Here is a 56,534-nt window from a genome sequence, read left to right on the forward strand (position 1 = left end):
GCCCGTGCGCAGTCCTTGCGGTCGCGGCATCGCGACCGCCAACCTGGCCCTGTCGTCGCTACTTCGCCCCCTTGCAGGTGCTGCTGCCCGAGCAGATCGCCGTGCTCGCCCCCGACGGCAAGGAGAGCGCCTGGCCTGGGTGACGGGGGGCGGGCGCGCTCGTGGCGATGCTGGCCAACCCGGTCGCCGGCGCGCTGTCGGACCGCACACACCGGCAGGTGGGCCGCAGCATCCGTGGGACGCTGGCGGGCGCGCTGGGCGGCCGGCGCGGCGATGGTGTTCCTCTCCTTCCAGACCAGCTTGCTCGGCATCGCCGCTCGGCTGGTGCCTGGCGCAGGCCGCGCTCAACGCCACGCAGGCGGCGCTGAGCGCGGGCGTGCCCGACCGCGTGCCCGTCGGGCAGCGCGGCGAGGTCTCCGGCTGGATCGGGGTCCCCCAGTCGGTCGGCGTGGTGCTGGCCGTCGTGCCTGGTCACCGTCGTCGCCTCCACGACCAGGTCCGGCTACCTCCTGGTCGGCGCGGTGGTGGCGGTGCTGGTGTGCTGCCCTTCGTGCTGACGACCAAGGATCCCAGGCTGAGCGAGCGCCCGCCGTTCGACCCTGGGCAGCTGTGGGTGAGGTCGGCCGACTTCTTCTGGGGCGTGGATCACTCGCTTCCTGATGATGCTGGGCAACGCGATCTCCACGCTCTACCTGCTGTACTTCCTCACCGACGAGGTCGGCTACGAGAGGCTGTTCCCGGCGAGAAGGCCAGCGACGGGCTGCTGGTGCTGATCCTGCTCTACACGGGCGCCGTGGTGCTCACCACGGTCGTGGCGGGGGTGGTCTCCGACCGGCTCGGCAGGCGCAGGCTGCTGGTCACCGTCTCGGGGCTGATCAGCGCGGTCCCTGCGCTCATGCTGGCGTTCTGGCCGCAGTGGCCGGTGGTCATGGCCGCCGCCGTGGTCCTCGGGCTCGGCTTCGGCGTCTATCTCTCGGTCGACAACGCGCTGGTCACCCAGGTGCTGCCCACCGCGACCGGCAGGGCCAAGGACCTGGGCGTCATCAACGTCGCCAACTCGGGGCCCCAGGTGCTCGGCCCGGTGATCGCGGGGCCGATCGTCGCGGGCCTCGGCGGCTACCCCGTCCTGTACCTGACAGCGGGGGGTCTGGCGCTGCTGGGCGCGGCGCTGGTGTGGAAGATCCGCGGTGTGCCCTGACGGCTCACCGCGCGAAGTCGGCCGCGTGGTCGGCGAGGTAGTCGGCCAGCGACCTGGGAGCGTGTCCCGTGAGGTCCTCGACCGTGCCGGTGATCTTCGACCAGGAGCTGTCGGGCACCGCCGCCATCATCTCGGCCAGCTCGCGGGCGGTCGCCTCCGGCATCCCCCAGCGTTGCTGCGCGTGCCTGGTCATCTCCTCGACGCTCAGGTCGACGTAGGTCACCGTACGGCCGAGCGCCGCGGTGAGCCGGGCGGCGATCTCCTGCTGGGCCAGCGCCTCCGGCCCGGTCAGGACATGGGTCGCGCTCTCGCCCACGGGCCCGGTGAGCAGGGCGAAGGCGACGTCGGCGATGTCGCGCGTGTCGATGTAGCCGGTGCGGCCCTTGCCGTACGAGCCGTAGAAGCGCCCGTCGGCGACCTCGCGCGGCAGGCTCTGCATGAAGCCCACGGGCTCGAGGATGGCGTGGGCCAGCCCCGACTTCCTGAGGTGCGCGTCGACCTCGCCGTGCAGGCCGCCGCTGAGCGGCGCGCCAGGGGTGGCGCCGAGCACCGACACGCTCACCACCTGGGAGACGCCCTCGGCGACGGCGCGGTCGATGACCTCCTTGTGGCGCTGGACGAAGCCGGGCCACGGCGAGGTGTTCAGGAAGAGCCTGTCGCCCATGGGGACGGACGAGGGCCGCTCGAAGTCGCCGACGGCGTAGTCGACCCCCAGCTCCTCGCCCTGTTCGGCGCGGCGTACCAAAGCCAGGACCTCGGCGCCAGACTCGCGCAGCCGGGCCACCAGCGCGCGGCCGATCGACCCTGTCGCGCCCGTCACAACGATCATCTGATCCTCCGAAAGTGGACGATGGGATTCCGCTTCTGTGGTGACGGTACTCTAACCGGAAGATGGTCGTCCACTTAGGAGGAACGGGTGCGCGCTGATGCCCGCCGCAACAGGGATCGGATCGTGGAGGCGGCGCGGGCCGTGGTGGCCGAGCGGGGGATCGACGCCCCGATGGAGCTCATCGCCCGCCGCGCCGAGGTCGGCGTCGGCACCGTCTACCGGCGCTTTCCCGATCGGCACGCGCTCATCGCGGCCATGGCCGGCCAGTACGTCCACGAGATCGACGACGCGCTCACCAGGGCGGAGGAGCAGGGGCCAGGGCCGTGGGCCGCGGTGCGCTCGTTCGTGATGTGGAGCGCCGACCAGGGGCGCGGCGCGCTGGCCGCGGCGCTGGCCGACCTGCCCCAGGAGCTCTTCGACGCCATGCCGGAGTTCACCAGGGTGAAGTCGGGCCTGGTCGAGCGGCTCGACGCGCTCGTGGCCGCGGCGCAGGAGCGGGGCGACATGCGGGCCGACGTCGGCGTGGCCGACGTGATGAGACTGCTGAGCCTGTTCACCTGCCACGCCGACCTGCCCCAGGAGCGGGCGGCCCACTACCTGCTCGTCATGCTCGACGGCATGGAGAAGAGGCTCGACGGCGCGGGGAAGAGGCTCGACTGCGCGGGGGAGGGGTGAGGGGGCCCGGCCGCGAGGGGCCGGGCCCTGAGGTCACAGCGTGTCGAGGCGCTCCCTGGACCACGCGCCGTTGCCGATGACGACGCGGTAGCTGAGCGACAGCGTCTCGTCGGCCGCCAGGCGCACCTCTTCGGAGAAGGCGATCGACGGGTTGACCGCGGCGAACGGCTCGGAGCGCACGAACCACCTCTGGCCGGGCTCGGAGACGAAGACCAGCGTGGAGTCCCTGTCCACCTCGTCGTGCCTGCCGACGAAGGCCAGCCACGAGGCGGTCCTGCCCATCATCTCCTCGCCGCCCTGACCGCCGGAGGCCAGCACCTGGCCGCCGGTGAAGGCGCGGGGGCCGCGCCAGAACAGGCCGGTGTAGCCGGCCATCGGCCTGCCGTTGGTGGTCGGGCTGCCGAACAGCAGGTCCTCGCCGCGCACGTTGGTCAGCTCGGTGGCGAACTCCAGCGTCCAGAAGTCCTCGCCCGCCGAGGTGGCGATCGTGCGCCGCTCGTCCACCCAGTGCTCGCCCGCCTGCGTCCACCATGTCAGCCGCTCGACGCCGAGCTCCAGCCACTCCTCGTGACGCATGGAGCCGTTGTTCGGCAGCTCCACGTAGCCGCCCTCGGCGCGGACGTAGCTGCCGCCGCCCCAGAAGTTCTGCCCCGATAGCCACGAGGCCGTCATCTGCAGGCCCTTGTGCCAGCGGTGGTCGTGCGGCCGGTAGCCGGTCACGACGTCGCCGTCCAGCGTGCGCAGCGGGTGGAAGTACGGTTTGGGCGACTCGAAGAGCGGCATGTCGGGACGGTAGACGTAGCGCATGACCTCGACGCCGTCGAAGGTCTCGACCAGCTCGCTTCCTGTGTCCTTCACAGCGAGAGTCCTCCGTTCAGCCGGTGGTAGAAGGGGCTGTCGGGGGTCAGCTCGGCGCGCAGGACGGGAGCACCGGTCAGCGCCGAGGCGTACAGGCCGGTCACCAGCTCCATGGTCCTGCGGGCCTCGACGCCGCTGACCGGTGGGCGCTCGCCCCGCTCGAAGGCGTCGAGCAGCTCGCCGAGCTGGGCGGCGTGCGAGCTCGGCACGTCCTGGGGCGGGCTCCACGCCTGCGAGGTCGAGCTCCAGTCGGCGTTGGCGTAGCCGTACAGGTGCCGCAGCTCCACCGTCGCCTGTGCGAAGTCGAAGCGCAGGTAGCTCTGCTCGCGCGGCGACAGCACGCTGTTGACCACGCTGGCCATTGCGCCGCTGGAGAAGCGGACCATGGCCATGGAGACGTCCTCGGTCTCCACGTCGCGGTCGAGCCGCCCCGCCATCGCCCTTATCTCCTCCCACTCGCCGAGGATGGAGAGCATCATGTCCATCTGGTGGATGCCGTGGCCCATCGTGGGGCCGCCGCCCTCGCTGGCCCACGTGCCACGCCACGGCACCTCGTAGTAGGCCGGCGGGCGGTACCAGGTGGTCTCGCACAGCGCGACCAGCGGGCGCCCGAGAACGCCCTCGGCCATCAGTGAGCGCAGGTGGTGGGCGCCCGACCCGAAGCGGTGCTGGAAGACCACGGAGGAGTACGGCCCCGCCGCTCCCTCCGCCGCGGCGATGGCGTCGAACTCGGCCAGCGACAGGCACAGCGGCTTCTCGCACCACACCCACGCCCCCGCCTCCAGGCACTCCACCACCTGGGCGGTGTGCGTGAAGGGTGGCGTGCAGATGTGGACGAGGTCGGGCCGCTCCTTGTCGAGCATGTCGGTGAGGGAGGTGTAGGCGGCGGGGATGTCGTGCTCGGCGGCGAACGCCTTGGCCCTGTCCTCGTCCACGTCCACGGCGGCGACGATCCGCGCCCTGCGGGACTCTCCGCGCAGGGCGGGGACGTGACAGGCTCCGGCGATTCCTCCACTGCCGACAATGGCGACACGGATCATTTCTGGGGGGATCCCTCCGTTAGGCAAGCGCTTTCCCGACCCTAGGCCGGAGGGAGGGGATGTTCAAGGCCCCGGGCCTGCAAGCGCCCGGAACCAGAGGTCAGGAGGCGCGGGGCGGGGCGGTGCTCTCGCGCACCACCAGCTCGGTGGCCAGCTCCACCCGCCGGGTCTCGGGCTGCTCGCCCCGCCCCATCGACAGCACCGTCCTGGTAGCCAGCGCGGCCATCTCCTGCAGCGGCTGCCGTACCGTCGTGAGAGGGGGCCAGGCCGACCTCGACAGCGGCAGGTCGTCGAAGCCCACCACCGACAGGTCCTCGGGCACCCGCAGGCCCCGCTGCCTGGCCGCCTCGAAGACGCCGAAGGCCTGCAGGTCGCTGCCGGCGAAGATGGCGGTGGGCGCCTGCTCCAGCGACAGCAGCGCGTGCCCCTGGTCGTGCCCTGAGTCGACGAGGAAGGTGCCGCGCCTGATCAGCTCGGGCGCGGACGGCACGCCCGCGGTCTCGAGCGCGGCCCTGTAGCCGTCGATCCTGGCCTGGCTGCACAGCATGTCGGCGGGCCCGCTGATCATGCCGATGCGCCGGTGACCGAGCTCCAGCAGGTGACGCGTGGCGGCCAGCCCGCCGTTCCAGTTGGTCGCGCCGACGGAGGCCACCCCGGGCGCGGGCTCGCCCTCGGGGTCGACCACGACGAACGGCAGGGAGCGGGCGCTCAGCTGGGCCTGCACCCCCGTCGACAGGCGCGAGGCGACGATGACGACCCCGTCGGTACGGCGGCCGGCCAGCCGCTCCATCCAGTCGGGCCCGGGACCGGCGTGGGTGTGCAGCACCGAGATGACGACGCTGGCGCCCGCCTCGTGCGCGGCCGACTCCGCGCCGCGCACGATCTCCATCGCCCATGGGCTCTCGATCTCGGCGAAGACCAGGTCGACCAGGCCCGCGCGGCTCTCGTCCTGGCTGACCCTGCGCTGGTAGCCGTGCTTGTGCAGCAGCCGCTCGACCCTGCGCCTGGTCTCGGCGGCCACCTCGGGCCTGCCGTTGATCACCTTGGACACCGTGGGGATCGAAACCCCTGCCTCCTCGGCTATCAGGGCGATCGTCACCCGCCTCTTCACTGGCATGTCCGGGAGTGTAACCGAAACTTTCGGCGACGATCCTCGCCTATTGACGGTCTACGACCTCCATACCTACGCTACGAGCGCGAAACATTCGGGGGGTACTCGAAACTTTCAATAGGAAGGGACCCCTATGAGACGTCATGTGGTGGCAGCAGCGGCGGCGTCGCTGCTCCTGGCCGGTTGCGGCGGCGCGCCCGACACGCAGCAGCCCGCCGGGTCACAGCAGCCGGCCGCGAAGGAGAAGGTCACCCTCGAGTGGTGGCACATCCTGACCAGCGACCCCGGCAAGGGCATCTACGCCAAGTGGGCCAAGGACTTCGAGGCCGCGCACCCCAACGTCACCGTCAAGATCACGGTGCTGGAGAACGAGTCCTTCAAGTCCAAGATGGCCACCCAGACCGCCTCGGGCAAGGCACCCAGCATCTTCACCACCTGGGGCGGCGGCGTGCTCCAGCAGCAGGCCGAGGCCGGGCTGGTCAAGGACCTCACCGCCGACGCCGCGCCGATCCTGCCGACCTTCAGCACCGCCGCCATGGCCGCCTACCAGATCGACGGCAAGGCCTACGCGATCCCGACCGACATCGGGATGGTCGGCTTCTGGTACAACAAGAAGCTCTTCGCCAAGGCGGGCGTGAGCGAGCCGCCCGCCACCTGGAGCGCCTATCTCGACGCGGTGAAGAAGCTCAAGGCGGCGGGCGTCACCCCGATCGCGCTGGCGGGCAAGGAGAAGTGGCCTGGCCACTACTACTGGGCCTACCTCGCCATGCGCGTGGCCGGGCTCGACGCGCTCAAGCAGGCCGCCGAGACCAAGGACTTCACGGGGCCCGACTTCGTGGCGGCGGGCACGCACCTGAAGGCGCTGGCCGACCTGCACCCCTTCCAGACCGGCTTCCAGAACGCGAGCTACTCCACCCCCAGCGGCCAGGCGGCCACCGTCTCCAACGGCAAGGCCGCGATGGAGCTGATGGGCCAGTGGGCGCCTGACGTGCAGAAGAGCTCGGGTAAGGGCCTCGGCGAGGACCTCGGCTTCTTCCCCTTCCCCGCCGTCGAGGGCGGCAAGGGCGCGATCACCGACGCGTTCGGCGGCGGCCAAGGATTCGCGGTCGGCGCCGACGCCCCCGCCGAGGCGGTGGAGTTCCTGCAGTTCATCTCCGACCCCGCCAGGCACCGCGAGGCGATCACCAACGCCTTCGCGCTCCCTGTCATCAAGGGCACCGAGGACGCGGTCACCAACCCGGCGCTCAAGCTGGTGGTGGAGAACCTGACCGGCGCCAGCGGCTTCCAGCTCTACCTCGACCAGGCCTACCCGCCCGCCGTCGGCCAGGAGGTGAACGACAGCGTCGCCCAGCTCATCGTGGGCGGAAAGACGCCTGAGGAGGTCGTCAGGTCGATCACCGAGACGGCCAAGTCGGAGTGAGCGTGGTCAAGACCGCTCCGGGCGTCCTGCCCACCCTGCGCGTGGCGGCCCCGCCGCCGCCCCGCGTCAGGCGTGGGCTGACCATCGCGCTGTTCCTGCTGCCGGCCGTGGTGCTGTTCGCGCTGCTGGTGCTGGCCCCGATCCTGCTCGCCTTCTACGCAGGCTTCTTCAAGTGGAACGGCATGGGCGGCCTGCCCCAGGACTTCGTCGGCCTGGACAACTACCTGCGGCTGTTCGCCAGTGACGTCTTCGCGGGCGACCTGCGCAACATGGGCTTCCTCGTGCTCGCCTCGCTGGCGGTGCAACTGCCGCTGTCACTGGGCATCGCGCTGCTGCTCAACCAGCGCCTCAGGGGCAGGGCGGGCTACCGGCTGCTGTTCTTCGCGCCTTACGTGCTTTCGGAGGCCGTCACCGCGGTGCTGTTCTCGATGATCCTGGCGCCGGACGAGAGGGGCCTGGCCAACGCGATCCTCGGCGCCTTCGGGCTCTCCTCCACCTGGTTCGCCGACACCTCCACCGTGATGCCGGCCCTGTTCCTGGTCATGACGTGGAAGTACTTCGGCTTCCACACCCTGCTCTACCTGGCCGGACGGCAGGGCATCCCGAAGGAGCTGACCGAGGCCGCGCAGATCGACGGCGGCACCCCCTGGCAGGTCTTCAGGCACGTCACGCTGCCGCTGCTCGGCCCGACGATCAGGATCAGCGTGTTCCTGTCGGTCATCGGCACCGTCCAGCTGTTCGACCTGGTCTGGATCATCACCGGCGGCGGCCCCAGCCACGCCTCGGAGACCATGGCCGTCACGATGATGGAGTTCGGCTTCAAGCGGCTCCAGATCGGCTACGCCAGCGCGATCAGCGTGGTCATGTTCGTGCTCAGCCTCGTCTTCGCGCTGTGGTACCAGCGCTTCGTGCTCCGCCGCGACCTGGAAGGAGCGACGGTCAACCGATGACGACCAAGCTCAAGCACCTGCCGCTGCACCTGGTCGCCGCGCTGCTCGGCGCGTTCGTCGCGGTGCCGCTGATCTACGCGGTCGTCGGCGGGTTCAAGGACACCGCCCAGCTGTCGACCAACCCGTTCGGCCTGCCCGACCCCTGGCGTACGGGCAACTACACCGAGGTCCTCGCCGCTCCCGAGTTCTGGCGGCAGCTGGGCAACAGCGTGCTCATCGCGCTGGCCACCACGCTGCTGGTGGTGGGCGTCTCCGCGCTGGCCTCCTTCGTGCTGGCCCGCTTCGCCTTCAGGGGCCGAGAGGCGATCTTCACCCTCTTCGCGGTCGGGCTGATGTTCCCCTTCGCGGTGGCGATCCTGCCGCTGTTCGTGCTGCTGCGCACCTTCGGGCTGCTGGACAACCCGCTCGGCGTGATCCTCGCGCAGGCCGCCTTCGGCCTGCCCATGACGATCATCATCCTGCGCGCCTTCTTCCGCACGATCCCCAACGAGGTCGAGGAGGCCGCCACCATCGACGGCTGCGGCCCCTTCGGCTTCTTCTGGCGGATCCTGCTGCCAATGGCCAGGCCCGCCCTCGCCACGGTGTCGGTGCTGGCCATCGTCGGCAGCTGGAACAACTTCATGCTGCCCCTGGTCGTCTTCACCGACCAGCAGTGGTGGACCATCCCGCTCGGCGTGCAGCAGTTCCAGGGCCAGTACGCCTCCGACACCGCCCGCATCCTCGCCTACATCGTCCTGGCCATGGTTCCCGCCCTGGCCTTCTACGCGGTCGCCGAACGGCACCTGGTCAGCGGTCTCACCGCCGGCGCAACGAAGGGATAGAGAGTGACTCTGCACGTGTCAGGAGAGCGCCTCCTCACCGCCGACGGCGCCCCCGTAAGGCTGCGCGGCGTGGGGCTCGGGGGCTGGATGAACATGGAGAACTTCATCACCGGCTACCCGGCCAACGAGTCGGCGATGCGCGAGGCCGTCACGGGGGTGCTGGGGGAGGAGCGCGCCGAGCTGTTCTTCGACAGGCTGCTCACCGCCTTCTTCGGCCCCGGCGACGCCGCGCTGCTGGCCGAGCTCGGCATGAACTGCGTGCGCATCCCCGTCAACTACCACCACCTCGAGTCCGACAGCCGCCCCTTCGAGATCATCGAGCGCGGCTTCCGCCACCTCGACCGCGTGATCGACCTGCTCGGCGAGCACGGCGTCTACAGCGTGATCGACCTGCACGCGCTGCCAGGCTCGCAGAACCAGCACTGGCACTCCGACAACCCCACGCACCTGGCCGCCTTCTGGCAGCACAGGCACTTCCAGGACCGGGTGGTCAACCTCTGGGAGACGATCGCCGACCGGTACAGGGACCATCCGTGGGTGGCCGGATACAACCCCGTCAACGAGCCTGGCGACCCGTCAGGCAAGGTGATCGGGCCGTTCTACGACCGGCTGGTGAAGGCGGTGCGCGCGGCCGACCCCGGGCACGTGCTGTTCCTCGACGGCAACACCTACTCCACCGACTTCTCCGTCTTCAGGGAGGTCTACGAGAACACCGTCTTCGTCTGTCACGACTACGCCCTGGCCGGGTTCGCGCACGGCGGCCCCTACCCGGGCATGACCAGGGGCGAGTGGTGCGACCGCGAGCAACTGGAGCGGGCCTTCGACAGGCGGACGACCTTCCAGCGGCAGACGGGCACGCCGCTGTGGGTGGGCGAGTTCGGGCCCGTCTACACCGGCGACCCCGGCGTGGACGAGCAGCGCTACCAGATCCTGCGCGACCAGCTGGAGATCTACGACGCGCACGGGGCGGGCTGGTCGCTGTGGACCTACAAGGACGTCGGCCTGCAGGGACTGGTGTGCGCGGCGGGGCCGTACGGCGAGCGGTTCGGCGCCTTCATGGACAAGAAGCGCAGGCTCGGCGCGGACCGCTGGGGCTCCACGATGGAGGAGTCGGCCGACGAGCTGGCCCCGCTGCACCGCCTGGTCGAGAGGGAGTTCGCCGCCTGGCGTCCCTATCCATGGGGCGCCCGCTACACCACCGACGACCTGATCAGGCACATCCTGCTGGCCCAGGCGTTGCTGCCCGAATACGCGGCGCTGTTCGGCGGGCTCGACGACGACGGGCTGCGCGCGCTGGCCGACTCCTTCGCGCTGGAGGCCTGCGCGCGCCGCGAACCCCTCCTCGACCTCCTGCGAACCAACCTGCGAGGCACGTCGTGACGCCCACGTCGCCAGGGGACGGCGGGTAGCGTGAGGAGGTGTCCGACTTCCAGCATCCACGACTGGCCAGGATCTACGTCGACGCCTCCAGGATCGCCGACGAGCGGGGCGGCGCCGAGCACCGCGCCCGCCTCGTGGCCGGCCTGTCGGGACGGGTGATCGAGGTCGGCGCGGGCAACGGCCGCAACTTCGCGCACTATCCGCGGGCGGTCACCGAGGTGGTGGCGGTCGAGCCCGACGACACCCTGCGCGCCCACGCCACACGCGCGGCGGCGGCCGCGCCCGTGCCGGTCACCGTCGTGGCGGGCCATTCCGAGGCGCTGCCCGAGGGGCCCTTCGACGCCGCCGTGTCCTCCCTCGTGCTGTGCAGCGTCCCCTCGCCCGAGAGGGCGCTGGCCGCGCTGGCGCGCGTCCTCAGACCAGGCGGGCAGCTGCGCTTCTACGAGCACGTCCGTTCGGCCAACAAGGTGTACGGCCTGCTCCAGGACCTCATCACGCCCGCGTGGAAGGTGATGGCGGGCGGCTGCCATCCCAACCGCGACACCCTCGCGGTCATCAGGCGGGCGGGGTTCGCGGTGGAGGAGGCCGACAGCTTCGCCTTCGCCCCGCAGAGCGGCATCCCTCCCATGACCCACGTCCTGGGCAGGGCGACGCGTTAGACACCGGCGAAGGGCGTCACCGTGTACCGGTCCCGCCCGGGAGCAGACGGGACCGGCATCCGGGTTTCACCCGCTAGCTTGATCGCTGCCCGCGTCGCAGGGGGAGCTGCGACTTGGCCAGCCGCTTGGACTGCGCGCCGCCTCCCGTCGTCCGTTCTGTCGTGGCCCCCGACTCGTGCGTGGCCTTGGAAGGCTTGGGCGTCGACGACTGATGGGTCTCGGTGCTGCCGCGCGAGGCGTGCTGCTCGCGGGTCTGCCGTGACTTGGAACTCACACAATCACCCCCGATATGCGAGTTATGTCCGTTTTGAGGGGGGTGAAACGCGGCGGATGGCGAGAGCGGCGGCCCGGATGGCGCCCGAGGGCGAGAGCCGGGCGGCGCGCCAGGCCAGCCGTGCCGACGCGGGCGCCACGATGAGCGCCTGGTTGCGGGCGACGCCGCGCAGGATGTCGGCCGCCAGCGACTCCACCGGATACAGCCGCCCCTGCGCCATGACCGCCGCGTCGCGGGCCTGCGCCCCCGTCTCGGTGTACGGCAGGCCGGGATTGGCGTTGTCCAGCAGCGGAGTGTCGATGAACCCTGGGCAGACCACGCTGACCCTGACGCCGTGCGCCGCCGCCTCCGCGCGCAGGGCCATGGTCAGCCCGACGACGGCGTGCTTGCTCGCCGTGTAGGGCAGCATCAGCGGAGCGGGCACCAGGCCGGCCATCGAGGCGGTGTTGACGATGTGCCCGTAGCCCTGCTCGATCATGATCGGGTAGGCCGCGTGCACGCCGTGCACGACGCCGCGCAGGTTGACGTCGATGGTGCGGTTCCAGTGGTCGAGCGTCAGCTCCTCGGCGTGGCCGCCGACCGCGATGCCCGCGTTGTTGAAGACGAAGTCGAGCCTGCCGTGGCGCTGCCTGACCGCGCGGACGGCGGAGGCGACGGCCTCGGCGGAGGTGACATCGAGCTCGACGTGCTCCATTCCGCGCAGGTCGGGGGCGACCAGGTCGGCGACGGTGACGGCCACGCCCTTGGCGGCCAGCGCCATGGCCAGCGCCCTGCCGATGCCCGAGGCGCCCCCTGTGACGAACGCGGTCTTCGGTGATCTCACGCGCGCGGCTCCGCCCAGATGCCCATGGCCTTCCAGATCCTCCTGGTGGCCGGGTTGACCAGGCCCAGCTCGGAGCACAGGTCGCGGGTCTTGCCGACCGAGTCGCGCAGCTCGGCCCTGAACTCCTCGCTGCCGGTGTAGACCTCCTTCACCACCTGCGGCGGGATCTTGAAGGCGCGGATCATCGGCCCAGGGGGAGCGAGCATGATCCTGGCCATGAGACCGAGGATGACTGGCGAGATCACCCCGAGCGCCAAGCGCCGGTAGCGAGGCATCCTCGGCACCCTGCGGCGCAGGTAGTGGCGCGCGAAGGAGATGTGCCTGGCCTCCTCGGCGATGTGGATGCGCATGATGGCCTCTTCGAGCGGGTGGTGCTTGTAGCCGTCCTTGAGCACCTTCCGCTGCACGTGGTCGATCGGGTCCTCCCCGCCGAGCACGAAGACGAAGAACAGCTCGGTGGAGATCAGCGGGATCCACGGCGCGACCTGGGCGAGGAGCGACAGCGGCCCCGGCATGCCACGGATCGGGAGTTTCGTCCGGTTCACGAACTCTTGGAACATCATCCCGTGATGTCCCTCTTCGATCGTCTCATGGTAGACGTAGCGGAACTCGGGCGACCCGTTCGGCAGCCGGTAGGCGTAGTTGAGCAGCCCGCGCTTGAGCAGGTTCTCGAACTGCAGCCCGATCTTCATGGCGGTCGCCACCCGCCACAGGCCGATCCGCGCCCTGGTCTCGGGCGAGCGGCTCCGGTACCAGGGGTGCCGGCCGAGCTTGTCGACCGGCGGCAGCTCCCAGCGCGGATCGGCGGGATCGATGAGGAAGTCGGGGTCATCCCAGGGGATGTCGACGTACGGCTCCCAGTGCTTGTCGACCGACGCCTTGGACAGGCGTTCGATGACGGACTCGTAGGCCCGCCTCTCCGCGACCGACTCGTCGCGTTCCCTGGCGGCGGTAGAGCTCGGTGCAGCTGTCATGGGCGCAATTGTACGTAGAATCCAATAGCTACGAAAGGTCCTCCTCGCTGATGCCCAATTCGGCGGCCGTCGCCGTCCGGACGAGCTCGGCCACCCTCTGGCGCGACAGCACCCTGCGATGCACGCTCACCTGGACGGCCAGGCCGTCCACCAGGGAGAGGATCCGCCAGGTCGCCGCGTCGGGATCGGCGCAGGCGAACGCCCCCGAGGCCACCCCCTCCTCCACGATCGCCCGCAACGACTCCTTCCATCTCAGGTCGAGCCTGCGCGAGGTCTCCTCGAGGTCGGCGCTGCGCATCGACTCCGCCCACGCGTCGATCCACATCCGCCACGTCCTGGCCGAGCCGGTGGGGGAGTAGAGCCTGAGCAGGTGGCGCAGGCGCTCGACAGGGGTGCCGCCCGCGCGGTCCAGCTTGGCCAGTGAGTCAAGATCGCGCCGGGCGGCGTAGACCAGGGCCTGCGCGAACAGCTGGTCCTTGGTCTCGAAGTGGTAGAACAACAGCGCCTGACTGACCCCCGCCGCCCTGGCGATGTCGAGGGTCCTGGTGTGCCCGAATCCCTGGGCCGCGATGACCTCGCAGGCCGTCTTCAGTAAGTCTTCTCGCCGCAAACGGCCGAAACCACGTGTCACAGGGGGAAACTGTATTACCCGTGGTAACCGTTGCGCAGAGGGAGATGTAGGACAAAGCGGGCGCCTGAGGGCGAGTCCTCGATGGTCAGCGTGCCGCCGTGCGCCTGAGCGATCTCGCGGGCGATCGGCAGGCCGAGTCCCGTGCCTCCCGCGTCGCGGTTGCGCGAGGCGTCGAGCCTGGTGAAGCGGTGGAAGACGATCTCCCGCTGGTCGGGCGCGATCCCCGCGCCGTCGTCCTGCACCTCGAGCAGCGCCTGCTCGCCCCGCTGGCCCACCGCGACCGTCACCCGCGACTCGGCGTGCCGTTCGGCGTTGTCGAGCAGGTTGGTCAGCAGCCTGGCCAGCCTGAGCCTGTCGCCGGTCACCACGACGCCTGGCCGCAGATCGCGGACGATCTCCTTGCCCCTCGGCCGCCGGTCCAGCTCCTCTCCCACCAGTTCGCCCAGGTCGACGGCCTCCTTCGCGCCGGGCGCCCCCGAGTCGAGCCTGGAGAGCGTGAGCAGGTCGCCGACGATCGCCTGCAGCCTGTCGATGCTGCCCAGCAGCGCCTTGCTGGTGTGGTCCCAGTTGGCCTCCTCGGGATGGAGCCTGGCCTCCTCCACCTGGGCCCGCATCGCGGTGATCGGGCTGCGCAGGTCGTGGGAGGCGTCGGAGGCGAACCTGCGCTGCTGCTCGACCGCCGCCTCCAGCCCGTCGAGGGTCTGGTTGATCGTGTCGGCCAGGTCGGAGATCTCGTCGCGGTGGCGCGAGGGGGGCACCCTGCGGCCCAGGTCGGTCGCGGTGATCTCGGCGAGCTCCTCCTTGATCGTCCGCACCGGTGCCAGGGCTCTGCGCACGGTCATCGAGGCGCCCCCCGCCGCCAGCGCGGTCAGCAGCAGGACGGTCAGCGCCGCGCCCAGGATGTAGAGCGGATGGACGTACCAGGGGACGACGGGGACGTAGGAGTAGACCGTCCAGTAGGCCCCCTCCACCCTGACCCTGTGGGCCACGGTGATCAGGCAGTGCTCGCCGGGCACCTGGTCGGTGCAGATGACGGTGTCGACTCTGCCGTCGTCACCCGTCGGCGTGATGCGGGTCAGCGGCGGCTTGTTCAGCAGGCGGGCGCTCGCCTGCCTGATCCTGCCCCGCTCGTCCGTCACCTGGATCAGCTCCACCTCCTCGGTGGGAACCACCGGCGACAGGGAGGGGGCGTAACTCTCCACGGCGAAGGTGGTCCTGCGCCCGGCCGCCGCGGCCTGCTCGAGGCGGTAGTCGGTCAGCACCAGGTGCGCGAGCAGGGTGATCACCACCACGGCGACCAGACAGCCCGCCAGGGCGGTGAGACCGGCCAGCAACGTCAGCCTGCGCCGGACCGACCACGTGGTCAGCATCTGTCACCCGTCCTTCGCCGGCAGCCGCAGCACGAATCGCGCGCCCGAGTCGGAGTCGGCGATCGTCAGCGTGCCGCCGTGGTGGCGGGCGATCTCGCGGGCGATCGGCAGGCCGAGGCCGGTGCCGCCCGCGTCGCGGTTGCGCGAGGCGTCGAGCCTGGCGAACCTGCGGAAGACGAACTCCCGCTGGCCCGGCGCGATGCCCGCGCCGTCGTCGAGCACCTCGAGGACCGCCTCGCAGCCCTCTCTCATCACGGTGACGCTCACCAGCGAGTCGGCGTGCCGTTCGGCGTTGTCCAGCAGGTTCGTGAGCAGCCTGGCCAGCCGCAACCTGTCGCCGTCCACGACGGCGGGGCAGAGGTCGGTCTTGACCTTCTTGCTGCGCGGACGCTCGGCCAGTTCGGCGCGGACCACCTCCGACAGGTCGACCCTGCTGCAGGCCTGCGGCGCGCCGGCGTCGAGCCTGGCCAGCGTGAGCAGGTCCGTCACGATCGCCTGGAGCCGGTCGAGGCTGGCCAGCAGCGCCCGTCCGGTCTGTTCCCAGTCGGCGTCGAGCGGGTGCAGCATCGCCTCCTCGACCTGGGTCCGCATCGCGGTGATGGGGCTGCGCAGGTCGTGGGAGGCGTCGGAGGCGAACCTGCGCTGCTGCTCGACGGCCGCCTCCAGCCGGTCGAGCGTCCTGTTGGCGGTCTTGGCCAGCGCGTGGAGCTCGTCGGGGTTGGACGGCACGGGCACCCGCTGCCCGAGGTCCGTCGCGGTGATCTCGTCCAGCTTCGCCCTGATCGCCTCGACGGGCGCGAGCGTCCTCGCGACCGTACGGGAGGTCCCGAACCAGGTCAGCCCGATGAGCAGCAGTGTCATCCCGGTCAGGAAGGCCAGCATGAGCGGGTGGACGTACCAGGGGACGGTGTCGTCGTAGGCGTACACCATCCAGTCGCCGTCCTGCTCGTAGACCCTGAAGACGGCCACGATCTGGCACTCGTGGCCGAACTCGGGCACCCCGCACACCGTCTGGGTGCGGCTGGCGTTGTCGGGGTCGGGGATGAGGGAGAGCAGCCGCGGCCGCCCTTCGAGGTTCGCCGAGGCGGCGACCACCTCGCCGCCGGTGTTGAGCACCTGGACGCCCGCGGCGTCCGTGATCACGATGTCGGGCAGGTCGCCCCGTTTGATCAGGTGGACCACGCGGAGCGCGGCGCTGACGATCTCGTTGGTCCTGTAGTCGACGGCCGCGCCGTGCACGCCGTACAGGACCATCGCGCTGACGGCGAGGCAGAGCAGGGTGACGCCGGCTGTCGCCATCAGCGCCAGCCGCCCCCGCACAGACCCCGCGTAGCGTGCGATCAAGCCTCTCCCCCCGGTAATCAGAGGATCACACTAGGTGGCCACGACTCTAATTAACGGAGATTCATCAATAAATCCGGACAAATCTCTGCTCTATGCGGGGGCCGGGCGACTGATTAGAGTAAGTGAGCACTGATACCGAGGAGACCATGTGAACCTTGACGAGTATCGGAGCGCGGCCAGGGTCTGGCTGGCCGCCAACGCGGACCGGACCGATGACGCGAGAGAGTTCATGGCCAGGCTCTACGACGCCGGGTACTCCGGCATCACCTGGCCGAAGAGGTGGGGCGGGCAGGGCCTGACCCAGGCCGAGGAGCGCGCCTTCGCCGCCGAGGCCCGCGACCACGCCCTTCCCACCTACATCTTCTCGATCGGCCTCGGGATGTGCGGTCCCACGCTGCTCGACAGGGGCACCGACGCCCAGCGCGAGCGGTTCGTCAGGCCGCTGCTGCGCGGCGAGGAGGTCTGGTGCCAGCTGTTCTCCGAGCCGGGCGCGGGCAGCGACGTGGCCAGCCTGCAGACGCGCGCCGTGCGCGACGGCGACGGCTGGGTGGTCAACGGGCAGAAGGTCTGGACCTCCGTCGCCCAGCACGCCGACTGGGGGCTGCTGCTCACCAGGACCGACGTCGACGTGCCCAAGCACAAGGGCCTGACGATGTTCGTCGTCGACATGCACCACCCGGGCGTCACGGTCAGGCCGCTCAAGGACATGACAGGACGCTCCCACTTCAACGAGATCTTCTTCGACGACGTGACGATCCCCGACGAGCACCGCGTCGGCGAGGTCAACGACGGCTGGGGCGTCGCGGTGACGACGCTGCTGCACGAGCGGCTGTCGATCTCGGCGGGTGTCGGGATGGGCGGCGGCGCCGACTGGCTGGCCAGGCTGCGCGAGGCCGTCGACACCGGTGACCCGCTCGTCCGCGACCAGCTCGTCGAGCTGCACATCCGCTCCCGCGCGCTGTCGCTGTTCAACCAGCGCCTGTCCCAGGAGACCAGGGCGGGCCTCTTCCCCGGCGCGAGGGGGAGCGCGGCCAAGCTGCTGCTGGCCGAGCTGACCCTCTACACCGCCGACCTGGCCACCAGCCTCGTCGGCCCCGAGTCGGTGGTCGACGAGGAGCTCTCCCACGCGATCTCGCTGGCCCCCGCCATGGCCCTCGGCGGCGGCACCAACGAGATCATGCGCAACATCATCGGCGAGCGCGTGCTCAACCTGCCACCCGAGCCGAGGGTGGACAAGACCGTGCCGTTCAAGGACCTGAAGGTGGGGACGCAGCAGTGAAGCTCGTACTCGGCCAGGACCAGCAGGAGCTGCGCGCCACCGTCAGGTCCTTCCTCGCCGGCCTCTCGCCGCGCGAAGGACACCGGCCCGAGGTCTACGCGCGCCTCAACGGGGAGCTCGGCCTGTCCGGTCTGATCATCCCCGAGGAGTACGGCGGAGCGGGCGCCGGCCTCACCGAGCTCGCTGTCGTCCTGGAGGAGACCGGCGCCGCGCTGCTGCCCGGACCTTTCCTGGCCAACGCGCTGGCCGCGCTCACCCTGACCCAGGTGCCCGACAAGGAGCTGCTCACCGCCGTCGCCGAGGGCCGTCTGACGGCCACGGTCGCCCCGCTGCCCGGCGGGAGCGACCTCGTGACCGCATCCCGCGACGGCGAGGCGCTGGTCGACGGCAGGCTGGCCCAGGTCGTCAACGCCGCGGAGGCCGACGTCCTGCTCGCCCCCGTCACCCGTCACGACGGCGTCGCGCTGGTGGCGATCGACCTGGCAGGCGAGGGCGTGACCCGCACCCCGCTGACCACGCTCGACCTGACCAGGAGCCAGGCCGAGGTCGTGCTCGAGGGGGCGCGCGGCAGGGTGCTCGGCTCGCCGACCGACGGCATCGTCCTGGAGCGGGCGTGGAACCTGTTCTCCGTCGCCCTGGCCGCCGAGCAGCTGGGCGTCATGCGGGCGAGCCTCGAGGCCATCGTCGGCTACGCCAAGATCCGCGTCGCCTTCGGCCGCTACATCGGCTCCTACCAGGGCGTCAAGCACAAGCTGGCCGACATGCACTGCAAGCTCGAACAGGCCGAGTCGATCGTCAGGTACGCCGCGTGGGCCGCCGACGAGTCGCCGGGCGAGCTGCCGGAGGCCGCCGCCCTGGCCCAGGCCTACGTGGGCAGGGCCTGCTTCGAGGTGGCCCGCGACCACCTGCTGCTGCACGGCGGCATCGGTTTCACCTGGGAGCACGACGCGCATCTGTACTACAAGCGGGCCAAGGCCGACGAGGTGCTGCTCGGCCCGCCCCGTACCCACCGTGAGCGGCTGGCCGACCTGCTGGAGCTGTGATGAACGGGTTCTACGAGATAGCGCGGTCCGACCCCGGCCGTCTGGCCGTGGCCGAGCCCGCGACCACCTACGGAGAGCTGCTCGCCCGCGTCAACCAGGTCTCCCACGGGCTGCGCGCCAGGGGCCTGGCCCAGGGCGACGTGGTGGCGGGCGTGCTGCGCAACGGCGTCGAGCAGGTCGTCATGCTCATGGCCACCGGCCAGCTCGGCCTCTACTACGTGCCGGTCAACTGGCACCTCACCCAGCCCGAGATCGACTACATCGTCGGCGACTGCGACGCCAGAGTGGTCGTCACAGGACCCGAGGACGTGGCCGCGCTCGCCGAAGGACAGCAGGACACCGCGCCCGACGGCCGCACTGCCGGCGCGGTCATGTGGTACACCTCCGGCACCACCGGCTTCCCCAAGGGCGTGCAGCGCCCGCTGCCGGGCGCCGAGCCCGAGGCCATCGTGCCGCTCTACGTCTGGTTCCTCGGCGAGGTGTGCGACCTGCGTCCCGAGCCGGGCGTGCACCTGGTCACCTCGCCGATGTACCACTCGGCGCCGTGCGCCCACACGCAGTTCGCGCTGCACCTGGGCCACACGCTGGTGATCGCGCCGCGCTTCGAGCCCGAGCCGATCCTCGCCCTGATCGAGAAGTACAGGGTCACCAACGCGATGATGGTGCCCACGATGTTCCACCGGATGCTGCTGCTTCCCCCCGAGGTCAGGAAGCGCTACGACCTGTCGTCGATCAGGCAGGTGGTCCACACGGCCGCCGCCTGCCCCGTCGCGGTCAAGCAGGCGATCATGGACTGGTGGGGGCCCGTGCTCTACGAGTACTACGGCTCCACCGAGTCGACCATCGCCTTCTCCGTCAAACCGCACGACTGGCTGGCCAGGCCTGGCACGGTCGGCAGGCCGGCCCCCACCTTCGAGGCCAAGATCCTCGACGAGAACGGCATGGAGCTGCCGCCGGGCGAGCCGGGCATGATCTACGTCAAGTCGGGTCTCGGCACCTTCGAGTACCGCAAGGACCCGGTCAAGACCGCCTCCAGCATGCGCGGCGAGTGGTACGCCCCTGGCGACATCGGCTTCCTCGACAAGGACGGCTTCCTGTTCCTGTGCGACAGGCGCACCGACCTGATCATCTCCGGCGGGGTCAACATCTACCCGGCCGAGATCGAGGCCGCCCTCCTGGAGCACCCCTTCGTGGCCGACGTCGCGGTCATCGGCGTGCCCGACCAGGAGTGGGGGCACAACGTGGTGGCGCTGGTGCAGCCGCACGCGCAGGTCACGGCGCAGGACCTGCTGGCCCACCTCGAACCGCGGCTGGCCAGGTTCAAGCATCCCAAGGTGATCGAGTTCCGCGACGAGCTGCCCCGCACGCCTACGGGGAAGCTGTCGCGTTCGAAGGTGCGGGAGCAGTACCTGGCCGCGAAGGGGTGATCGCCCGCTCCACGTGCTCCACGGCCGCGAAGGCGCCGAAGGCCAGCAGCCGCACCAGCTCCGCGTCGGTCACCGGCCAGGCCGCCACCTCCCTCTCGGTGATCAGGTACGGCGCCAGCGCCGCCAGCAGCGCCAGCCTGGTCGCGGGCCGCTCCCGCTCGGGCAGGGCCGCCAGAGGTCCTTCGAGCCACCTGTTCCCTGGCGGCGGGTGCCCGGCGTCGTGCTCGCCGACGGCCGCGCGGACGACCTGCCTCGCCGTCCTGCTCAGCGCCTCGCCCGTGGCGGCGGCGCGCAGGGCGGCGTAGGCCGGGCCGACGGGCGAGCCCTCGGCCCACGACGGCGCGCAGCCCCGGGGGATCAGCGTGAGGGACAGGCCTGGCACGCGGCGCCGCCTCAGGGTGCGCGACATCGCCCTGCCCGCCGCCCGCCGGACGAAGGGGGAGGAGTCCATCCCCCAGGGAAGGAGGTTCTCGCCCACCAGCGCGGAGGCCATCCTGTTGACGAAGTGGAAGGCCAGCGCGGTTCCCACCTGATCGACGGGCAGGTCGGCGGCGCGCTCGCGCCGCGCCCAGTCCAGCAGCAGGGCATGGCGCGGCTCGGCGGGCCGTTCGCCGCGCGCGATCGCCTCGCCGAGCGCGTGCTCGCCCATGCCGTGCAGGAAGACGGTGTGCGCGTCGACGCAGAACGGGCACCTGTTGGCCACGGAGACGCCCAGCGCGATGACCTCCTTGTCCGTCCTGCGCGAGGGGCCTGCCAGCAGCGACTCCCTCAGCAGCGCCCACGTGGCGGCCAGCACCTCGGGGGCGGGGGACACGGCCGTGAACAGCTCGCCGACGAAGCCGAACTCGGCCTTCACCTGCGCGTAGACCTGCCCTGCCAGGCCGGTGCGGACGTTCTTGCCCACGGGGGTGACGAATCGAGTCATGGGTCAACAGTGGGCTCTGCCCCCTGCGCTGTCGTCGCTCAGCGGAAGTACTCCCTGTGTATGACGTCTGTGCACATATATCCGTCTATCGTGCGGGTATGAGGTTTGATCGGGATCTGCTGCTGGCCGCCGTCGTCGCGGCGGGGCAGGTCGGAACGGAGATTCTGCTCTCCCCTGGGCTGACCGCGCTCGACTACGCGCTCCTGCTCGGCGGCACCCTGGTGCTCGCCCTCAGGCGGCGCTTCCCCGTCGTCGTGCTGGCCGTGACCGTCGCCTGCATGCTCGCCTACACCGTGCGCATGCAGCCGGGCGCCGTGGCGACCTTCCCCGTGCTCATCGCCGTCTACACCACCGTCAGGCAGGGCAAGCACCCCGCCGCGCTGGCGGGAGTCGTGCTCTTCCTGGCCGGCATGTTCGCCTTCGGGCACGACGCCGCCGCGGGACTGTCGCCCAGGTCGGCGATCGAGAGCAGGGTGCTGGTCGTCGGCTGGCTCGTCGCGGCCGCGGTCATCGGCGAGGCCACCCGCGCGTGGAGCGCCTACCTGGAGCAGGTCGAGCAGCGCGCCGCCGAGGCCGAGCGGACCCGCGAGGAGACCGCGCTGCGCAGGGCGGGCGAGGAGCGGCTGCGCATCGCCCGTGAGCTGCACGACTCGCTCACGCACAGCATCTCCATCATCAAGGTGCAGGCGGGCGTCGCCGCGCACCTGGCGCGCAAGCGCGGCGAGGAGGTGCCTGCCTCGCTGACCGCCATCCAGGAGGCAGGGGCCGACGCGATGCGGGAGCTGCGCGCCACGCTCGAGGTGCTGCGCTCGGACGAGGGCAGCGGCCTGGAGCAGGTGCCCGAGCTGGTGAACAGGGCCCGCGCGGCGGGACTTCCCGCGAAGGTCGAGGTGAGCGGCTCGCCCAGGCCGGTGCCCGCCGAGGTGGACAGGGCCGCCTACCGCATCGTCCAGGAGGCGCTCACCAACGTCAGCAGGCACGCGGGCCCCGCCTCCGCCTCGGTCCGCATCGGCTACCTGCCGGGAGAGGTGATCGTGCAGATCGACGACGACGGCGCCGCCGTCCCGGACGAGGGACACCAGCCTGGAATCGGGCTGACCGGCATGCGCGAGCGCGTCACGGCGCTCGGCGGCAGGCTGCGCGCCGAGGCCCGCCCCGAGGGCGGCTTCACCGTCAGGGCCGAGCTGCCGGTGGTCCACTCGTGATCCGGGTGCTGCTCGCCGACGACCAGGCGCTGATCAGAGGCGGCTTCAGGGCGCTGCTGGAGGCCGAGGACGACCTGGAGGTGGTCGGCGAGGCCGCCGACGGCAGCCAGGCGGTCGAGCTGGCCGTACGGCACCGGCCCGACGTCGCGCTCCTCGACATCCAGATGCCCGTCATGGACGGCATCGAGGCCACCAGGCGCATCGTCGCCGACGAGCGCCTGACGGGCGTGCACGTGGTGATGCTGACGAACTTCGGCGTCGACGAGTACGTCCTCGACGCCCTGCGCGCGGGCGCGGCCGGCTTCCTGCTGAAGGACACCGAGCCCGCCGACCTGCTGTCCGGGATCAGGGTCGCGGCCAGGGGCGACGCGCTGCTGTCCCCGACGATCACGCGCAGGCTGATGGACGAGTTCGTGCTCCAGGCGCCCGCGGCAGAGGTGGCCGACCTCTCCCCGCTCACCAACCGCGAGCGAGAGGTGCTGGCGCTGGTCGGACGCGGGATGTCCAACGACGAGATCGCCACGCGTATGGTGATCAGCCCGTTCACCGCCAAGACCCACGTCAGCAGGGCGATGGTGAAGCTGGGCGCGAGGGACCGCGCCCAGCTGGTCGTGCTCGCCTACGAGTCAGGCCTGGTCTCGAAGCGCAGCTCACCGGTGAACCGGGTGCCGCCCTCAGGGGTGTCGCCCAGGTAGAAGCGGGCGGTCATCGTGCGCTCGTGGGTGTCGAGCACGGTCGTCCACGTGGTCCGCCACATCTTGTCGGCCCCCGCCGCGACCTCGCCGAGCGCGTCCGACAGGCGCGAGGGCGACAGCGGCGCGTCCTTGGCCCGCTCGAACAGCGTCCGCTGCCTGCCGAAGGTGTCCATGGTGGTCTCGTCGTCGGCGGGCAGCGCCATCGGGTCGGGATGGCGGCGCAGCGGATGGTTGGTCACGCACAGCGGTGCGTCCCCCGCGTCGACGATGTGCTCGCTCTCCCAGACGAACGCCTTGCCCGAGGCGTCGGCGATCAGGTAGTGCAGCGGCATCCCGTGGTCGTAGTGCTTGGTCAGCAGCAGCGCCTGCTTGGCCTGCTCCACGTTCTCGCAGGTGTCGAGGACGAACCTGGGCAGCTGGACCGAGCTCAGGCCGACCTGGGGCGCGAACGACGACGGGGGCGCCGCGGCGCCGACGTCCGCGATCAGCAGCACGACCGCGAGGCCCGCCTCGTTGACGCCGTCCATGGCCCCGTCGAGGTCGTTCATCGTGATGACGGTCGAGGCGAGGCCGTCCTCGGGGGCCGTGGTGATCACATAGGGGCGGGAGGCCATGGGCAGCTCGCCGGGCAGGGGCGCGCCGCCCATGATCTCGCTGGTGGTCGCGGTGAAGAAGTCGTAGTTGCGGGCGATCCTGCCGCGCCCGTCGGTCGAGGCGGACGGCGGGCACCACAGCGCCGAGCAGCCCGAACCGAAGGGCAGCACCGACAGCCCGTCGAGGCAGAGGTCGTCACGGTCAGGGTCGAGGCCGAAGGTCGCCGCCACCCCGTCGAGCCGCTCGAGATGCTGCGGCCAGTGGCGCTCGAACCAGGCCATGCGCGCCCTGGTGACGGTCACGTCGGCCGACTGCGGGGCCCAGCCGAACCGGTCGCGCATCTCCTCGGCCAGGGCCCTGCCGATGTCGAACTGGCTGCCGCCCACGCTGAGGTGTCTGACGAGCTGGAAGTCGTTCTCGCCGCCGGCGATCTGTGTGATGGTCATGCCCCGAGCGTCGGCGGGGCCGCTGACCGTCGGCCTACCGGTCGCTGACCGCCCTGCGGTAGCGCTCTGACAGTCCTCGCACCACCTCGGCCAGCTCCGGCGGGTCGAGCACCTCGAAGTCGACGCCGAGCGCGCCGATCCACACCGCGATGCCGTTGAGGTCGTCGCCGCCGACGTGCGCGACGCAGGTGTGCTCGTCGACAGGTTCGAAGTCCATGCCGGTCGGCAGGCCGCTCATCCGCTCGGCGGGCGCGTGCAGCAGCACCCTGGCCCTGTAGCGCCACATCGCGGTGTTCACCCCGCGTTCGACGTGCTCGGCCACGTCGAACGGCAGCTCGCGAGGGGCGAAGCGGGGACCGCCCGGCGTGCGCGGGCTGATCCTGTCGACCCTGAACGTCCGCCAGTCGCGCCGCTCGACGTCCCATGCCACCAGGTACCAGCGCCCCCGCCTGTGCACCAGCCGGTACGGCTCGGCGTCGCGCGTGGTGACCGAGCCGTCGTGCCCCGTGTAGTCGAAGCGCAGCCGCTCGTGGTCGCGCGCGGCGTTGGCGATCGTCGTCAGCACCTCGGGCGGCACCGAGGGGGCGGCGCCGGGGATCTGCACAGTGTAGGCGTTGAGCGCGCTGACCCTGCGCCGCAGCTTGACCGGCAGCACCTGCTCCAGCTTGGCCAGCGCCCGCACCGAGCTCTCCTCGATGCCCGCCACGCCGCCGCCGGCCGCCCTGCCGAGGCCGACCGCGACGGCCACCGCCTCCTCGTCGTCGAGCAGGAGCGGCGGCAGCGCCGCCCCCGCGCCGAGACGGTAGCCGCCCGCCACTCCGGGCGTGGCGTGCACCGGGTAACCGAGGCTGCGCAGCCGCTCCACGTCGTTGCGCACGGTCCGGGTGCTCACGCCGAGCCGGTCGGCCAGCTCGGGCCCCGACCAGTCCTTGTGCGCCTGGAGGAGGGAGAGCAGCTTGAGCAGGCGGGCCGAGGTTTCGAGCATGTTCCCAGTGTGCCGCCTATCGCGGAAGGCCTGCTTCCGTGATCACCACGATCTTCCCCAGAAGGTGGCCGTGCTCGCTCAGCCGGTGCGCGTCGGCGGCCCGCTCCAGGGGGAAGGTCCTGGCGATGGGCATGCGCACGGCCCCGCCGTCCACGACCTCCCCGACGACGGACGGGCCGCTCGGGCCGCTCGAGCCGCTGGAGAACAGGACCCCGTGCTCGCCCGCTGAGGGGTCGGCGATCGTGACCACCTTGGCGGGGTCGCCGGTGAGCCTGACCGAGTCGGCCAGGACGCCCCTGCCGGAGGCGTCCAGCACCGCGTCGACGGGGCCCGTGCGCTCGGCCCAGCCCTCGCCGTAGGTCACGGGGGTCACGCCCAGCTCGCGGAGGAACGTGTGGTGACCCTCGCTGGCCGTGCCGACGACCTCGATCCCGCGCGAGAGCGCCAGCTGCGCGGCGACCAGGCCGACGCCTCCGGCCACCGCGTGGACCAGCAGCCGCTGCCCCCGCTCGACGCCGAGCTCGGCCAGCGTCCTCACGGCGGTCTCGGCGGCCACCGGGAGCGCGGCGGCCTCCTCGAACGACAGCCGTTCGGGCTTGGCCAGCAGCTCGGCGGCCTCGATCAGCACGTGGTCTGCCAGCCCGCCGGTAGCGACCCTGCCGAAGACGGGCTGCCCGACGCTCCAGCCCTCGACGCCCTCGCCGAGCGCGTCGACGGTGCCGGAGACCTCGAGGCCCGTGCCCGCGGGCTCCTCCAGCGGGACGACCATGAAGCCTCTGCGGAACTTCCAGTCGATGGCGTTGACCCCCGCCGCCCTCACCGCGATCCTGACCTGGCCGGGGCCGGGCGAGGGAATGGGCACCTCGTCGACGCTGAGCACGTCGGTCTCGCCGAACTCCCTGTAGCGGACGGCTCGTGACCTCGCCAGCAGGACCGCCTTGCCGACCAGCGCGCGCGACTCGATCGCGGCGTGCGCCTCCGCCGCCCTGTCCAGCGGTACGGCCAGCCCGATCGTCGGCGTGATGCCCGCGTGAAGGGCCCGCTCCGCCAGGGCCCTGAACCGCTCGGGCGTGAACTGGACCTGCTCCATGCCGATGACGGTGATGCCGCGCGCCGCCGCGAGCTCGGGATCGACGGCGGCGGGAGAGCCCTCCATGACGCCGTAGGCGAACAGGCGCCCGCCGGGGGCGGTCAGCTTGAACGCCCGGGCGCCCATCTCGCCGCCCACGCCGTCGAAGACCACGTCGTAGGCGCCCTTGGGCTCGGTGTGCGCCGCGCCGAGCCGTTCGGCCCGCTGCCTCTTGGTCACGGCGGTGGCGGAGGCGGTGACCTCGGCGCCCGCCGCCGCGGCCAGCTCGACCAGCACCAGACCGAGCCCGCCGCCCGCGCCGGTCACCAGCACCCGTGAGCCGGGCTTCAGTTCGGCCGCCTCGATCAGGCTCATCGCGGCCGCCCCGACCTGGAGCAACGCCGCCGCCTCTGGGAAGCCGAGCTCGTCAGGCAGCGCGATCAGCCCGTCCACGTCGGCCAGCGCCTGCTCGGCGTAGCCGCCGGAGACCCTCGCGGCCACCCGCCGCCCCACCCACGAGGGGTCGACGCCCTCGCCCGCCGACAGCACGCGCCCTGCCACCCCAGTTCCCGGCACGAACGGCGGCCGCGCGCCCGACCACTCGGCGCCCCATCCGGTGCGCAACTGCGCCTCGACCGACAGCACGTCGGCCGCCGCCACACCCACCACGACCTGACCAGGCCCCGCCGCCAGATCGTCGGCCTCCCGCGCCCGAAGGACCTCGGGACCGCCGAAACTCGTCGCCTCCACGATTCTCATGCAGGTCAGTCTGGTTCCTCAAGTGGACTTGAGGTCAAGCGGTCAGCCCAGGAGCTTCTGCGCCTGCTGGATGAGGGTCAGCACGGTCAGCGAGCCGAAGAAGGCCACCGACCAGATCAGCGCCGCCAGCCGGTAGGAGCGCACCTTGATCGGCCCCGGCAGCGCCCGCCTGTTGAGCACGATGAGCAGGATCGAGTAGACGAACATCATCACGGCGGCGAAGCTGGCCGACATCACCAGCAGGATCAGCGGCTGGTCGAAGCCCGCCAGCAGGATCGTGATGCCGACCAGCGTCATCGCCCAGACGACGACGAAGTAGACCCTGTTCACCGAGATCGAGCGATCACGCAGGTAGACGGTCTTGAGCACGTCCGAGGCGAGCCTGCTGGTGTAGTCGACGATGCCCATCGCCGAGGCGAACAGCGACAGCGCCCCGATGACCCAGAACAGCACGCCGAACCACGGGCCCACGGTGTCGCGCAGCGCCTCGCCCTCGACCTTCAGGAAGGCGATGCTGTTGGCCAGCCCCGGCTGACCGAAGACGGTGGAGTAGGCCAGCATCGACATCAGCGCGATCGTCACGAACGACACGACGGCGAAGGTCGAGCCCTGCTCGATGTTGGCGAAGCGCCACCAGGCCCGCCACCTGGCGAGATTCTCCTTCGTCGGGGAGAACTGGAAGCCGGTGGAGGAGACCGCCTCCTCCTGACCGGTGACCGGGCTGACCAGGCGCGGCACGTAGGCGCCCATGCCCAGGCCCTTGTCGCGGATCCAGTTGCTCTGGCACAGGTTCTGCCCGCCGCCCGCGCCCGCGTAAGCGATGGCGCCCATCAGCAGCGCGAACTCCAGCGGCGGAACGGGCAGGGCCGCGTCGACGGTGAGACCCCTGCCCAGCGCCACCCACGCGTCGGCGTTGATCGCGAACAGGACGGCCACCACGATCAGGATGAGCACCAGCCCGATCTTGACGAAGATCACCCGCTCCAGCGCGATGTAGATGACGGGGGCCAGTGTCAGGCCCAGCGCGATCACCACCAGCATGCCGATCGCGATGTAGCGGACGGTCCCCTGCCCGCTGCCGGTCAGGTACGTCACCATCGTCGCCGACGTGGTCACCCAGCCGGGCCACAGGTTCGACAGCAGCGTCATGAGGACGAAGATCGCGCCCCAGTGCTTCCAGAAGCGGCTGAAACCGGTCAGCGCGGTCTCGCCGGTGGCCAGCGTGTAGCGCTCGATCTCCATGTTGAGGAACCACTGGGTCACGATGCCCACCAGCGCGCCCCAGATGAAGATCAGGCCGACCTGTGAGGCGATGTAGGGCCAGAGGATGAACTCTCCGCTCGCCAGCCCGACGCCGGCGCCCACCAGCCCCGGGCCGATGAGCCGCCACCGAGAGGTCGGCGCGTCTGGCAGGTCTCTGACGGTGACGGGGGGCAGGACGCGATGTGGAACCGTCGGCGTGAACACAGCCGGGGTCTACCCGGCTGACACGACATAGTCACCCTTTTTGGTAAAGCCCGTCACCTGTCCGCCGCCCGCCATCAAACCGCCCAGCACCTCGCGCATCGCGTACCTCCACGCCCTGCCCGCCCCCGGATCCCTCCTCCGCAGTGTCTCGATGTCGGAGGGCGTGCCGACCAGCACGACGGGCCCGTGCGCGGGCCCCCTCACCGGGCCTCCTTCCACCTCTACCAGAGCCGCCACCCCCTCGTCAGGTCGCCGCGCCACGACCTCCTCCTTGAGCAGCCACTCGACCACCAGGCGGTCGGACTCGTCGCCCTCGTTGATGGCGTCGGCCATCCGGCCGTAGAAGTTCTCCACGTACTCGAAGGGGCGCGCGCCGAGCTTGGCGATGTTGAAGTAGGCGTTGCGACGGACCAGCGGGTCGTAGGTCCAGGTGATGCGGTCGATGCCGCGCTCCAGGCACCACCGCCGCTGGTGCGACTTCAACGCGTGACCGACGCCCCTGCCGGGGACGGCTCCCGTGACGTGGGAGTGCAGGCTGTTGCCCGAGGCGAGCAGGCCCACACAGGCGCCGACCAGCTCGCCGTCCTCGTAGGCTCCCGCGACGTAGCCGCCCGCGTGCGAGAAGACCCGCATCAGCTCGACGGTGACGGGCGGGTTGGCGGGGTCGGGGTGCCAGATCGCGTCGAACAGCCTGTGCACGTCGGCGAACTCGCCTATCTCGTGCAGCTCCCGCACCGTCACCCGGACTTCCCTCACGCTCAGAAATTTATCCGAGCCCGCCCCCGCCGTCAGCGAAGGGCCTGGTCAGGATGCCAGCACGGAGGTGATCAGCGCCCGCAGCAGCGCCGCCCTACCGGGCATCTCCGCCACGATCACGTGCTCGTGGTCGGCGTGCGCGCCGCCGCCCACGGCTCCGAGCCCGTCCAGCGTCGCCACCCCGATGCCCGCGGTGAAGTTCCCGTCGGAGGCCCCGCCGACCGAGGCCTGCGCCAGCGCGCCGAGCCCCAGCCCCGCCGCGAGCCCCTGGGCCAGCCTGAACAGCTCCGCCGACATGGCCGCCTCCATGGGCGGGCGGTTCGGCCCTCCGTTGACCTCCAGCCTCGTCCCCCGCACCTGGGGCGACAGGGCGCGCATCAGCGTGTCGACCCTGGACTGCGCGGCCAGCGTCGGCACCCGCACGTCCACTCCCACCCGCGCGAGCGCCGGCACGGTGTTGAGCGTGGTGCCTCCCGCCAGGACGGTCGGCGTCACCGTGGTGCCGCCGGTGCCGGGGGAGTCCGTGGAGTCGGCCAGCGCCGCCATGCCGGCGATGGTGAGGATCTGGTGGGCCAGCTCGACGCCCGCGTTGGCGCCGTTCCACGGTTCGAGCCCCGCGTGCGCGGCCTTGCCGTACACCGTGACCGTGTAGTCGGAGGTGCCCTTGCGCGCGGTCTTGAGCGCGCCGCCGTCCGCGCTGCCCTCCAGCACGAACGCGGCCGACAGGCCGCGCGCGCACTCCTCGATCAGCGCGCGCGAGGTGGTCGAGCCGACCTCCTCGTCGCCGGTGACCAGCACGCAGATCCCGTCGAGGTCGCCGAGCCCGGCGAGGGCGTGGAACAGCTGCACCAGCCCCGCCTTCATGTCGAAGACGCCAGGGCCCTTCGCGACGCCGTCGATCACCGACCACGGGTGGGTGGCGAGCGTGCCGATCGGCCAGACGGTGTCGTGGTGACCGAGCAGCAGCACCCGCGGGGTGCCGAAGCTCCAGCGCAGGTGCGTGACGCCGTCGACCACGATCGTCTCGGGCGGGGCGCCGAGGTGGCGGGCGCCCATCGCGGCCACCACCTTGGCGCTGCGCGCCACCGCCGCGAGGTCGCTGGAGAAGGACTCGCAGGTGACCAGTTCCTCGAGGTCGTCGATCATGCCAGCGCCTTTCCGAACAGGCGGTGCACGTTGCCGCCGAGGATCTTCCGCACGTCCGCCTCGGGCAGCCCGCGCGCCAGCAGCCCCTCGCCCACCAGCGGCAGGCCGCCCGGACCCTCCAGGCCGGGTATCACCGCGCGGTTGTCGATACCGCTGGAGCTGACGCCCTCGCAGCACGGGGGCGTCAGGTCGCGCAGGACCTCGTCCATGAAGTCGGGGCCGAGCCCCACGTGGTCGATGCCGGCCACGCCCGCGATGTGCTCGATGTGGTCGAGCAGGTGGTCGAGGGTGGCCTCACGGGCGTTCTCGGTGAGGAAGGCGGCCAGGAAGTTCACGCAGATCACCCCGCCCGTGCCCGCCACGCCCCTGATCTGGTCGTCGGTGAGGTTGCGGTGGTGGTCGCGCAGGGCTCTGGCCGAGGAGTGGGTGGCCATGACGGGCCTGGTGGCCAGCTCCAGCACGTGGGCGACGCCTGAGGCGCCGAGGTGGGAGACGTCGAACAGGATGCCGAGGCGTTCCATCTCCTTGAGCGCCTCGACGCCGTGGGAGGTGAGGCCGCTGCCGGTGGCGTCCTCGCCGCTGCCGTCGGCCAGCGGGGTGCGGCCCCAGTGGGCGATCGAGGCCACCCGGACGCCGAGGCGGTGCATGGTCGGGATCAGTTCCACGCTGGCGTCGATGCCGGGCATGCTCTCCATGGCCAGGACCAGCGCGATCCTGTCCTCGGCGAGGGCGGCGTCGATCTGGGCGGCGTCGAGGCAGAGCGCCACGGCGTCGGCGTTGCCCTCGGCGATGACGTGCGCGCACTCGATCATGCGCAGCGTCTGCCTGAGCGAGCCCTCGGGGCGGAACTGCGACTCGATGAACACCGGCAGCACCTGCAACGTGACCCCGCCCTGCCGTAGCTGGGGGAGCCAGCGGGAGCGGAAGAACTCCGCCCACAGCCCGGGCGCTCTCGCCGATACCGCCATGAGGAGATCGTTGTGCGTGTCAGCCACCATCATGCCGAAGACGTTAGCCGGTAGGCGGGCAGCGGCGGCAGAGCGGTCAGCCTGCGATAGAGGGTGGTCGGTCCAGGCCAGTTGTTGGTGACCCTCCCCTGCGCGGTCTTGTACCAGCTCTGGCAGCCGTTGCCCCACACCATCCGCTCCATGGCCGCCCCCAGCTGCCGGCGCCAGGCCGCCATCGCCTCGGGCCTGACCTCCATGGGCCCCCGCTCGGCGAGGTACGGCAGGCAGGCCATGACGTGGCGGACCTGGCACTCGATCATGAAGACGATGGAGTTGTGCCCGAGGTTGGTGTTCGGGCCGTAGAGCAGGAACAGGTTCGGGAAGTGCGGCACCGAGATGCCGAGATAGGCCTCGGCGCCGTCCTTCCACTCGTCGGAGAGCGTGCGCCCCTCTGCGCCGGTGAACTCGATCGGCTGCAGGAACTCCGTCGTGCGGAAGCCGGTGGCGTAGATGATCGTGTCGGCCTCTCTCAGGCCCTGCGAGGTCTCCACCCCCTTCGGGGTGATCCGGACGATCGGCTCGGTGACCACCTCGACGTTCGGCCTGGTGAGGGCGGGATAGAAGGAGCTGTCGATGACCACCCGCTTGCAGCCGACGGGGAAGGCCGGCGTCAGCTTGGCGCGCAGTGCGGGGTCGGCGACCTGCGCGTGGAGGTGTCCGAGTGCCCGCTTCCTCAGCAGGTTCGCGCTCCAGCCCCTGGCCAGAGCGGGGTGGAGGGTGCCCTCGGCGTACCGGTAGATCCACTCCCTGTAGACCCGCTGCAGGCCGGGGACCAGGTGTAACGCCAGCCTGGTGGCGGGGCCGAAGGCGGAGTCGGGCTTGGGGATGACCCAGTTGGGGGTGCGCTGGAAGACGTCAAGGCGCTCTGCCAGGGGCTGGATGCGGGGGATGAACTGCGCGGCCGACGACCCGTTGCCGATCACCGCGACGCGGCGGCCGGTGAGGTCGTGGTCGTGCTTCCAGCGGGCGCTGTGGAAGGAGACGCCGGCGAAGCTCTCCGTTCCCTGGATCTCGGGATAGGCGGGGCGGTTGAGCTGGCCCACGCTCGACACGACGGCGTCGAACCGCTCGGTGCCGTCGTCCGTCGTGACCTGCCAGTGGCGGCCGTCGAAGCGGGCCGACCGCACCTCGGTGTCGAACCTGATCTTCGGCCTGACGCCGTACTTGTCGGCGCACATGTCGAGATAGGCCAGGATCTCGGGTTGCTCCGGGTAGCGGCGCGTCCAGCTGGCGTACTTCTCGAAGGAGTAGGAGTACAGGTGGGAGGGGATGTCGCAGCCCGCGCCCGGATAGCTGTTGTCGCGCCAGGTGCCTCCGACGCCGCCCGCCTTCTCGAAGACGGTGTAGTCGGCGATGCCCGACAGTTCGAGCCGGATCGCCATGCACAGCCCGCCGAAGCCCGCACCGATGATCGCGACCCTCATGCGTCCTCCCAGATGTCAGGATCCACTTACGGTAGGCGGCGCACGTCCACGTGTCGAGGTGCGCGAGCCGGTAGTCTGCGCAGGTGACGCTGGCAGATGTGATCAACGTGCTCGAGGCCGCCTACCCGCCCTCCAGGGCCGAGTCGTGGGACGCCGTCGGCCTGGTCTGCGGCGATCCCGCCCAGGACGTGCACAAGGTGCTGTTCGCGGTCGATCCGGTGCCCGTCGTGGCCGAGGAGGCCCTCGACTGGGGCGCCGACCTGATCGTCGTCCACCATCCGCTCTACCTGCGCGGCACCACGAGCGTCGCCGCCACCACCTACAAGGGGCGGCTGATCCACGACCTGATCCGCAACGGCGTGGCCCTCTACACCGCCCACACCAACGCCGACGTCGCCAACCCGGGCGTCTCCGACGCGCTGGCCAGGGCGGTCGGGCTGACCGGCGACCTGGTGCCGCTCTCACCGCTGCCCGACGACCCGTGGCGCGGGCTCGGCAGGATCGGCTCGGTTCCCGAGATGACGCTCGGCGACTTCGCCAAGCAGGTCCTGGCGGGCCTGCCCGCCACCTCCTGGGGGGTGCGCGTCGCGGGCGAGCCGTCCAGGCCGGTCACGCGCGTGGCCGTCAGCGGCGGCGCGGGCGACTCCCTGCTCGGTACGGCGAGGGCCGCGGGCGTCGACGTCTTCCTCACCGCCGACCTGCGCCACCATCCGGCCAGCGAGTTCGTCGAGACCGGAGGGCCCGCGCTGATCGACGCCGCCCACTGGGCCACCGAATGGCCCTGGCTGCGCAGCGCGGCGTCCATCCTCACCTCCGGTGGCGTTAACGTTGAGACGCGCGTCTCCGCCACGGTCACCGATGCTTGGACAAAAGGATATTGATCATGAAAGCTGCCCCCGCCGCTCAGAAGCGACTCCTCGACCTGGCCGAGCTCGACTCCGTCCTCGACCGCCTGGCGCACCGCCGCCGCACCCTGCCTGAGCTGGCCGTGATCGACGAGCAGTCGAGGCAGTACGCCCAGCTGGCCACCCAGGCGATCGCCGCCGAGACCGAGGCGGGCGACCTGGCCCGCGAGCAGACCAAGGCCGAGAACGACGTCGACACCGTGCGCATCCGCGCCGAGCGCGACCAGAAGCGCCTCGACTCCGGCATGGTGACCTCGCCCAAGGACCTGTCCAGCCTGCAGTCCGAGATCGCCTCGCTGCACCGCCGCCAGGGCGACCTCGAGGAGGTCGTGCTGGAGATCATGGAACGTCGCGAGGCCGCCGACGCCAAGGTCAACGACCTGGTCGCCAAGCGCGACGAGCTCGCCACCACCCGCGCCGCCGCCGAGGACCGCCGCGACGCGGCCCTGGCCGAGATCGGCAAGGAGGCGGCCGACGCCGAGTCGCGCCGCTCCGACGTCGCCACCGAGATCCCCGCCGACCTGCTCGCTTTGTACGAGAAGCTGCGCGGTCAGTACGGCGTGGGCGCCGCCATGCTGCACGGCGGCCGGTGCATGGGCTGCAAGGTGTCGCTGTCGATCGCCGACATGAACCGGATCAAGACCGCTCCACACGACGAGGTGCTGCGCTGCGAGGAGTGCCGCCGCATCCTCGTCCGCACCCCCGAGTCCGGCATCTGACCCGCGCCTTCGCGCATCGACCTGTTCAAGGAGCGTCCATGAGCACGACCGCCTACCTCGTCGAGGCCGACGGCGGGTCGAGGGGCAACCCAGGGCCCGCGGGGTACGGGGCCGTGGTGATGGACGCCCGCGACCGTCAGGTCCTCGCCGAGGCGGCCGAGGCGATCGGCGTGGCGACCAACAACGTCGCCGAGTACAAGGGGCTGATCGCCGGGCTCGCCTCGGTGCTCGATCTCGCAGGCGAGGGCGCGGCGGTCGAGGTCAGGATGGACTCCAAGCTCGTCATCGAGCAGATGGCGGGGCGCTGGAAGATCAAGAACGAGGGGCTGCGTCCGCTCGCGATCGAGGCGCAGGCGCTGGTCAGGCGGTTGCGGGTGACGGGGTGGACGTGGATCCCCCGCGAGCGCAACAAGCACGCCGACCGGCTGGCGAACGAGGCGATGGACGCCGCCGCCAAGGGCCTGTCCTGGAAGGCGGGCGGCACCACCTCTGGCGTCTCCTCAAGTTCGGGCGGCGTCTCGCCGGGCCCCGGTTCGGGTGGCGTCTCGCCGGGTTCGGGCGGGGTCTCGCGGGGCTCGGGCGGCGACCTCCTGGATCGCGACGCTTCACCCGGCGAGACCTTCCCCACCGGCCGGCCGGTTGACGAGCAGACCGATCTGCTCGATCTGTCGGCGCCCTCGGCCTCCCTGGTCACCGCGCAGCGGACCAAGGGCAGCGGCTGGGGTCCCGCGACCAGGGTCGCCACCTCGCTCCTGCTCCTGCGCCACGGCGAGACCCCTCTCTCGGCGGAGCGCCGCTTCTCGGGGCTGGGCGACCCCGAGCTCACCCCCAACGGCCTGGCCCAGGCGGAGGCCGCCGCCCGCAGGCTGTCGGCTCCGCCGTACCGGCTGGATGTGGTGGTCAGCTCCCCGCTCAAGCGTGCCAGGCGGACGGCCGAGGCCGTCGCCGGGCTCGCCGGCCTCGACGTGGAGGTGGACGAAGAGCTCAGAGAGACCGATTTCGGCGCCTGGGAGGGTCACACCTTCACCGAGATCCAGCGCCGGTGGCCCGCCGAGCTCGCCGCGTGGCTGGCCGACCCGACCGCCGCACCGCCCCAGGGCGAGAGCTTCGCCGAGGTGGCGCGACGGGTGGAGGCCGCCAGAGACCGGCTGCTCGAACGCTACGAGGGCAGGACCGTCCTGGTCGTCTCCCACGTCACGCCGATCAAGACGCTGCTCAGGCTCGCCCTCATGGCCCCGCCCGAGGCGCTCTACCGCATGCACCTCGACCTGGCCTGCCTGTCGCTGATCGACTTCTACGCCGACGGTCCCGCCGTGGTGAAGTCCTTCAACGACATCTCGCACCTGCGCTGAAGCCTTCGTCGCTGCGCTCGGGCTGCGATCGGCGACCCCCTGGGGTGTGACCCGGTCGTGCGGGATGGGACAGGGCGCCCGCACGACCGGGCCTTCGCACCGTCCCCCTCAGACGATGACGTCCACCATCACACCGCGACGATCTTGTCGATGGTGGAGGCGGCTTGGGTTTGATACTCTCCCTGCAGACGAGCCGGCCGGGCGGCCGCGTCGGGCCCCTTCGGGGGCTCGCCGAGGAAGGTCCGGGCTCCACAGGGCAGGGTGGTCGGTAACGCCGACCCGGGGTGACCCGCGGGACAGTGCCACAGAGAGCAGACCGCCTTCCGGATTTTCCGGGAGGTAAGGGTGAAAGGGTGGTGTAAGAGACCACCAGCGCCCACGGTGACGTGGGCGGCTAGGTAAACCCCACCCGGAGCAAGGTCAAGAAGGGACGCTTCGCAAGAGGCGTCCCGCGCGCGACGTTCGAGGACTGCCCGTCCGAGCCGCGCGGGTAGACCGCTTGAGGCCGCCGGCAACGGCGGCCCTAGATGGATGGTCGCCCCTTCGTTCGCGAAGGACAGAACCCGGCCTACAGGCCGGCTCGTCTCCCATTTCTCCCTGACCATCTTTGGTAAGACCGAACGCTAGGTCTGGCGCACTGCAGGGTTGATGGATCATGAGCAGGAGGCGCTACGTCGCCAGGGGCATTCCCGGCGGCTACCGGATCTGGGACAACACAGCGCGCCGCTGGTGGGGTGACCTCTACGAGCTCTGCCCTGACGATCTGCTCGATGAGCTGGACGGCGCGCGTGACCACGACAGGATCACCGCCCTTCTCAAGCGCTACAGAGCCGTGAAGCGGTAGGTCAGCAGCTGGTCACGGGCCATCTCGTGCGGCTGGGTCGACCTCCCAAGGCAGGGGTAGCGCTGATCCCGGGCTCTTGTAGGGTCCTCTCATGACCACCATCGACCTGGCTGATCTGCGCCTGGCCGTCCCCAACGCCACCACGCTCTGGACCGCGCTCGCCGAGGCCCGCGGCCACGAGGTGGTCAGGCGGCAGGGGTTCCAGGCCGTGGCGGGAGACGAGCACAGCGGGCTGCGGATCGTGCTGAGGTCGCCCTCGCCCGCCAAGGACGACGTGGACGAGCTGACCGAGCTGGCCAAGGGCTGGTCGCGTGGTCCGGTGCTCGTCGAGGACGCCTTCGGCTCGGTCGACATGAGCGCGATCGGGCTGACCCCGCGCGAGCTGCCTGTCATGATCCGCAGGCCGGACGACGCCCTTCCGCCCCCGACTCTCGAGGTCGTCAGGGTGGAGCGGGAGGAGCAGCTGCGGGCGGCCGAGCGGATCGTGGTCGACGGCTTCCCGCTGCCCGGCTTCCAGCCGTACCGGCCGGGGGAAGCCTTCCCTGCGGCGCTGCTCGGACGGGAGGGGATCGAGCTCCACCTCGTCGCGAAGGACGGCGAGCTGGGCGGGGCGTGCGTGACGGTAGTCGACGGCGGCGTGGGCGGGCTCTACTGGGTGACGACGCTGCCGGAGTTCCGTTCGCGCGGCATCGGGCGGGCGCTGATGCACGCCGTACTGGGCGGGCCCCTGAAGGAACTGCCCGTCACGCTGACGGCTGCCAGGGCGGGCAAGCCGCTCTACGACTCGCTCGGCTTCACCGAGATCACGCAGTCCACGTGGTGGGCGTCGGCGTGATCAGGCCGCGGGAGCAGGGCGACCTGGCCGCGTGCGTCGGCGTGCTGCGGGCCGTTCACGAGGGGGACGGGTACCCCGCGAACTGGCCGGACGATCCAGAAGGATGGCTCACGCCGACGGGGATGATCCAGGCGTGGGTCGCCACGGACGGCGACGAGATCATCGGACATGTCGTCCTGCGCGGGGCGGATCCGGTGCTCCCCGAGGCGGACGGCCTCGTCGCGCGGCTCTTCGTCGCCGCGCACGCCAGAGGCTCAACCGCGCACGCCGGAGGCTCAACCGCGCACGCCGGAGGCTCGGGAGCGGCCACGGAGGTGGGTGGCTCCGGAGGCCGGGGACGTCAGGGTGCCGCCGCCGGGCTGATGGCCGCGGTGGAGCGGGAGGCGGCGCGGCGGGGTCTCCGCCTTGGGCTCGATGTCACCGACTCCAGACGCAGGGCGATGGCCTTCTACGAGCGCGCGGGCTGGCGCAGGGTCGCCAGTGCCCGGATGGAGTGGCCCGACACGGACGGACGGCCTGCGCTGCTCCACTACTACCTGCGCTGACCGGGCAAGCGGCCCGTCACGGCGAGTCGCGCGCTCGGCGGTCGTGAAGGAGTCAGACCACCCCGGCGCCGGCGACCTGGATCCACCACCCTGTCCCTCCAGCCCCTTGACGTCACCCGCCAGGGGCGGCCGCACGGGCTGGCGGGTGCCGCTGCACCAGGGGCGACGCTCGGCTTCCGGCCACGGAGACAGCCGGCAAGGTGGAGGGTGCGGGAAACTGGGAAGGTGACGAACGAGAACGGCCGCCCCAGCCCGCCCGTGACCAGCCCCTCCATCGTCCTGCTGACGCTGGCGCGCAGGATCGAGTCCGAGCTCAACGCCGCTCTCGCCCCGCTCGATCTCACCGTCAGCAGGCTCGGGCTGCTCGGCCACATCGCCGGCCTGCCCGGGGTGTCGTTCAGCGACCTGGCCAGGATGTCGGGCACCACCGTGCAGAGCGTCCACGCCGCGGTGAAGGTGCTGGCCGGCGCGGGGTTGGTGCGCGACAACACCGCCCGCGCGGGCTCCGCTTCGACCATCGAGATCACCCAGGACGGCACCAGCCTCCTCCATGCGGCGAAACAGGCGGTGGCGAGCGTCGACGAGCTGCTGTTCGGGCCGGAGGCCGACCCGATCCAGCGGCAGGTGGCCGATGCCGTCCGCACGGCGTTCCAGAGCGGCGAGCCGTCGTGAGCCCCGCCGAGCTTCAACCTGCCTGAAGCTTTCGTGCTAGCCTTCAAGCTGCCTGAAGGTTAGCCGAGGGAGCGTTCATGGAAAAGCTGTTGCTGTCGGTGCATGTGCTGGCCGGCATCGTCTTCGTCGGGGGCTCGGCCGTCGCGACGAGCCTGTTCCCCCGATACGCGCCGGTCGCCGCCGGCGTCCCCGCAGGTACGGCAGGCGGGGGCGCCGCCGCCTGCGCTCTCCAGGAGGCGTCGGGGGAGCGGAACCGGTCCGTGGCCGTCGCGCTGCTCCGCATCACCAGGGGCTACAGCCTCTTCGGCATCGTCGTGCCGGTCGTGGGAATCGTCCTGGCCCTCGTCCAGGGCCGGATGGGGGAGATCTGGATCACCGTCTCCATGGTGCTCACCGCCGCGGCGGGCGTCCTGCTGGCCCTGCGGATCTATCCGCTTCAGCGCGAGGCGCTCGCGGAGCCGGACGACGGCGCCAGGCTGCGCAGGCTCTCCATGCTCGCGGGGATCTACAACCTGCTGTGGGCGGTGGTCGTCGTCATGATGATCGTCCGCCCTGGAGCGGACGGCTGAAGCGGGGTGCGGGCGGTCGCGTCCGCACCCCGCTCGTCAGCTCAGCCGCCGGACTCGCGGGCGGACCAGCCGGCCAGGATGGCGGCCTCCTTCTCGGGGGCGATGCCGTGGACGTTCTTCCTGCCGAACACCCGCTCCGAGACCGGGATCTCCTTCAGCCACTCCCAGGTGTCCCTCACCGTCTCGGCCACGGGCCTGCAGCGCAGCCCCGCGGCCTCGGCCTTGGACGTGGAGATCTTCCAGAAGTTGTCCATGTCAGGGCCGGCGGGCGCCCACAGCGGCAGCTCGATCCAGACCTTGACCTCGTGGTCGACCAGGAACTGGTCCTCCACCCAGACGAACTCCGCGTCCGAGCCCGTGACCTGCCTGCACAGCTCCAGCCACTCGCCGTAGGTCGTGTTGCCCTGCGGTCCGGTGACCATGAAGCGGTCGCTGACGCCCTTCTCCGCCTGGTCGTAGCTGAAGATCGCGATGTCGCGGGCGTCGATCAGCTGCATGGCCACCGAGGGGTCGCCGGGGGCCAGCACCCGGCCGCCGAGCGAGATCCTGGTCAGCCACCACGGCAGCCTGGCGACGTTCTCGTGTGGGCCGAGGATCAGACCCGGCTGGATGATCAGGACGTTGCCCGCGAACGCCTGCTCCACGGCGCGCTCGCAGCCCGCCTTGAGCACGCCGTAGTCGCCGTCCTCGGGGCCCGCGTCAGGCTCGCAGTCCCACAGTCCCGAGGAGTCGGTGGCGGGCTTGGCGGGGAAGTCGCGCACGGCCGAGACCGAGGAGACGAAGACGTAGGTGCTCGCGTGGCCCGACAGCAGCCGCGCGGACTCGCCCGCCACGCGCGGCACGTAGGCGGAGGTGTCCACGACGATGTCCCACTGCCGCCCCTCCACCAGGCGCTCGAGGTCGGCCGTCACCTCCCTGTCGCCGTGCACGGCCTCCGTGCCCGGGACGTCGGGGTAGCTCTGCCCCCTGTTGAACGTGGTGACCTCGTGTCCACGGGCGAGCGCCTCCGTGACGAACGCACGCCCGAGGAACGCCGACCCTCCGATGACCAGAACTCTCATAAGAGCATTCTTCGGGTACGGCCTGCGAATCCGGTCACCTCTTCACCGAGAGCGTAGGAGGGCGCCGCTCTCGGTGAGGTCCTACGCAGGGAGGGTGGGTGCGGGCTGCGGGTCCGGCGTGGGTTCGCCGAGCACGGGGGTCGGCAGGATGTGGACCCTGGCGGAGGCGATGTCGAAGTAGAGCCCCACCAGCTCCAGCGTCCCCGCCCGCACCTGCTCGTCCACCTTGCGGTGCGTCCGCAGGTTCTCCAGCTGCTGGATGACGTTGACCCTGCACAACCGGTCCAGCGGCCCGGTGTCGCTACCGTCGCTGTCGGTGTGGATGAACCTGGCCAGGCTGTGGTTGCCGTGCCGCAGCCAGCGCCGCAACCCGGGCATGCTGCCCGCCTTGGCCCCGCCCGACAGCAGCCCCGCCATCGCTCCGCACCCGGAGTGCCCGCACACCGTGATCGTCCGTACCCCCAGCACCTGGGTGGCGTACTCGATCGCCGCCGACACCGAGTCGTCGTGCGCGCCGTGCCGGGGAACGAGGTTGCCGATGTTGCGCACCACGAACAGGTCGCCAGGACCGCTGGCCGTGATCAGCGTCGGCACTATGCGGGAGTCGGCGCAGGTGATGAACAGGTGCGTGGGCTGCTGCCTGCGGGCCAGCTCGGTGAAGATGGGCCGCACCAGCGGCGCCGTCCTGCGGTGGAACTCCCTGGCGCCCACCGTCAGCTCGCACTCGGCGGGACCGCCCTGCGGCGGTACGGCGGCACCCCTGCGGCGGCGGTGCGCCCACGGCAGCCACCAGCGCTCGTGCGCCCTCGGCGGGGTCTTGGCGGGGAACATGTGGTTGCCGCCTGCCGCGAGGGCATACCACTCGTCGTGCAGCTCGTCGATGTCGACGCTGCCGCCCGAGCGCTCGTGCTTGAGCCGCCAGGAGTGGAGCGCCTCGAACGCGGCGTTGTCCATGAAGTCGATGTTGAGGTCGAGGTCGACGGGCACGCCCGGCGGGATCGCCCCCAGCGCGTCGGTGAGCCTCGGCACGCCGAGGAAGGTGAGCGAGCCCGAGATCGTCACGTGACGGCGGCCCTCGGGCTCCTGCCGTACCTGCACGGAGACCCCCGTGAGCCGCCGCAGGGCGAGCAGGACGGCCAGCGCCAGCCCGAACAGCACCCCCTCGGCCAGGCCGAGCACGACCACGCCCGCCAGCGTGACCAGGTAGACGGGCACCTCGCCGTGGCCGTGCACCTTCCGCACGTGGCCCAGGTTGAACATCTGCAGCCCGATGAAGGCCAGCAGCGCGGCCAGCGCCTCCATCGGGATCAGCTGGATCGTCCAGCCGAAGCACAGCACGAAGACCAGCACCCAGACCCCGTGCATGACCGCCGACCAGCGGGTGCGCGCGCCCGCCCGCACGTTGGTGGTGCTGCGGACGATCACGCCCGCGATGGGCAGGCCACCGAGCAGACCCGACGCGACGTTGGCCAGCCCCTGGCCGCGCAGCTCCCTGTCGAGGTCGGTGCGCGGGCCGTCGTGCTGCTGGTCGGTGGCCACCGAGCACAGCAGCGACTCCACCCCGGCGAGCAGCGCCACCAGCAGCACCGCGGCGGCGATGCCGTGCCAGTCGCCGGCCGGCAGGACGGGAGGCGCCCACTGCAGGAGCCCGTCGGGCAGCTCCACCCTGGTGATGTCCAGGCCGAGGACGGCGGCGGCCGAGGAGGCGAGGAACAGCGCCGCCAGCGGTGCAGGGACCACCCTGATCCTGCTCGGCAGCCACTTCCACAGCAGCAGGACGCCGATCGTGATCAGCCCGACGGCCGCGGCGTGGTTGTGCACGCCCACGATCTGCGCGGGCAGCTCGAGAAGGTTGGCGACGGCCGAACTCTGCGGGCTGCCGCCCAGCACCACGTGCAGCTGGGAGAGCGCGATCACCACGCCGACGCCCGCGAGCATGCCGTGGATGACGGCGGGGGAGACCGCCAGCGCGGCCCTCGCGGCTTTGAAGGCGCCGAGCACCAGCTGTACGACCCCGGCCATCAGCGTGATCATGCAGGTGGCTCGCCAGCCGTACGTGTGCACGAGATCGGCCACGACCAGGGCCAGGCCCGCGGCGGGCCCGCTCACCTGTACGGCCGAGCCGCCGAACAGTCCTGCGACCACCCCGCCCACGACCGCCGCGATCAGCCCCGCCGCCAGCGGCGCGTCCGAGGCGACGGCGATGCCGAGCGACAGCGGGACCGCGACGAGGAAGACGACCAGCGACGCGGGCACGTCGTATCTGAGGGCAGTCAGTCCATTACTCTGAGTGTCCACCGCCAGACTGTAACGGTTTTCACTCCCGGAGACGGAGTGTTACGACAGGCCTTTACGATCAGCGGTAATAGTCGGGGAAGTCCTGATCGGGGGCCCGGTGGTGGCTGCCCCTGCGGCCCTGCCTGGCCGCCTCCGTCTCGGGCTCGCCGTACATCTCGCCATAGGACGGCCAGCTGGCGTTCGCGGCGGGCGGCTCGGGCCAGGCGGCGGGCGTCGCCGGGGGCGCGTAGGGAGCCTGGGGCTGCTCGTAGGAGGAGGCGGAGTACTGCCCCGCCGACAGCACGTCGTCGTAGGGCGTGACCGCCCTGCCAGGAGCGGTCGGGGTGGTGGCGGCGGGCGTCGGGCCCGTCAGCGCGTCGTCGTCGGAGACGGCCCAGCCCGCGCGCACCTCGTAGGAGTTGGGGTAGGAGGCGGGGGCAGGCTCCCTGTGCGGCTGCTCGAAGGCGGGCCACGAGGAGGTGACGGGGGCCGCGTCGTCGAGGACGTCGTGGTGGGCGGCGGCGGCCCACGAGCCCGAGGTCGTGCCGGGGGCGGCCTGCTGCGACTGCCAGGTGGCGTCGGACTCGACGGCGCCGTAGGCGGGGAACGGGTCGCTGGTCGGCGCGCCGTGGATCGGGCCCGAGGGCGCCACGGGGAACGAGCCGCTGTTGACGACGGGGAAGGAGCCGCTGGCGGAGACCGCGGGGAAGGACCCGCTCACCTGACGCGGCTCGGGCTGGGCCTGGGGGACGGGCGTGGCTCCGGCGCCGAGAATGCTCATCACGTCGGGCGTCGGGGCCGCGAAGGTCATCGTGCGCTGGTCGGCCAGCTCGGCGGCGGAGGGAGCGGGACGCGGCTCGGGCCGGGGCTCGGACTTCCGCTCGCGTCGCGACTCACGCCGCGACTCGCGCCGCGGCGTGGGCTCGACGAGGTCGGCCAGCGGGTTGGCGGCGGCGGCGGGGGCCACGGGAGCGACAGGGGCGGCGGCGGGGCGCTGCGGCAGCGGAAGCTGGACCGTGCGCTCACTCGAAGGGTCGGCCGCGGGACGCTCGGGCTCGACGGGCCTGCTGGCCGCCATGCGCGCCTTGACGGTGCCACCCGCGCCGAAGCCGCCCTCGGTGGCCTCGCTGCGGATGTTGGCCCAGAACTCCTCGTCGTCGTCATCGGCGGCGCCGTTGCCCCACTCGTCGACGCCGCGCTTGCCGCGCTGGCCCGTGCGAGCCGGCTTCGGCTGCTTGTGCTCGTCTATGGGGCTGAAGTCGGGGCTGAAGTTGACCATCCTGGGCTCGTGCGCGGCGAACTCGTCGGTCGACCGAGCCTGGGTCATCTCCCCTTCCTCGGCCATTGCTTTGAGCCGCTCCGGCGGGAGCGAGCTCTCTCGCTTGTTCATCGAACGCATGCCCAGTGCCACGACTACGAGCACGAGGAGCACGACGGCGACGAGAACCAGTACGACCGCAGTCATTGCACCACCCTCAAGGCCATGGCCTGCCAGCGGCGCCGGTGAGATCGCGCGGCCATCGACGCGATCTGCCCCCTTTGATCACCAACGCACAGCGAACGGATCTGATTGTGTCGGACCACTATGAGCGTTGTCACACCCTAAGTGAAGAATTGGTAACCACTACTACCAGCAGCGTTCGGGCCATCACTCGATGTGCACCGCCGTCAGGCGGCCACGCGCGATGGTCTGGTCGGCGATCATCTTCAGGACGTCGGGGAGGGAGGCGCTCGCCGTGCCCTTGAGCCGCCCGCTCAACGCGTAGACGCTGAAACGATAGCTGCCTTCTCTGTCGCAGGGTGGCTCGTAGCCGACCTTGCCGCTGGTCACCGCCGCCTGCCCGGCCTCCTTGGGAGGGTCGGAGGCGGCGTCTTCGCCGATCTCGGTCGTGCGCGGGTCGATGTTGTAGACCACCCACTGCACGGCGGGGTTGGAGGAGCTGGTGTCGTCGACCACGATCGCGATCGACTTGGCACGTGAGAGCACGTCGCTCGACCAGCGCAGCGGCGGGCTCATCTTCGTGCCGTGACAGGAGTATTCCGACGGAAGGGGGGTCTTGTCGCGCAGACTCGAGCTGCTGACGTTGATCTCCCTGATCTCCCTCGCGGGGCCGCTCAGGACGCCGCAGCCGGACACGCCGAGCGACAGCGCGGCCACCGCCGTCAGGACGGTGGCGCGCCGCACGCGCGTGTACGAGTTCGGCTGCCCCATGCCCGAGAATGCTACGCGCCTGTCGGTGATGCGCCGACCGGTTCGGGAGGTTCGGTCGCGGGGAAAGCCGTTGAAAACTGGAATAATCGGGGCATGAAAGGGTGACGTTGGACACAACCATGACCTTCGTCAGCCCTATTCGGAGTCGTCAGGGGCGATCTTGCTCCCGGTGCGGCCGAGGCGGTCAGAAAGCCGACGCTCCCTTCTAAGCTGGGCACTGTGACTGAGGCGCCCGACCCGGCAGCGGGTCCACTGCGTGACCCCCATCATCGCGTCTCGCCCAAGGCCGTCCGCCTGTGGCTGCTGGAGGCGGTGGTCGCCCTCGTGCTGTTCGCCGCGGGGTCGTTCCTGCTGGCCGCCTGGATACCGAGCTGGTCGTGGCTGCCGCTGTGGCTGTCGGGCAACTCGTGGCTGGTGCCGGTCGTGGTGCTCGTGCCCGCCACGCCGTTCCTCGTGGTGGAGCCATTCGTGCGCTTCGCCGTCCATCGGTGGGAGCTGTCGGGAGACGTCGTCTACGCCAGGTCGGGCTTCCTGACCAGGGAGTGGGTCTTCGTCCCCGTGAGCCGCATCCAGACCGTCGACAAGGCCCAGGGCTGGTTCGAGCGCATGTTCGGCCTGGCCACGCTGGAGATCCGCACCGCCTCGCACGCGGGCTCGTCCACGATCCAGGGCCTCGACCACACCGTCGCCGCCGGGCTCGCCGAGCACCTGGCCAGGCGGGCCGAGGAGCTCAGGGACGACGCCACATGAGCGAGCAGGGCGCCACGAAGCTGAGCCCCAAGGTGCTGCTCATCGATCCGGTGCGCATGCTGCCGTCCCTGCTGATCCCCCTCGTGGGCGTGCTGTTCGTGGGCGGGTTCTCGCCGCGCTCCTTCGGCTGGGCCGCCTTCGGCGTCCTCGGCACCGTCGTCTTCGCCGTGGTGCGCTGGGCGACCTTCAGCTACCGCCTCGTCGGGGACCGGCTCGAGATCAAGCGGTCGCTCATCAGCAGGTCGGTACGGACCATCCCGCTGGAGCGGGTGCGAGGCGTGGACATCTCCACGCCTCCCATGCACCGGCTGCTCGGGCTGGCCGTACTCAAGATCGACACAGGTGCCAGCGGGGGAGGCGAGCAGGAGGGCGAGCTCGACGGGGTGAGCGTGGCGGAGGCCGAGCGGCTCAAGGACGTCCTGCTGCGCAGCGTCAGGGCGGCCAGGGCCGCCGGAGCCGCCACCGGCCTCGACGGCGGCCCCGAGGGGCACGGGAGCGTCGCAGCGCCCCCACTCCCCGAGGGCCAGGCCGTGCACCGGCCAGGGGGAGCCTCCCCTGACGCCTCGCTCGAGCGGCCCTTCGAGGAGCCGCAGGAGCACGTGATCGTGAAGGTGCCGCGCAGGTGGCTCCTGTACGGCCCGCTGTCCGGCGCCTTCCTCTTCACCCCCTTCGCCGTCGCGGGCGGCGCCATCGGCCTGCTCTTCCAGTGGGGCGACCAGCTCGGGCTCGGCCGCGACGCGGCGTGGAACGCGGGCCGCTGGGTGTGGGACCACCCGATCCTCATCGTGGTGGTGGTCCTCGCGCTGATCGTGGCCATGCCGTTCGTGGCGGCGGTGATGTACGCGGTGTTCAACTGGGACTTCACGCTCAAGGAGCGCGAAGGCTACCTCGTCGCCGAACGCGGCCTCGTCACCAGGCGCAGCGTCTCGCTCGAGGCCCGCCGTACCCGCGGCTACGAGATCGTCGACGCGCTGGCCGAGCGGAGGGCCGGAGTCGTCAGGATGTGGGCCATCGTGACCGGCCTCGGCGACTCGGAGACCAGGGGGCAGCTGCTGCCCGACGTCCCGAGGCCCGTCGCTCTGGAGGTCGCCTCCCAGTCCGTCGGCCCGTTCACCGCGCCGCTGCGCCCGCATCCTCCGGTCGCCCGCAACCGCCGCCTGTTCAGGGCGATCGTCCCGTGGCTCGTGCTGGCGGCGGTGCCCGCCGTCCTCGCGGTGGCGACCGCCACGCCGGCCTGGTGGATCCTGGTTGCCGTGGCGCTCGTGCTGGCCGGGCTGGGCGTTCCTCTCGGCAACGACCGTTACCGCTCGCTCGGGCACGGCTACGACGGCGTCAGGCTGCTGTCGGTGCGCTCGGGGTCGCTGCGGCGCTCCCAGGCGGTCATCGAACGGCGGGCGGTCGTCGGCTGGCGGCTGCGCCAGACGTGGTTCCAGCGCAGGGCGGGGGTGCTCACGCTCGTCGCGGGGGTGGGCGCGGGCAAGGGCGGCTACGAGGCGATGGACGTCTCCGAGGAACAGGGCGTCGCCTTCCCCGCCGAAGTCACCCCCGAGTGGCTGACGCCGTTCCTGACACGCGACTGAGGGACGCTCCCTGTCCGGCAGCGCCCCTCGGTCTCCCATGTCCGTCAGCCCCGGCCCCGGTGTCCCGGGGTCTGGCCAGTTCTTGCGGCAGTCTCTCGGTGAGGTAGGTCCTGAGACGGCCTTCCAGACGTGGCCAGCCCTGACGGCGGCCCGCGTGGTCAGAACTGACGGTCTTCCGAGCGGTGTCAGTCCTGACGGCGGGTCGTTCCTGACGGCGGGTCTTTCGGGTGGGCTCAGTCCTGGCGGCGGGCGCCGAACATGATCTCGTCCCAGGTCGGCACCGAGGCCCTGCGGCCTCTGGCGTTCTTCTTGGGCTGGCGCGCGGCCGGCGCGGGCGGCGGCGACGGCACGGGCACAGGGGTCGGGTCGGCGGGCGGCTTCTTGGGGACGGGCGGCTTGGGTTGCTTCTCCTGCGCCGCCGCGTCCTCCTCGGCGCTCGGACGCGCCGCGGGGACCGCGGCGGCCTCATCCTTTACGGCGGACGCCTTGGCCGCCACGGGCTCCTCGGCCTTGGCCCCCTGCGAGGACACCTCCGGCTCGGATCCCTGCTGCCGCTCCTCGGCCTTCCGCTCCTCGGCCTTCGGGTCTTCGGGCTTGGGGCTCTGTGCGGCCCTCTCGGTCGAGGCCGCCTGGGTGGGCTGCTCGGTCTTGGTCTGAGTCTCGGGCTTCGAGGGCGTCTCGACCGTGTGTGCCTCGACCGGGGCAGCGCCTGCCTTGAGGGCCTCGGCCTTCGGCTCCTCGGGCTTCTCCTGAGGGGCCTCCTTGGGCGCGTCGCTCGCGGTGGCCCGCTCGTCGGCCTTCGCGGTCTGGGCGTCGGCGACGGTCGGCGGGGCTTCCGGCGTGGTGGCGGCGGCCGCAGGAGCCTCGGCCGTCTCGATGGACGCCTGCTTGGCGGACCCCGTCTCGACGAATACCTGCTTGGCGGACGCCGTCTCGACCATTGCCTGCTCGGACGCGGCCTGCTCCGTGGCGGTCTTTCCTGTGGCGACGGGTGATGTGACCGACGTGGGCTCGCCGGTGTCAGCCGGCTTGCCGACCTCGCCGCCCTCACCGGTCTGCTGGGCCGCGACCCTGTCGACGGCCTTAGGTGCGGCGTCGGCTTCGGGGGCGGCGTCGGGTGCGGCGACGGCCTCGGGTGCGGCGCTGGTCTGGGCCTCGGCGGTGGTGCCGGGGCCGGGGGGTGCTGTCCGGCTCCCGCGCGACGACGGTGTCCGGCGTGGCCACCGATTCGGACTTCGGCGCGGCCACGACCTCGGGTGCCGCCTCGGGCGCGGTCACGGCAGCGCGTGCGGCTTCGGGTGCGGATGCGGCCACGGTCCCGGGCGCGCCCTCGGGTGCGGCCCCGACTTCCGTTGCGGCCCGGACTTCGGGTGCGGCGGCCTGCCCGGACACGGCCTCCGGTGCGGCGGTCTGCTCGGGCGTGGCTGGAGCCTCCGGGACGGTGGCGGCGTCGGTCGAGGCGACGGGCTCGGAGACGGTGACCGCCTCGGAGGCGTCGCGTGCCTCGGATGCCTGGGCAGCCTCGGACGTCTCGGATGCTTCGGGCGCCCTGGATGCCTCAGGTGTGTTGCGAGCGCCGGAGGTCGTGGGCGCCGCGATCGTCTCGGATGCCTCGCGGGCGCTGGCAGCCTCGGAGGCTGCGAGCGCCTCGGTGGTCTCGGGGGCTGCGAGCGCCTCAGAGGTTTCGGGGGCTGCGGGTGCCTTGGCGGGATCGGTTGCGGCGATGGGCTCGGGCGAGACGACGGCTTCGGAGGTGGCTTCCGACGCCACGCCCGCCGCTGCGGGCGCGGCGACCTCAGGGGTGGGCGTCGGCTCGACGGGAGCGGCGGACGCCGTGGCAGGCAACGAAGGTGTCACCTCAGGGGAAGACGCCATCGCGGTCGAAGGTGACGATGACTCTTCGGGCGAACGCGACAAAGCGGGCGCACGTGACGCGGGCGTGGCGGACGAGGACGCGGGCGTCGAAGGCTCAGAGGACGCCGGTGCGGCAGACGTGGGCGCGGATGCCCCGGGCTCCACCGGCGAAGGCTCCCGCGACGACGGCGCGGCCGATGAGGGCGCGGGCGGCGCGGGCGTGGTGGTCGAGGGCGTCGGCGACGAGAGTGCGGACGGCGCGGGCGCGGGCTCGGAGGCAGGGGGCTGGCGGAGTGGGGGCGGGAGGAGCGGCGCTGCAGGAGGATCGGCGGTCGTCGCCGACTCGTGGGGCAAAAACGACGGCTCCACCGCGGGCTCGGGAGCAGCGGGTGCGTAGATCGACTCGGGCTCGCGCGCGGCGGCCCGCGCCGGCGGCTCGGCCGTACGGGAGAAGCCTGGACTCCAGGCGGGCTCCGGACGGGAGGCCGGCGGCTGCGCGTACGGCGGGTCCTGGCGCGAGACCGAGGGGAAGGGCACGGGCGGCTGCATCAACGGCTCGGCCGCCAGCGGAGGCACCGGCTGCAGCTTGGCCACCCGAGGCGCGAACGGCGTGACGATGGTGTCCTCGACCGGCGGGTTCGGGTCGAAGTCGGCCGACGACAGCCGCAGCGACTCGTCGTCGTGCGGGGTCACGTGCCTGCGGCGCGGGTCGAACAGCCACTCGGCGTGCCGGGTGTGACCGTTCCAGACGTAGCCGAGCTTGACCCGCCACAGGCCGTCGTCGCGCTTGGCGGAGTCCCAGTCGATCTCGTCGGCAGGCACGCCGCGGCGGGTGAGCCGCTCGGCGACCAGCTCGCCGAGCGTCGGACCTGGGGCGGATTCGCCGGGCATGCGCACGGCGACGCGCTGCGCCTGCTGGGCCACGTACTCCCTCTCCTGGAGCACGGGGCCCTCGAACCACCGGACCCGCTCGACGGGGATTCCCGCGGTCGCGGCGATCTCCTCCGCGGTCTCCCCGGCGCGTATGCGGGCCTGGATCTCCTTGGGGCGCAACGGACTCTCCACTTCGATCTCGTACTGGCCGAGACGGGAGAAGTTTCCGCGGACGGCAGCGCGGAGCCGGTCGTCCACGGGAAGCGTGAAGCGGGTCCCTCTCCCGGCCGTAGCCAGCACGAGATAGGTGCCGTCCTCGCTCACCGCGACGAGTCGGAGCTCCTGCATGCGAGTCCCTTCGTCAGCGTCGTGCTCAATCTTCCCCCGGACCCTTGAGTCTCTCGCGTGTGCCGGTTGCCTGCCAGCACCGTACCCGGCATGTCCGAACATCGCCTTCATGGGATGGGCCCAGGTCGATGTGACGCCGGTCACATTTGTCGATTCCATCCGGAATTACAGCCCGCCACCGTGCAGCAGGAGGTTAGGGGTCCTCGACGGATTCTGGCGAATCGCGTCGTGCGTCGTTGTGGACTTCAGCCAAGACGCGAGAGTCGATGGGGCGGAGGCCGGATGGGACTCCAGGTGGCGGGCCACCGTACCGGCCGCGAGGGGGGAGGTCACGACGAGCACACCGGACCTGCGCAGGCGGCGCGCGGCGGCGTCGACGGCGGGGGAGTCCGCGGCGGAGACGGCCAGGACGGCCACGGCGGGACGTCTCGCGTGCCCCCGCACCCAGTCGAGCCCCGCGACCACGTCGGACAGCGGCCCCGAGCCGTCGCAGCCGAGCACCTTGACCGAGGCGACGCGCGCGCCGGGCGCCACGCCGTACCTCCTGCCCGCGGCGAGCGCGGCGGCTCTCGTGCCGTGACGGCCACAGGCCCGCTCGCGAGAGCCGGCGATGCCGGGGGCGCGCTCACGACCGCCGGTGGCGTCGGGGCCCTGCCCGCGACTCCCGGTGGCGGAGCCCTGCCCGCGACCGCCGGTGGCGGAGCCCTGTCCGTGATGGCCGGCGTCCGGGCCCTGCCCGTGACCCCCGGTGGCGGAGCCCTGCCCGCGACCGCCGGTGGTGTCCGGGCCCTGCTCGTGATCGCGGGCGGCGTCGGAGGGGCGCCCATGAGGGCCGGTGGCGTCGAAGGCGCGCCACGCCCTGTCGCCGAACTGCTTGCGGGTGACGTCGACGCCGGTGTCAAGGACATAGACGGTGACGCCTTCGCCGGCGAGCGAGGGACTGGACGGCTCGCCCAGCGGGGGCAGGTCGAGCGCGCGGACCTCGCGGTCGGGCTCCACCGATCGCACCCTCGGGTCGGTGCGCAGGGCCGCGGCCTCGTGGTCGGTCAGCCAGGTCGCGAACCCGGGCAGGGCCGAGGTGTAGTAGCGGCGCACGCGCAGGTGACCGTCGGTCAGCAGGGCGCGGGCCTCGGCCCTGCCCGCGGCGGTCACGAGATAGGGCCGCGGAGGCAGGTCGGAGACGGGCGCGGAGGCGGCGGGGGCGATGACGGAGGCCACCACGGGAGCCGCTGTCGTCACGGCCGTCGCCAGGGCCGCGGCGGCGTACACGGAAGGGAGACCGAATCGGCGGGGCACGGCTGTCGAATCTGCCTGTCACGCAGGTCACAGGAACAACAAGACACGCCGCCGCGTCTATTACGAGAAAGCTCTTTACCGAACGCGTGACAAGAGGGGACTGATCCGGGGGATGAGCGGCGAGCAGCCCAGGTTCGAGCTGAGCGTGCCGCAGATCGCAGGGGGAGCACTGGCCGCGGTGACCGCGGCGGTGGCGGCGTCGTACCTCGGGGTGGCGGGGACGTTCGTGGGAGCGGCGGTGGCGAGCATCGCCAGCACCATCGGCGGCGCGGTGTACACGCACTACCTGAAGCGGGCCAACGAGCAGATCAAGCAGCACACGGTGATCGCGTGGAAGGACAGGGAGGACACGGCGCCGATCCACGTGGACGGTGAGGGTGAGCTGGCCACGGCCGTGCAGGCCACCGTCCGCCCGGACGAGCCCCACTCCGACACGCTGGTGATGGCCCCGATCGAGCGGAGCAGGCGGATCCCGTGGGCGCGGCTGCTGGCGGCGGCCGCCCTCGTCTTCACGATCAGCACCGGCGTGATCCTCGCCTACCAGGGCGTCTCGGGTTCACGGGTGGACGAGCAGACGAGGGGCGCGCGCGACGTGCCGGCGGTCGAGCACCACAGGGCGCCCCAGGACGAGCGGGAGGACGACGCGCCCGTCGCGCCGTCCACGTCGAAGAGTCCCGAGGCGCCGAGCGAGACGCCCACTCCCACCCCCACGCCGACCCCGACGCCCAGCGGCACGCCGACCCCGGCACCGACCACCGAGGAGCCCACGGCGACCCCCACTCCGGGCGAGAGCGCTCCGGGCGAGGAGCCCACGGGGAGCGAGGAGCCCACGCAGGACCAGGGCGACAGGGGCCCCGACCCCGATCAGAGCGCTCCCGCGCAGGACCGGCTCGAGAGCGTCCCCGAAGCTCCCTGACTTCGTAGGATGCCGAACGTGAGCGCACGTGAGGCAGAGGAGTTCGAGAGCTTCAGGCCGCGCCTGTTCTCGCTGGCCTACCGGCTCCTCGGGTCGGCCGCCGCGGCCGAGGACGCGGTGCAGGACGCCTACCTGCGATGGCACGCCGCCGACAGGGCCGCGATCGAGATCCCCGCGGCCTGGCTGACCAGGGTCGTCACGAACCTGTGCCTCAACCGCACGGCCTCGGCCAGAGTCAGGCGCGAGGCCTACGTGGGCCCGTGGCTGCCCGAGCCCGTCATGACCGAGGGCGCGCGGCTCGGGCCGATGGAGAGCGCCGAGCAGCGCGAGGCCGTCTCCATGGCGATGCTGCTGCTCCTCGAACGCCTCACCCCCGCCGAGCGGGCGGCGTTCGTGCTGAGGGAGGCCTTCGGCCACAGCCATCGTGAGATCGCCGCCGTCCTGGGGGTCTCGGAGGCCGGCGCGCAGCAGCTCTGCCATCGCGCCAGGGAGCGGGTCGCCGAGGACCGTCCCCGCTTCCGCGCCACCCGCGCGGAGGGCCGCGCCATCGCCGAACGCTTCCTGCGCGCCGCCGCGGTCGGCGACCTGCGGAGCCTGGAGTCGCTGCTGGCCGCCGACGTGGCGGCATGGGCCGACGGCGGCGGCAGGTCCACCGCCGCCCGCCGCGTCATCGTGGGCGCGGCCAAGGTCGCCCGCTACCTGGGCTCGTTGGGGGAGAACGGCGCGGCCGAGGTGGGCGTCGCCATCGGTGAGATCAACGGCCAGCCCGCCCTGTACGGCGTGGCCGAGGGCCGTCTGCTCGGCGTCATGGTGCTGGAGATCACCGACGGCCTGGTCAGCGCGGTCAGGACGGTGGTCAACCCCGACAAGCTCGTCCACATGAGCGCGCGGCTGCGCTCTCAGGGACCGAGCACGGTGTCCAGGTAGGGGTTGGCGAACAGCCTCGCGGGATCGAGCCTGTCGCGAAGCGCCACGAAGTCGGCGAAGCGCGGATAGACCTTGCCCAGGTAGGCGGCGTCGCGGCTGTGGAGCTTGCCCCAGTGAGGCCGCCCGTCCAGGCGGGTCATGATCTCCTCGACGCCCTCGAAGTAGGCGGGGTTCGGGGTCGGCCGGTAGACGTGGCAGGCGATGTAGGCCGACGGCCTGCCGTGCGCGGTCGACAGCCACGCCTCGCTCGGCGGCGTCACCCGCACCTCGATCGGGAAGGTGATCTTCCAGTCCATGCGCTCGACGAGGTCGCGGGTCTCCCTCAGCGCCTGGCCGAGACGCTCGCGGGGGACGGCGTACTCCATCTCGAGGAAGCGCACGTCACGGACCGAGGTGAAGATCTTGTAGGAGGTGTTCACCGACTCCGAGTCGCCGAGGAAGGCCGCGGAGACGGCGTTCAGCCTGGGAATGGCGGCGGGAAAGCGGCCGCCCACCCCGCACAGCGCCCCGAACAGGGTGTTCTCCAGGAAGACGTTGTCGAGCCAGTGCTTCAGCGCGGCCGGCGGCCTGGCCGGGCCAGGATGCCGGTTGTTGGTCTTGACCAGGCAGGCGTCGGTGTGCGGCAGCCAGAAGAAGTCCAGGTGCTCGTTGGCCGAGGTCATCGCGTCGAGCCTGTCGAGGATCTCGCTCAGCGGCATCGCCTGGCGCCTGTTGTGCAGCAGGAAGGAGGGCTCCACCCGCAGCGTGACGGCCGTCAGCACGCCCAGCGCGCCGAGCCCGACCCTGGCCGCGTCGAACAGGTCCTCCCCGGGCGCGGCGGTCACGACCGAGCCGTCGGCGAGCACCATCTCCAGCTTGAGCACCTGGTCGGCCAGGCCGCCTGTGTCGCGCCCCGTGCCGTGCGTGCCGGTCTGGATCGCGCCGGCGACGGTCTGCGCGGTGATGTCGCCCATGTTGGCCAGGGCCAGGCCGCGCCTGTCGAGCTCCTCGTTGAGCACGCTGAGCGGGGTGCCTGCCAGCACGCAGACCGAACTGGAGCCGTTGTCCTTGGTGATGGAGCGGATGCCGGTCAGGCCGTGGGGGCGCAGCATGATCCCGTCGGTGAGGGCCACCCCCGTGAAGGAGTGACCCGTGCCGACCATGCGGACGCGGCGCCCGCTCCCGGCGGCCTCCCGCACGGCCAGCGCCACGTCCTCCACCGAGGTCGGGGTGCGTACCTCGGCAGGGGTGCCCGACTGGTTACGGGCCCAGTTCGTGAAGGCCATGCACCCCTCCTGCGAATGACGTTCGGTTAAACGCGAACGATACTCACTTCTCCCAGCCTTCGGGAACAGGGAAGATGTCGCCGGGCTCGAGCTTCTGGTCCTTGATCAGCTCGGAGACGGTCACCAGATGGTAGCCCTTGTTCTGCAGCGTCTTGATGAGCGAGGGCATCGAGTCGACCGTCTGCTTCACCCAGTCGTGCATGAGGACGATGCTGCCCTGCTTGGCCACCGCGAGCGTCTGCTTCTTGATGGCCTCCTCGTTCTTGGACTCCCAGTCGCGCGAGCCGCCCGTCCACAGGATCATCGGCATCCCGAACTCCGCGGCGATGTCGGAGACCTGCAGGTCGGCCATGCCGTACGGCGGGCGCAGCAGCTTGGGCTCGACGCCCGTGACCTGCTTGACGATGTCCTGCGTCTTCTGGATCTCGCTCCGGATGGCCGCCGGACCGATCGTGGTGAAGTTCGGGTGGCTGTAGCTGTGGTTGCCGAGCTCGTGCCCCTCGACCGCCATGCGCTTGGCGAAGGCGGGGCGCGACTTCACGTACTGACCCTCGAGGAAGAAGGTCGCCTTGGCGTTGTGCTTCTTCAGTGTGTCGAGCAGCACGCCCGCGTACTTGCCCGGCCCGTCGTCGAAGGTCAGGGCGACGCACTTGACCTGCGTGCAGTCGACCTCCTTCTCCTTCGGAGCAGCGGACGCGCCCCCTGGGGTCAGAGTGACGGCAACAACCGCAATAGCCAGAAGTGAAGCAAAATGTCGGGACATAACAGACTTTCCTGTGTGGAGGGTGTGTCTGAGGGGATCTCCCGACCGTAGCGGATCACCCTTTGGCGGGTGAAGGAGCCTCGGGAAGTCTCAGCAAACCCGAACCTCCGATGCCCACGATCGCCGCCAGCAGCGCGCACGCGAGCGAGAAGGCGTAGGCGTTGGAGGCGCCGAAAGCCTCGGTGAGCCGCCCGCCCGCCCACGCGCCGACCGCCACGCCGAACCCGATGGAGGTGGAGATCCACGCCATGCCCTCGGTGAGCAGGGACGCGGGCACCAGGCGCTCGGTGAGCGAGAAGCCGGTGATGAGGGTCGGCGAGATCGCCAGCCCCGCGACGAACAGGCCGATCGCCATGACGGGCGCGCTGCCGATGAAGGCGATCGGCAGCAGTCCCACCGCGAACACGATGATCGCCCTGACGAACCTGGTGCGCAGGGAGAGCTGCCACGCTCGCGAGCCGAACCACAGGCCCGACACCATCGAGCCGCCGGCGAAGGCCGCGAGCAGGAAGCCCGCGGCGCCCTTGACGCCCTGTTCCTCCGCGAAGGCGACGGTGATCAGGTCGACGGAGCCGAAGACCGCGCCGAGCGCGAGGTAGACGCACGACAGCAGGGCGATGGCGGGGATGGTGATCGGGCTGCCGCCGGCGTGCCGTACGCCGGTGATGGGGGGTTCGGTGCCGCGCTGCATCGCGAAGACCAGCGAGCCGCCCAGCATGAACACCAGCGCCACGATCAGACCCGCGTACGGGTTGATGGCCGTCGCCAGCACTGTCACCATCGCGGGGCCTGTGACGAAGATGACCTCGTCGGCCACCGACTCGAAGGCGAAGGCGGTGTGCAGCTTGGCCGAGCCCCCCAGCAGGTTCGACCAGCGGGCGCGCACCATCGAGCCGAGCGAGACGGAGGTGGCGCCCACGACGAACCCGGTGGCGTAGAGGGTCCAGTGCGGCAGGCCCCACAGCGCGCACAGCATGAGCGCGACCAGCGCGGCGCCGTTGACGAGGGCGAGCGGCGTGACGACCCTGGCCTGCCCGAACCTGTCGACCAGGCGGCCCGACAGCGGGGCGGCGACGGCGTAGGAGACGTTCGTGGTGGCGGCGACCGCGCCTGCCGTGGCGTACGAGCCGGTGATCATCGAGATAAGGAGGATGATCCCGATACCGAGCATGGACATCGGCATCCTGCCGATGAATCCCGCGACGACGAATCCCTTAGCCCCAGGCGTGTCGAACAGCCCTCGGTACGGCCCTACCACTGCGTCTCCCCACTCTTCAAGCGCACAACCTTTGCGCACCGTCTGTCCGGACAGCAAGTGATTTTTCCGCGCGATCGTCTAACGTGTGCCGAGTGTCTGCTCTTCCCTCTGTCCGCGGGTTCCTGATCG

Annotated in this window: 54 protein-coding genes and 1 other RNA gene (1 of these 55 running past the window's edge); 26 read left to right on the forward strand and 29 right to left on the reverse strand. The window is 71.3% G+C overall.

The annotated features are described in order from the left end of the window. Positions 1-376: 376 nt before the first annotated feature. The gene (locus ABFX55_RS10990) at positions 377-1,198 is read left to right on the forward strand and encodes an MFS transporter (RefSeq protein WP_346120131.1); all 822 of its coding nucleotides are present in this window, start codon (positions 377-379) and stop codon (positions 1,196-1,198) included. 4 nt (positions 1,199-1,202) lie between these two features. Here the strand turns inward: ABFX55_RS10990 and ABFX55_RS10995 are convergent, their stop codons facing one another. Further along, positions 1,203-2,027: an NAD(P)H-binding protein gene (locus ABFX55_RS10995; protein ID WP_346117001.1), complete on the reverse strand. Its 825-nt coding sequence runs from the start codon at positions 2,025-2,027 to the stop codon at positions 1,203-1,205. A gap of 87 nt (positions 2,028-2,114) precedes the next feature. Between ABFX55_RS10995 and ABFX55_RS11000 the strand changes: the two genes are divergently transcribed. Further along, the gene (locus tag ABFX55_RS11000) at positions 2,115-2,702 is read left to right on the forward strand and encodes a TetR/AcrR family transcriptional regulator (protein ID WP_346117003.1); all 588 of its coding nucleotides are present in this window, start codon (positions 2,115-2,117) and stop codon (positions 2,700-2,702) included. A 33-nt stretch (positions 2,703-2,735) separates the two neighbouring features. Here ABFX55_RS11000 and ABFX55_RS11005 read toward each other — a convergent pair whose 3' ends face one another. The 3 genes from ABFX55_RS11005 to ABFX55_RS11015 form a co-directional block, all read right to left on the reverse strand. Next, positions 2,736-3,560: a DUF6807 domain-containing protein gene (locus ABFX55_RS11005; protein WP_346117004.1), complete on the reverse strand. Its 825-nt coding sequence runs from the start codon at positions 3,558-3,560 to the stop codon at positions 2,736-2,738. Continuing rightward, positions 3,557-4,600 carry a Gfo/Idh/MocA family protein gene (locus tag ABFX55_RS11010; protein ID WP_346120133.1) on the reverse strand — a complete coding sequence of 348 codons (1,044 nt, stop codon included), beginning with the start codon at positions 4,598-4,600 and terminating at the stop codon, positions 3,557-3,559. The genes ABFX55_RS11005 and ABFX55_RS11010 overlap by 4 nt, the downstream gene beginning before the upstream one ends. Positions 4,601-4,700: 100 nt before the next feature. Further along, entirely contained in the window at positions 4,701-5,717 is a 1,017-nt protein-coding gene (locus ABFX55_RS11015) for a LacI family DNA-binding transcriptional regulator (RefSeq protein ID WP_346120135.1), read from the reverse strand. A 127-nt stretch (positions 5,718-5,844) separates the two neighbouring features. Here ABFX55_RS11015 and ABFX55_RS11020 point away from each other — a divergent pair, with 127 nt between their 5' ends. Genes ABFX55_RS11020 through ABFX55_RS11040 form a run of 5 tightly spaced genes read left to right on the forward strand, consistent with a single transcriptional unit; the run spans position 5,845 to position 10,941 of the window. Beyond that, complete coding sequence (locus ABFX55_RS11020) at positions 5,845-7,131, forward strand: extracellular solute-binding protein (protein WP_346120136.1); 1,287 nt, start codon at positions 5,845-5,847, stop codon at positions 7,129-7,131. Positions 7,132-7,133: 2 nt separating this feature from the next. Continuing rightward, positions 7,134-8,081 carry a carbohydrate ABC transporter permease gene (locus tag ABFX55_RS11025; RefSeq protein ID WP_346120138.1) on the forward strand — a complete coding sequence of 316 codons (948 nt, stop codon included), beginning with the start codon at positions 7,134-7,136 and terminating at the stop codon, positions 8,079-8,081. Continuing rightward, entirely contained in the window at positions 8,078-8,902 is an 825-nt protein-coding gene (locus tag ABFX55_RS11030) for a carbohydrate ABC transporter permease (protein WP_346120139.1), read from the forward strand. Before ABFX55_RS11025 ends, ABFX55_RS11030 begins: the two co-directional genes overlap by 4 nt. Positions 8,903-8,905: 3 nt before the next feature. Then, the gene (locus ABFX55_RS11035; RefSeq protein ID WP_346120140.1) at positions 8,906-10,282 is read left to right on the forward strand and encodes a glycoside hydrolase family 5 protein; all 1,377 of its coding nucleotides are present in this window, start codon (positions 8,906-8,908) and stop codon (positions 10,280-10,282) included. A 38-nt stretch (positions 10,283-10,320) separates the two neighbouring features. Further along, a complete protein-coding gene (locus tag ABFX55_RS11040) occupies positions 10,321-10,941 on the forward strand; it encodes a class I SAM-dependent methyltransferase (RefSeq protein WP_346120142.1) in 621 nt (206 codons plus the stop codon). Positions 10,942-11,014: 73 nt separating this feature from the next. On the opposite strand, the gene ABFX55_RS11045 is transcribed toward ABFX55_RS11040, so the two are convergent. From ABFX55_RS11045 to ABFX55_RS11070, 6 genes are read right to left on the reverse strand one after another with little or no spacing between them, the layout of a single operon-like run. Beyond that, positions 11,015-11,215, reverse strand: coding sequence for a hypothetical protein (locus ABFX55_RS11045; protein ID WP_346120144.1), 201 nt, complete (start codon positions 11,213-11,215; stop codon positions 11,015-11,017). A gap of 22 nt (positions 11,216-11,237) precedes the next feature. After that, positions 11,238-12,038 carry an SDR family NAD(P)-dependent oxidoreductase gene (locus ABFX55_RS11050; RefSeq protein ID WP_346120146.1) on the reverse strand — a complete coding sequence of 267 codons (801 nt, stop codon included), beginning with the start codon at positions 12,036-12,038 and terminating at the stop codon, positions 11,238-11,240. After that, a complete protein-coding gene (locus ABFX55_RS11055) occupies positions 12,035-13,012 on the reverse strand; it encodes an AurF N-oxygenase family protein (protein ID WP_346120148.1) in 978 nt (325 codons plus the stop codon). Before ABFX55_RS11055 ends, ABFX55_RS11050 begins: the two co-directional genes overlap by 4 nt. Before the next feature lie 28 nt (positions 13,013-13,040). After that, positions 13,041-13,643 (reverse strand): TetR/AcrR family transcriptional regulator, encoded by a 603-nt coding sequence (locus tag ABFX55_RS11060; protein ID WP_346120150.1) that lies wholly within the window; start codon positions 13,641-13,643, stop codon positions 13,041-13,043. 14 nt (positions 13,644-13,657) lie between these two features. Next, the gene (locus tag ABFX55_RS11065; protein WP_346120152.1) at positions 13,658-15,013 is read right to left on the reverse strand and encodes a sensor histidine kinase; all 1,356 of its coding nucleotides are present in this window, start codon (positions 15,011-15,013) and stop codon (positions 13,658-13,660) included. Between the two features lie 3 nt (positions 15,014-15,016). Continuing rightward, positions 15,017-16,357, reverse strand: a complete 1,341-nt coding sequence (locus ABFX55_RS11070; protein WP_346120153.1) for a sensor histidine kinase — start codon at positions 16,355-16,357, stop codon at positions 15,017-15,019. Positions 16,358-16,505: 148 nt separating this feature from the next. Between ABFX55_RS11070 and ABFX55_RS11075 the strand changes: the two genes are divergently transcribed. The 3 genes from ABFX55_RS11075 to ABFX55_RS11085 are packed head-to-tail and all read left to right on the forward strand — an operon-like array spanning position 16,506 to position 20,106. Next, positions 16,506-17,636 (forward strand): acyl-CoA dehydrogenase family protein, encoded by a 1,131-nt coding sequence (locus tag ABFX55_RS11075; protein WP_346120155.1) that lies wholly within the window; start codon positions 16,506-16,508, stop codon positions 17,634-17,636. Further along, positions 17,633-18,679: an acyl-CoA dehydrogenase family protein gene (locus ABFX55_RS11080; RefSeq protein ID WP_346120157.1), complete on the forward strand. Its 1,047-nt coding sequence runs from the start codon at positions 17,633-17,635 to the stop codon at positions 18,677-18,679. The genes ABFX55_RS11075 and ABFX55_RS11080 overlap by 4 nt, the downstream gene beginning before the upstream one ends. After that, positions 18,679-20,106: an AMP-binding protein gene (locus ABFX55_RS11085; RefSeq protein WP_346120159.1), complete on the forward strand. Its 1,428-nt coding sequence runs from the start codon at positions 18,679-18,681 to the stop codon at positions 20,104-20,106. Before ABFX55_RS11080 ends, ABFX55_RS11085 begins: the two co-directional genes overlap by 1 nt. Here the strand turns inward: ABFX55_RS11085 and ABFX55_RS11090 are convergent. After that, complete coding sequence (locus ABFX55_RS11090) at positions 20,048-21,031, reverse strand: carboxymuconolactone decarboxylase family protein (protein WP_346120161.1); 984 nt, start codon at positions 21,029-21,031, stop codon at positions 20,048-20,050. The two genes, ABFX55_RS11085 and ABFX55_RS11090, sit on opposite strands and share 59 nt — an antisense overlap. A gap of 98 nt (positions 21,032-21,129) precedes the next feature. On the opposite strand from ABFX55_RS11090, the gene ABFX55_RS11095 reads away from it, so the two are divergent. Together ABFX55_RS11095 and ABFX55_RS11100 are read left to right on the forward strand one after the other, a co-directional pair. After that, positions 21,130-22,236, forward strand: coding sequence for a sensor histidine kinase (locus tag ABFX55_RS11095; RefSeq protein WP_346120162.1), 1,107 nt, complete (start codon positions 21,130-21,132; stop codon positions 22,234-22,236). Beyond that, positions 22,233-22,931 carry a response regulator gene (locus ABFX55_RS11100; RefSeq protein ID WP_346120164.1) on the forward strand — a complete coding sequence of 233 codons (699 nt, stop codon included), beginning with the start codon at positions 22,233-22,235 and terminating at the stop codon, positions 22,929-22,931. Before ABFX55_RS11095 ends, ABFX55_RS11100 begins: the two co-directional genes overlap by 4 nt. Here ABFX55_RS11100 and ABFX55_RS11105 read toward each other — a convergent pair. From ABFX55_RS11105 to ABFX55_RS11140, 8 genes are read right to left on the reverse strand one after another with little or no spacing between them, the layout of a single operon-like run. Beyond that, positions 22,856-23,971, reverse strand: a complete 1,116-nt coding sequence (locus ABFX55_RS11105; protein WP_346120166.1) for a C45 family autoproteolytic acyltransferase/hydrolase — start codon at positions 23,969-23,971, stop codon at positions 22,856-22,858. The two genes, ABFX55_RS11100 and ABFX55_RS11105, sit on opposite strands and share 76 nt — an antisense overlap. Positions 23,972-24,005: 34 nt before the next feature. Further along, positions 24,006-24,956: a helix-turn-helix transcriptional regulator gene (locus ABFX55_RS11110; RefSeq protein WP_346120167.1), complete on the reverse strand. Its 951-nt coding sequence runs from the start codon at positions 24,954-24,956 to the stop codon at positions 24,006-24,008. Positions 24,957-24,972: 16 nt separating this feature from the next. Next, on the reverse strand, positions 24,973-26,784 hold the full coding sequence (locus tag ABFX55_RS11115; protein ID WP_346120169.1) for a zinc-binding dehydrogenase: 1,812 nt from the start codon (positions 26,782-26,784) through the stop codon (positions 24,973-24,975). A gap of 42 nt (positions 26,785-26,826) precedes the next feature. Continuing rightward, entirely contained in the window at positions 26,827-28,251 is a 1,425-nt protein-coding gene (locus ABFX55_RS11120) for an Nramp family divalent metal transporter (protein WP_346120171.1), read from the reverse strand. 9 nt (positions 28,252-28,260) lie between these two features. After that, complete coding sequence (locus ABFX55_RS11125; protein ID WP_346120173.1) at positions 28,261-29,007, reverse strand: GNAT family N-acetyltransferase; 747 nt, start codon at positions 29,005-29,007, stop codon at positions 28,261-28,263. A gap of 48 nt (positions 29,008-29,055) precedes the next feature. Beyond that, positions 29,056-30,153, reverse strand: coding sequence for a M20/M25/M40 family metallo-hydrolase (locus ABFX55_RS11130; RefSeq protein WP_346120175.1), 1,098 nt, complete (start codon positions 30,151-30,153; stop codon positions 29,056-29,058). After that, on the reverse strand, positions 30,150-31,154 hold the full coding sequence (locus ABFX55_RS11135; protein ID WP_346120177.1) for a dipeptidase: 1,005 nt from the start codon (positions 31,152-31,154) through the stop codon (positions 30,150-30,152). Before ABFX55_RS11135 ends, ABFX55_RS11130 begins: the two co-directional genes overlap by 4 nt. Beyond that, the gene (locus tag ABFX55_RS11140) at positions 31,151-32,584 is read right to left on the reverse strand and encodes a flavin-containing monooxygenase (protein ID WP_346120179.1); all 1,434 of its coding nucleotides are present in this window, start codon (positions 32,582-32,584) and stop codon (positions 31,151-31,153) included. Before ABFX55_RS11140 ends, ABFX55_RS11135 begins: the two co-directional genes overlap by 4 nt. 83 nt (positions 32,585-32,667) lie before the next feature. On the opposite strand from ABFX55_RS11140, the gene ABFX55_RS11145 reads away from it, so the two are divergent. From ABFX55_RS11145 to ABFX55_RS11185, 9 genes are all read left to right on the forward strand, one after another. After that, positions 32,668-33,465, forward strand: a complete 798-nt coding sequence (locus ABFX55_RS11145) for a Nif3-like dinuclear metal center hexameric protein (protein ID WP_346120180.1) — start codon at positions 32,668-32,670, stop codon at positions 33,463-33,465. Between the two features lie 2 nt (positions 33,466-33,467). Beyond that, a complete protein-coding gene (locus ABFX55_RS11150) occupies positions 33,468-34,208 on the forward strand; it encodes a zinc ribbon domain-containing protein (protein WP_346120181.1) in 741 nt (246 codons plus the stop codon). Between the two features lie 38 nt (positions 34,209-34,246). After that, positions 34,247-35,560 carry a bifunctional RNase H/acid phosphatase gene (locus ABFX55_RS11155; protein ID WP_346120182.1) on the forward strand — a complete coding sequence of 438 codons (1,314 nt, stop codon included), beginning with the start codon at positions 34,247-34,249 and terminating at the stop codon, positions 35,558-35,560. 189 nt (positions 35,561-35,749) lie between these two features. Then, an RNA gene (gene rnpB / locus ABFX55_RS11160) (RNase P RNA component class A) lies at positions 35,750-36,147 on the forward strand. 68 nt (positions 36,148-36,215) lie between these two features. Continuing rightward, complete coding sequence (locus tag ABFX55_RS11165; protein WP_346120183.1) at positions 36,216-36,404, forward strand: hypothetical protein; 189 nt, start codon at positions 36,216-36,218, stop codon at positions 36,402-36,404. 91 nt (positions 36,405-36,495) lie between these two features. Then, positions 36,496-37,239, forward strand: coding sequence for a GNAT family N-acetyltransferase (locus ABFX55_RS11170; RefSeq protein ID WP_346120184.1), 744 nt, complete (start codon positions 36,496-36,498; stop codon positions 37,237-37,239). Then, entirely contained in the window at positions 37,236-37,784 is a 549-nt protein-coding gene (locus ABFX55_RS11175; protein ID WP_346120186.1) for a GNAT family N-acetyltransferase, read from the forward strand. Before ABFX55_RS11170 ends, ABFX55_RS11175 begins: the two co-directional genes overlap by 4 nt. Before the next feature lie 225 nt (positions 37,785-38,009). Next, complete coding sequence (locus ABFX55_RS11180; RefSeq protein ID WP_346120187.1) at positions 38,010-38,456, forward strand: MarR family winged helix-turn-helix transcriptional regulator; 447 nt, start codon at positions 38,010-38,012, stop codon at positions 38,454-38,456. 77 nt (positions 38,457-38,533) lie between these two features. Next, positions 38,534-39,025, forward strand: coding sequence for a hypothetical protein (locus tag ABFX55_RS11185; RefSeq protein WP_346120189.1), 492 nt, complete (start codon positions 38,534-38,536; stop codon positions 39,023-39,025). A 41-nt stretch (positions 39,026-39,066) separates the two neighbouring features. Here ABFX55_RS11185 and ABFX55_RS11190 read toward each other — a convergent pair whose 3' ends face one another. The 4 genes from ABFX55_RS11190 to ABFX55_RS11205 form a co-directional block, all read right to left on the reverse strand. Beyond that, positions 39,067-40,086 (reverse strand): NAD-dependent epimerase/dehydratase family protein, encoded by a 1,020-nt coding sequence (locus ABFX55_RS11190; RefSeq protein ID WP_346120191.1) that lies wholly within the window; start codon positions 40,084-40,086, stop codon positions 39,067-39,069. Positions 40,087-40,167: 81 nt separating this feature from the next. Then, a complete protein-coding gene (locus tag ABFX55_RS11195) occupies positions 40,168-42,390 on the reverse strand; it encodes a SulP family inorganic anion transporter (RefSeq protein WP_428834760.1) in 2,223 nt (740 codons plus the stop codon). A 52-nt stretch (positions 42,391-42,442) separates the two neighbouring features. Next, positions 42,443-43,828 (reverse strand): hypothetical protein, encoded by a 1,386-nt coding sequence (locus tag ABFX55_RS11200; RefSeq protein ID WP_346120194.1) that lies wholly within the window; start codon positions 43,826-43,828, stop codon positions 42,443-42,445. A 183-nt stretch (positions 43,829-44,011) separates the two neighbouring features. Continuing rightward, positions 44,012-44,575, reverse strand: coding sequence for a YbhB/YbcL family Raf kinase inhibitor-like protein (locus tag ABFX55_RS11205; RefSeq protein WP_346120196.1), 564 nt, complete (start codon positions 44,573-44,575; stop codon positions 44,012-44,014). A 219-nt stretch (positions 44,576-44,794) separates the two neighbouring features. Here ABFX55_RS11205 and ABFX55_RS11210 point away from each other — a divergent pair, with 219 nt between their 5' ends. Together ABFX55_RS11210 and ABFX55_RS11215 are read left to right on the forward strand one after the other, a co-directional pair. Further along, on the forward strand, positions 44,795-45,325 hold the full coding sequence (locus ABFX55_RS11210; RefSeq protein WP_346120197.1) for a PH domain-containing protein: 531 nt from the start codon (positions 44,795-44,797) through the stop codon (positions 45,323-45,325). Next, positions 45,322-46,905 (forward strand): PH domain-containing protein, encoded by a 1,584-nt coding sequence (locus ABFX55_RS11215; protein ID WP_346120199.1) that lies wholly within the window; start codon positions 45,322-45,324, stop codon positions 46,903-46,905. Before ABFX55_RS11210 ends, ABFX55_RS11215 begins: the two co-directional genes overlap by 4 nt. A 233-nt stretch (positions 46,906-47,138) precedes the next feature. Here the strand turns inward: ABFX55_RS11215 and ABFX55_RS11220 are convergent, their stop codons facing one another. The 3 genes from ABFX55_RS11220 to ABFX55_RS11230 form a co-directional block, all read right to left on the reverse strand. Beyond that, positions 47,139-47,846, reverse strand: coding sequence for a hypothetical protein (locus ABFX55_RS11220; RefSeq protein ID WP_346120201.1), 708 nt, complete (start codon positions 47,844-47,846; stop codon positions 47,139-47,141). A 142-nt stretch (positions 47,847-47,988) separates the two neighbouring features. Further along, positions 47,989-49,980: a septation protein SepH gene (gene sepH, locus ABFX55_RS49780; protein ID WP_428834759.1), complete on the reverse strand. Its 1,992-nt coding sequence runs from the start codon at positions 49,978-49,980 to the stop codon at positions 47,989-47,991. Positions 49,981-50,145: 165 nt separating this feature from the next. Further along, entirely contained in the window at positions 50,146-51,276 is a 1,131-nt protein-coding gene (locus ABFX55_RS11230) for a S8 family serine peptidase (RefSeq protein ID WP_346120203.1), read from the reverse strand. 112 nt (positions 51,277-51,388) lie between these two features. Between ABFX55_RS11230 and ABFX55_RS11235 the strand changes: the two genes are divergently transcribed. Both ABFX55_RS11235 and ABFX55_RS11240 read left to right on the forward strand, forming a co-directional pair. Then, positions 51,389-52,192, forward strand: a complete 804-nt coding sequence (locus ABFX55_RS11235; RefSeq protein ID WP_346120205.1) for a hypothetical protein — start codon at positions 51,389-51,391, stop codon at positions 52,190-52,192. Between the two features lie 18 nt (positions 52,193-52,210). Continuing rightward, positions 52,211-53,119 (forward strand): RNA polymerase sigma-70 factor, encoded by a 909-nt coding sequence (locus tag ABFX55_RS11240; RefSeq protein ID WP_346120207.1) that lies wholly within the window; start codon positions 52,211-52,213, stop codon positions 53,117-53,119. Here ABFX55_RS11240 and ABFX55_RS11245 read toward each other — a convergent pair. From ABFX55_RS11245 to ABFX55_RS11255, 3 genes are read right to left on the reverse strand one after another with little or no spacing between them, the layout of a single operon-like run. Continuing rightward, positions 53,092-54,384: a D-arabinono-1,4-lactone oxidase gene (locus ABFX55_RS11245; protein ID WP_346119195.1), complete on the reverse strand. Its 1,293-nt coding sequence runs from the start codon at positions 54,382-54,384 to the stop codon at positions 53,092-53,094. The two genes, ABFX55_RS11240 and ABFX55_RS11245, sit on opposite strands and share 28 nt — an antisense overlap. A gap of 43 nt (positions 54,385-54,427) precedes the next feature. Beyond that, complete coding sequence (locus ABFX55_RS11250) at positions 54,428-55,147, reverse strand: polysaccharide deacetylase family protein (RefSeq protein ID WP_346119194.1); 720 nt, start codon at positions 55,145-55,147, stop codon at positions 54,428-54,430. Positions 55,148-55,202: 55 nt separating this feature from the next. Continuing rightward, positions 55,203-56,444, reverse strand: coding sequence for an MFS transporter (locus ABFX55_RS11255; RefSeq protein ID WP_346120209.1), 1,242 nt, complete (start codon positions 56,442-56,444; stop codon positions 55,203-55,205). Between the two features lie 53 nt (positions 56,445-56,497). Between ABFX55_RS11255 and ABFX55_RS11260 the strand changes: the two genes are divergently transcribed. Further along, on the forward strand, positions 56,498-56,534 hold the 5' portion of the coding sequence (locus ABFX55_RS11260) for a lytic transglycosylase domain-containing protein (RefSeq protein ID WP_346119190.1). The gene runs 1,127 nt beyond the window's last position; the window shows 37 of its 1,164 coding nt (coding positions 1-37); it begins with the start codon at positions 56,498-56,500; its stop codon lies beyond the right edge, outside the window.

This window comes from Nonomuraea roseola (genome assembly GCF_039535395.1).
GTDB classification, from domain to species: domain Bacteria; phylum Actinomycetota; class Actinomycetes; order Streptosporangiales; family Streptosporangiaceae; genus Nonomuraea; species Nonomuraea roseola.

Coding starts and splice junctions, on each gene's coding strand:
- ABFX55_RS10995 (WP_346117001.1), bottom strand. CDS start 2,027: ATGATCGTTGTGACGGGCGCGACAGGGTCGATCGGCCGCGCGCTGGTG.
- ABFX55_RS11010 (WP_346120133.1), bottom strand. CDS start 4,600: ATGATCCGTGTCGCCATTGTCGGCAGTGGAGGAATCGCCGGAGCCTGT.
- ABFX55_RS11015 (WP_346120135.1), bottom strand. CDS start 5,717: ATGCCAGTGAAGAGGCGGGTGACGATCGCCCTGATAGCCGAGGAGGCA.
- ABFX55_RS11020 (WP_346120136.1), top strand. CDS start 5,845: ATGAGACGTCATGTGGTGGCAGCAGCGGCGGCGTCGCTGCTCCTGGCC.
- ABFX55_RS11030 (WP_346120139.1), top strand. CDS start 8,078: ATGACGACCAAGCTCAAGCACCTGCCGCTGCACCTGGTCGCCGCGCTG.
- ABFX55_RS11055 (WP_346120148.1), bottom strand. CDS start 13,012: ATGACAGCTGCACCGAGCTCTACCGCCGCCAGGGAACGCGACGAGTCG.
- ABFX55_RS11065 (WP_346120152.1), bottom strand. CDS start 15,013: ATGCTGACCACGTGGTCGGTCCGGCGCAGGCTGACGTTGCTGGCCGGT.
- ABFX55_RS11085 (WP_346120159.1), top strand. CDS start 18,679: ATGAACGGGTTCTACGAGATAGCGCGGTCCGACCCCGGCCGTCTGGCC.
- ABFX55_RS11090 (WP_346120161.1), bottom strand. CDS start 21,031: ATGACTCGATTCGTCACCCCCGTGGGCAAGAACGTCCGCACCGGCCTG.
- ABFX55_RS11095 (WP_346120162.1), top strand. CDS start 21,130: ATGAGGTTTGATCGGGATCTGCTGCTGGCCGCCGTCGTCGCGGCGGGG.
- ABFX55_RS11105 (WP_346120166.1), bottom strand. CDS start 23,971: ATGACCATCACACAGATCGCCGGCGGCGAGAACGACTTCCAGCTCGTC.
- ABFX55_RS11110 (WP_346120167.1), bottom strand. CDS start 24,956: ATGCTCGAAACCTCGGCCCGCCTGCTCAAGCTGCTCTCCCTCCTCCAG.
- ABFX55_RS11115 (WP_346120169.1), bottom strand. CDS start 26,784: ATGAGAATCGTGGAGGCGACGAGTTTCGGCGGTCCCGAGGTCCTTCGG.
- ABFX55_RS11130 (WP_346120175.1), bottom strand. CDS start 30,153: ATGATCGACGACCTCGAGGAACTGGTCACCTGCGAGTCCTTCTCCAGC.
- ABFX55_RS11135 (WP_346120177.1), bottom strand. CDS start 31,154: ATGATGGTGGCTGACACGCACAACGATCTCCTCATGGCGGTATCGGCG.
- ABFX55_RS11140 (WP_346120179.1), bottom strand. CDS start 32,584: ATGAGGGTCGCGATCATCGGTGCGGGCTTCGGCGGGCTGTGCATGGCG.
- ABFX55_RS11150 (WP_346120181.1), top strand. CDS start 33,468: ATGAAAGCTGCCCCCGCCGCTCAGAAGCGACTCCTCGACCTGGCCGAG.
- ABFX55_RS11155 (WP_346120182.1), top strand. CDS start 34,247: ATGAGCACGACCGCCTACCTCGTCGAGGCCGACGGCGGGTCGAGGGGC.
- ABFX55_RS11165 (WP_346120183.1), top strand. CDS start 36,216: ATGAGCAGGAGGCGCTACGTCGCCAGGGGCATTCCCGGCGGCTACCGG.
- ABFX55_RS11170 (WP_346120184.1), top strand. CDS start 36,496: ATGACCACCATCGACCTGGCTGATCTGCGCCTGGCCGTCCCCAACGCC.
- ABFX55_RS11185 (WP_346120189.1), top strand. CDS start 38,534: ATGGAAAAGCTGTTGCTGTCGGTGCATGTGCTGGCCGGCATCGTCTTC.
- ABFX55_RS11190 (WP_346120191.1), bottom strand. CDS start 40,086: ATGAGAGTTCTGGTCATCGGAGGGTCGGCGTTCCTCGGGCGTGCGTTC.
- ABFX55_RS11200 (WP_346120194.1), bottom strand. CDS start 43,828: ATGACTGCGGTCGTACTGGTTCTCGTCGCCGTCGTGCTCCTCGTGCTC.
- ABFX55_RS11205 (WP_346120196.1), bottom strand. CDS start 44,575: ATGGGGCAGCCGAACTCGTACACGCGCGTGCGGCGCGCCACCGTCCTG.
- ABFX55_RS11215 (WP_346120199.1), top strand. CDS start 45,322: ATGAGCGAGCAGGGCGCCACGAAGCTGAGCCCCAAGGTGCTGCTCATC.
- ABFX55_RS11220 (WP_346120201.1), bottom strand. CDS start 47,846: ATGGTCGAGACGGCGTCCGCCAAGCAGGTATTCGTCGAGACGGGGTCC.
- sepH (WP_428834759.1), bottom strand. CDS start 49,980: ATGCAGGAGCTCCGACTCGTCGCGGTGAGCGAGGACGGCACCTATCTC.
- ABFX55_RS11235 (WP_346120205.1), top strand. CDS start 51,389: ATGAGCGGCGAGCAGCCCAGGTTCGAGCTGAGCGTGCCGCAGATCGCA.
- ABFX55_RS11245 (WP_346119195.1), bottom strand. CDS start 54,384: ATGGCCTTCACGAACTGGGCCCGTAACCAGTCGGGCACCCCTGCCGAG.
- ABFX55_RS11250 (WP_346119194.1), bottom strand. CDS start 55,147: ATGTCCCGACATTTTGCTTCACTTCTGGCTATTGCGGTTGTTGCCGTC.